This is a genomic window from Pseudomonas sp. NPDC099000, assembly GCF_044759925.1.
Lineage (GTDB): Bacteria > Pseudomonadota > Gammaproteobacteria > Pseudomonadales > Pseudomonadaceae > Aquipseudomonas.
In genome coordinates this window covers 1-54,734 of the sequence record NZ_JBIWAF010000004.1, presented here as the reverse complement: position 1 = coordinate 54,734, position 54,734 = coordinate 1, and the positions used below count along the sequence as shown (strand labels likewise).

The 54,734-nt window shown below is 59.8% G+C and carries 56 protein-coding genes and 2 pseudogenes; 30 read left to right on the top strand and 28 right to left on the bottom strand.

The features are described from left to right. Positions 1-272: 272 nt before the first annotated feature. The 3 genes and pseudogenes from ltrA (at position 273) to ACIQV9_RS07130 (ending at position 3,294) form a co-directional block, all read left to right on the top strand. Positions 273-1,946, top strand: a complete 1,674-nt coding sequence (ltrA, locus tag ACIQV9_RS07140) for a group II intron reverse transcriptase/maturase (protein WP_403099684.1) — start codon at positions 273-275, stop codon at positions 1,944-1,946. Between the two features lie 92 nt (positions 1,947-2,038). After that, positions 2,039-2,275 (top strand): annotated as a pseudogene (locus tag ACIQV9_RS07135) (transposase domain-containing protein); the annotation flags it as partial. Positions 2,276-2,790: 515 nt separating this feature from the next. Next, a complete protein-coding gene (locus ACIQV9_RS07130) occupies positions 2,791-3,294 on the top strand; it encodes a cupin domain-containing protein (protein ID WP_116030763.1) in 504 nt (167 codons plus the stop codon). 722 nt (positions 3,295-4,016) lie between these two features. On the opposite strand, the gene ACIQV9_RS07125 is transcribed toward ACIQV9_RS07130, so the two are convergent. From ACIQV9_RS07125 to ACIQV9_RS07115, 3 genes and pseudogenes are all read right to left on the bottom strand, one after another. Next, complete coding sequence (locus ACIQV9_RS07125; protein WP_403099682.1) at positions 4,017-4,241, bottom strand: hypothetical protein; 225 nt, start codon at positions 4,239-4,241, stop codon at positions 4,017-4,019. A gap of 444 nt (positions 4,242-4,685) precedes the next feature. Next, positions 4,686-5,537: pseudogene (locus ACIQV9_RS07120) on the bottom strand (YifB family Mg chelatase-like AAA ATPase); the annotation flags it as partial. 178 nt (positions 5,538-5,715) lie between these two features. Beyond that, positions 5,716-5,886 (bottom strand): hypothetical protein, encoded by a 171-nt coding sequence (locus tag ACIQV9_RS07115; protein ID WP_403099681.1) that lies wholly within the window; start codon positions 5,884-5,886, stop codon positions 5,716-5,718. Between the two features lie 197 nt (positions 5,887-6,083). Between ACIQV9_RS07115 and ACIQV9_RS07110 the strand changes: the two genes are divergently transcribed. Further along, on the top strand, positions 6,084-6,362 hold the full coding sequence (locus ACIQV9_RS07110; protein ID WP_403099680.1) for a HigA family addiction module antitoxin: 279 nt from the start codon (positions 6,084-6,086) through the stop codon (positions 6,360-6,362). On the opposite strand, the gene ACIQV9_RS07105 is transcribed toward ACIQV9_RS07110, so the two are convergent. Together ACIQV9_RS07105 and ACIQV9_RS07100 are read right to left on the bottom strand one after the other, a co-directional pair. After that, complete coding sequence (locus ACIQV9_RS07105; protein WP_403099679.1) at positions 6,359-6,880, bottom strand: Bro-N domain-containing protein; 522 nt, start codon at positions 6,878-6,880, stop codon at positions 6,359-6,361. The genes ACIQV9_RS07110 and ACIQV9_RS07105 overlap by 4 nt on opposite strands. Positions 6,881-7,330: 450 nt before the next feature. Further along, positions 7,331-7,591, bottom strand: coding sequence for an accessory factor UbiK family protein (locus tag ACIQV9_RS07100; RefSeq protein ID WP_403099677.1), 261 nt, complete (start codon positions 7,589-7,591; stop codon positions 7,331-7,333). 417 nt (positions 7,592-8,008) lie between these two features. On the opposite strand from ACIQV9_RS07100, the gene glnK reads away from it, so the two are divergent. From glnK to sutA, 4 genes are all read left to right on the top strand, one after another. Next, positions 8,009-8,347: a P-II family nitrogen regulator gene (gene glnK, locus ACIQV9_RS07095; protein WP_002555808.1), complete on the top strand. Its 339-nt coding sequence runs from the start codon at positions 8,009-8,011 to the stop codon at positions 8,345-8,347. Positions 8,348-8,384: 37 nt separating this feature from the next. After that, positions 8,385-9,722, top strand: a complete 1,338-nt coding sequence (locus ACIQV9_RS07090; RefSeq protein ID WP_403099675.1) for an ammonium transporter — start codon at positions 8,385-8,387, stop codon at positions 9,720-9,722. Between the two features lie 215 nt (positions 9,723-9,937). After that, positions 9,938-10,363: a secondary thiamine-phosphate synthase enzyme YjbQ gene (locus tag ACIQV9_RS07085; protein ID WP_008030499.1), complete on the top strand. Its 426-nt coding sequence runs from the start codon at positions 9,938-9,940 to the stop codon at positions 10,361-10,363. A gap of 101 nt (positions 10,364-10,464) precedes the next feature. Continuing rightward, complete coding sequence (gene sutA, locus ACIQV9_RS07080; RefSeq protein ID WP_094470027.1) at positions 10,465-10,788, top strand: transcriptional regulator SutA; 324 nt, start codon at positions 10,465-10,467, stop codon at positions 10,786-10,788. Positions 10,789-10,969: 181 nt separating this feature from the next. Here sutA and ACIQV9_RS07075 read toward each other — a convergent pair whose 3' ends face one another. Genes ACIQV9_RS07075 through ACIQV9_RS07050 form a run of 6 tightly spaced genes read right to left on the bottom strand, consistent with a single transcriptional unit; the run spans position 10,970 to position 15,583 of the window. Further along, on the bottom strand, positions 10,970-11,680 hold the full coding sequence (locus ACIQV9_RS07075) for an HAD family hydrolase (RefSeq protein ID WP_403099673.1): 711 nt from the start codon (positions 11,678-11,680) through the stop codon (positions 10,970-10,972). Beyond that, positions 11,677-12,576, bottom strand: coding sequence for a tyrosine recombinase XerC (xerC, locus tag ACIQV9_RS07070; RefSeq protein WP_090178141.1), 900 nt, complete (start codon positions 12,574-12,576; stop codon positions 11,677-11,679). The genes ACIQV9_RS07075 and xerC overlap by 4 nt, the downstream gene beginning before the upstream one ends. Positions 12,577-12,578: 2 nt before the next feature. Beyond that, positions 12,579-13,304, bottom strand: coding sequence for a DUF484 family protein (locus tag ACIQV9_RS07065; RefSeq protein ID WP_403099671.1), 726 nt, complete (start codon positions 13,302-13,304; stop codon positions 12,579-12,581). Positions 13,305-13,317: 13 nt separating this feature from the next. Beyond that, a complete protein-coding gene (gene dapF / locus ACIQV9_RS07060) occupies positions 13,318-14,148 on the bottom strand; it encodes a diaminopimelate epimerase (protein WP_403099669.1) in 831 nt (276 codons plus the stop codon). 4 nt (positions 14,149-14,152) lie between these two features. Beyond that, positions 14,153-15,400, bottom strand: coding sequence for a diaminopimelate decarboxylase (lysA, locus tag ACIQV9_RS07055; RefSeq protein WP_403099667.1), 1,248 nt, complete (start codon positions 15,398-15,400; stop codon positions 14,153-14,155). Between the two features lie 9 nt (positions 15,401-15,409). Next, positions 15,410-15,583, bottom strand: a complete 174-nt coding sequence (locus ACIQV9_RS07050) for a lipoprotein (protein WP_075946461.1) — start codon at positions 15,581-15,583, stop codon at positions 15,410-15,412. Between the two features lie 401 nt (positions 15,584-15,984). Here ACIQV9_RS07050 and cyaY point away from each other — a divergent pair, with 401 nt between their 5' ends. From cyaY to rnk, 3 genes are all read left to right on the top strand, one after another. Beyond that, positions 15,985-16,317, top strand: coding sequence for an iron donor protein CyaY (gene cyaY / locus ACIQV9_RS07045; protein ID WP_403099664.1), 333 nt, complete (start codon positions 15,985-15,987; stop codon positions 16,315-16,317). 4 nt (positions 16,318-16,321) lie between these two features. Next, the gene (locus ACIQV9_RS07040; protein WP_403099662.1) at positions 16,322-16,540 is read left to right on the top strand and encodes a DUF1289 domain-containing protein; all 219 of its coding nucleotides are present in this window, start codon (positions 16,322-16,324) and stop codon (positions 16,538-16,540) included. 261 nt (positions 16,541-16,801) lie between these two features. Continuing rightward, positions 16,802-17,212, top strand: a complete 411-nt coding sequence (gene rnk, locus ACIQV9_RS07035; protein ID WP_046045088.1) for a nucleoside diphosphate kinase regulator — start codon at positions 16,802-16,804, stop codon at positions 17,210-17,212. 5 nt (positions 17,213-17,217) lie between these two features. Here the strand turns inward: rnk and ACIQV9_RS07030 are convergent, their stop codons facing one another. From ACIQV9_RS07030 to ACIQV9_RS07020, 3 genes are all read right to left on the bottom strand, one after another. Further along, positions 17,218-20,061: a class I adenylate cyclase gene (locus ACIQV9_RS07030; RefSeq protein ID WP_403099660.1), complete on the bottom strand. Its 2,844-nt coding sequence runs from the start codon at positions 20,059-20,061 to the stop codon at positions 17,218-17,220. 193 nt (positions 20,062-20,254) lie between these two features. Further along, the gene (locus ACIQV9_RS07025; protein WP_094470036.1) at positions 20,255-20,500 is read right to left on the bottom strand and encodes a TIGR02647 family protein; all 246 of its coding nucleotides are present in this window, start codon (positions 20,498-20,500) and stop codon (positions 20,255-20,257) included. 234 nt (positions 20,501-20,734) lie between these two features. After that, positions 20,735-21,019, bottom strand: a complete 285-nt coding sequence (locus ACIQV9_RS07020) for a hypothetical protein (RefSeq protein WP_403099659.1) — start codon at positions 21,017-21,019, stop codon at positions 20,735-20,737. A 125-nt stretch (positions 21,020-21,144) separates the two neighbouring features. On the opposite strand from ACIQV9_RS07020, the gene ACIQV9_RS07015 reads away from it, so the two are divergent. After that, complete coding sequence (locus tag ACIQV9_RS07015) at positions 21,145-21,804, top strand: glutathione S-transferase family protein (RefSeq protein WP_403099658.1); 660 nt, start codon at positions 21,145-21,147, stop codon at positions 21,802-21,804. 120 nt (positions 21,805-21,924) lie between these two features. Here the strand turns inward: ACIQV9_RS07015 and argH are convergent, their stop codons facing one another. Continuing rightward, positions 21,925-23,319: an argininosuccinate lyase gene (gene argH / locus ACIQV9_RS07010; RefSeq protein ID WP_010465079.1), complete on the bottom strand. Its 1,395-nt coding sequence runs from the start codon at positions 23,317-23,319 to the stop codon at positions 21,925-21,927. A gap of 462 nt (positions 23,320-23,781) precedes the next feature. On the opposite strand from argH, the gene ACIQV9_RS07005 reads away from it, so the two are divergent. From ACIQV9_RS07005 to rsd, 7 genes are all read left to right on the top strand, one after another. Continuing rightward, positions 23,782-24,528: a LytR/AlgR family response regulator transcription factor gene (locus tag ACIQV9_RS07005; RefSeq protein WP_403099657.1), complete on the top strand. Its 747-nt coding sequence runs from the start codon at positions 23,782-23,784 to the stop codon at positions 24,526-24,528. A gap of 138 nt (positions 24,529-24,666) precedes the next feature. Beyond that, positions 24,667-25,608, top strand: a complete 942-nt coding sequence (gene hemC / locus ACIQV9_RS07000) for a hydroxymethylbilane synthase (protein WP_403099656.1) — start codon at positions 24,667-24,669, stop codon at positions 25,606-25,608. Further along, a complete protein-coding gene (locus ACIQV9_RS06995; protein ID WP_403099655.1) occupies positions 25,605-26,372 on the top strand; it encodes a uroporphyrinogen-III synthase in 768 nt (255 codons plus the stop codon). Before hemC ends, ACIQV9_RS06995 begins: the two co-directional genes overlap by 4 nt. A gap of 16 nt (positions 26,373-26,388) precedes the next feature. Next, a complete protein-coding gene (locus ACIQV9_RS06990; protein ID WP_403099654.1) occupies positions 26,389-27,531 on the top strand; it encodes a uroporphyrinogen-III C-methyltransferase in 1,143 nt (380 codons plus the stop codon). Next, positions 27,528-28,766 (top strand): heme biosynthesis protein HemY, encoded by a 1,239-nt coding sequence (locus ACIQV9_RS06985; RefSeq protein WP_403099653.1) that lies wholly within the window; start codon positions 27,528-27,530, stop codon positions 28,764-28,766. The genes ACIQV9_RS06990 and ACIQV9_RS06985 overlap by 4 nt, the downstream gene beginning before the upstream one ends. Before the next feature lie 370 nt (positions 28,767-29,136). After that, positions 29,137-29,688 (top strand): disulfide bond formation protein B, encoded by a 552-nt coding sequence (locus tag ACIQV9_RS06980; protein ID WP_403099651.1) that lies wholly within the window; start codon positions 29,137-29,139, stop codon positions 29,686-29,688. A gap of 177 nt (positions 29,689-29,865) precedes the next feature. Further along, positions 29,866-30,324: a sigma D regulator gene (gene rsd, locus ACIQV9_RS06975; protein WP_403100019.1), complete on the top strand. Its 459-nt coding sequence runs from the start codon at positions 29,866-29,868 to the stop codon at positions 30,322-30,324. Positions 30,325-30,383: 59 nt separating this feature from the next. Here rsd and ACIQV9_RS06970 read toward each other — a convergent pair whose 3' ends face one another. Further along, positions 30,384-31,049: an FKBP-type peptidyl-prolyl cis-trans isomerase gene (locus tag ACIQV9_RS06970; protein WP_403099650.1), complete on the bottom strand. Its 666-nt coding sequence runs from the start codon at positions 31,047-31,049 to the stop codon at positions 30,384-30,386. 192 nt (positions 31,050-31,241) lie between these two features. Here ACIQV9_RS06970 and ACIQV9_RS06965 point away from each other — a divergent pair, with 192 nt between their 5' ends. Then, positions 31,242-32,384, top strand: a complete 1,143-nt coding sequence (locus ACIQV9_RS06965) for an AlgP family protein (protein ID WP_403099648.1) — start codon at positions 31,242-31,244, stop codon at positions 32,382-32,384. Here ACIQV9_RS06965 and ACIQV9_RS06960 read toward each other — a convergent pair. Further along, positions 32,381-32,845, bottom strand: coding sequence for a TIGR02444 family protein (locus ACIQV9_RS06960; RefSeq protein ID WP_403099647.1), 465 nt, complete (start codon positions 32,843-32,845; stop codon positions 32,381-32,383). The two genes, ACIQV9_RS06965 and ACIQV9_RS06960, sit on opposite strands and share 4 nt — an antisense overlap. Before the next feature lie 50 nt (positions 32,846-32,895). Between ACIQV9_RS06960 and ACIQV9_RS06955 the strand changes: the two genes are divergently transcribed. The 3 genes from ACIQV9_RS06955 (at position 32,896) to rhtB (ending at position 36,272) form a co-directional block, all read left to right on the top strand. After that, on the top strand, positions 32,896-34,806 hold the full coding sequence (locus ACIQV9_RS06955) for an ATP-binding cassette domain-containing protein (protein ID WP_403099645.1): 1,911 nt from the start codon (positions 32,896-32,898) through the stop codon (positions 34,804-34,806). Further along, the gene (locus ACIQV9_RS06950) at positions 34,806-35,387 is read left to right on the top strand and encodes a mechanosensitive ion channel domain-containing protein (protein ID WP_403099643.1); all 582 of its coding nucleotides are present in this window, start codon (positions 34,806-34,808) and stop codon (positions 35,385-35,387) included. Before ACIQV9_RS06955 ends, ACIQV9_RS06950 begins: the two co-directional genes overlap by 1 nt. A 252-nt stretch (positions 35,388-35,639) precedes the next feature. Beyond that, the gene (gene rhtB / locus ACIQV9_RS06945) at positions 35,640-36,272 is read left to right on the top strand and encodes a homoserine/homoserine lactone efflux protein (protein ID WP_403099641.1); all 633 of its coding nucleotides are present in this window, start codon (positions 35,640-35,642) and stop codon (positions 36,270-36,272) included. 178 nt (positions 36,273-36,450) lie between these two features. Here rhtB and ACIQV9_RS06940 read toward each other — a convergent pair whose 3' ends face one another. From ACIQV9_RS06940 to ACIQV9_RS06925, 4 genes are read right to left on the bottom strand one after another with little or no spacing between them, the layout of a single operon-like run. Continuing rightward, entirely contained in the window at positions 36,451-37,194 is a 744-nt protein-coding gene (locus ACIQV9_RS06940; protein WP_403099639.1) for a penicillin-binding protein activator LpoB, read from the bottom strand. Positions 37,195-37,197: 3 nt separating this feature from the next. Next, positions 37,198-37,788 (bottom strand): penicillin-binding protein activator LpoB, encoded by a 591-nt coding sequence (gene lpoB / locus ACIQV9_RS06935; protein WP_403099638.1) that lies wholly within the window; start codon positions 37,786-37,788, stop codon positions 37,198-37,200. A 23-nt stretch (positions 37,789-37,811) separates the two neighbouring features. Continuing rightward, the gene (locus ACIQV9_RS06930; protein WP_403099636.1) at positions 37,812-38,186 is read right to left on the bottom strand and encodes a YcfL family protein; all 375 of its coding nucleotides are present in this window, start codon (positions 38,184-38,186) and stop codon (positions 37,812-37,814) included. Positions 38,187-38,198: 12 nt separating this feature from the next. Continuing rightward, positions 38,199-39,596 (bottom strand): COG3014 family protein, encoded by a 1,398-nt coding sequence (locus ACIQV9_RS06925; RefSeq protein WP_403099634.1) that lies wholly within the window; start codon positions 39,594-39,596, stop codon positions 38,199-38,201. A 166-nt stretch (positions 39,597-39,762) separates the two neighbouring features. Between ACIQV9_RS06925 and ACIQV9_RS06920 the strand changes: the two genes are divergently transcribed. Then, on the top strand, positions 39,763-41,661 hold the full coding sequence (locus ACIQV9_RS06920) for an FTR1 family protein (RefSeq protein WP_403099632.1): 1,899 nt from the start codon (positions 39,763-39,765) through the stop codon (positions 41,659-41,661). A gap of 107 nt (positions 41,662-41,768) precedes the next feature. After that, positions 41,769-42,224, top strand: coding sequence for a YaiI/YqxD family protein (locus ACIQV9_RS06915; protein WP_403099630.1), 456 nt, complete (start codon positions 41,769-41,771; stop codon positions 42,222-42,224). Positions 42,225-42,354: 130 nt separating this feature from the next. Here the strand turns inward: ACIQV9_RS06915 and elbB are convergent, their stop codons facing one another. Continuing rightward, positions 42,355-43,023 (bottom strand): isoprenoid biosynthesis glyoxalase ElbB, encoded by a 669-nt coding sequence (gene elbB, locus ACIQV9_RS06910; RefSeq protein WP_403099627.1) that lies wholly within the window; start codon positions 43,021-43,023, stop codon positions 42,355-42,357. A gap of 116 nt (positions 43,024-43,139) precedes the next feature. Here elbB and ACIQV9_RS06905 point away from each other — a divergent pair, with 116 nt between their 5' ends. Beyond that, complete coding sequence (locus ACIQV9_RS06905) at positions 43,140-44,375, top strand: sterol desaturase family protein (RefSeq protein ID WP_403099624.1); 1,236 nt, start codon at positions 43,140-43,142, stop codon at positions 44,373-44,375. On the opposite strand, the gene ACIQV9_RS06900 is transcribed toward ACIQV9_RS06905, so the two are convergent. After that, positions 44,356-44,979: a DedA family protein gene (locus ACIQV9_RS06900; protein ID WP_403099621.1), complete on the bottom strand. Its 624-nt coding sequence runs from the start codon at positions 44,977-44,979 to the stop codon at positions 44,356-44,358. The genes ACIQV9_RS06905 and ACIQV9_RS06900 overlap by 20 nt on opposite strands. A 208-nt stretch (positions 44,980-45,187) precedes the next feature. On the opposite strand from ACIQV9_RS06900, the gene hemB reads away from it, so the two are divergent. Continuing rightward, positions 45,188-46,201, top strand: a complete 1,014-nt coding sequence (gene hemB, locus ACIQV9_RS06895) for a porphobilinogen synthase (protein WP_403099617.1) — start codon at positions 45,188-45,190, stop codon at positions 46,199-46,201. A gap of 18 nt (positions 46,202-46,219) precedes the next feature. Next, the gene (ppk1, locus tag ACIQV9_RS06890; RefSeq protein ID WP_403099614.1) at positions 46,220-48,442 is read left to right on the top strand and encodes a polyphosphate kinase 1; all 2,223 of its coding nucleotides are present in this window, start codon (positions 46,220-46,222) and stop codon (positions 48,440-48,442) included. Between the two features lie 163 nt (positions 48,443-48,605). Here ppk1 and ppx read toward each other — a convergent pair whose 3' ends face one another. The 5 genes from ppx to ACIQV9_RS06865 all read right to left on the bottom strand — a co-directional run bounded on the left by ppx (position 48,606) and on the right by ACIQV9_RS06865 (position 53,136). Then, on the bottom strand, positions 48,606-50,108 hold the full coding sequence (gene ppx / locus ACIQV9_RS06885) for an exopolyphosphatase (RefSeq protein WP_403099612.1): 1,503 nt from the start codon (positions 50,106-50,108) through the stop codon (positions 48,606-48,608). A 181-nt stretch (positions 50,109-50,289) separates the two neighbouring features. Beyond that, positions 50,290-51,027: an amino acid ABC transporter ATP-binding protein gene (locus ACIQV9_RS06880; RefSeq protein WP_403099610.1), complete on the bottom strand. Its 738-nt coding sequence runs from the start codon at positions 51,025-51,027 to the stop codon at positions 50,290-50,292. Continuing rightward, positions 51,014-51,664, bottom strand: coding sequence for an amino acid ABC transporter permease (locus ACIQV9_RS06875; protein WP_403099608.1), 651 nt, complete (start codon positions 51,662-51,664; stop codon positions 51,014-51,016). Before ACIQV9_RS06875 ends, ACIQV9_RS06880 begins: the two co-directional genes overlap by 14 nt. Then, entirely contained in the window at positions 51,661-52,329 is a 669-nt protein-coding gene (locus ACIQV9_RS06870) for an amino acid ABC transporter permease (protein WP_403099605.1), read from the bottom strand. The genes ACIQV9_RS06875 and ACIQV9_RS06870 overlap by 4 nt, the downstream gene beginning before the upstream one ends. A 21-nt stretch (positions 52,330-52,350) precedes the next feature. After that, the gene (locus ACIQV9_RS06865) at positions 52,351-53,136 is read right to left on the bottom strand and encodes a transporter substrate-binding domain-containing protein (protein ID WP_403099602.1); all 786 of its coding nucleotides are present in this window, start codon (positions 53,134-53,136) and stop codon (positions 52,351-52,353) included. Between the two features lie 256 nt (positions 53,137-53,392). On the opposite strand from ACIQV9_RS06865, the gene ACIQV9_RS06860 reads away from it, so the two are divergent. Further along, on the top strand, positions 53,393-54,100 hold the full coding sequence (locus ACIQV9_RS06860) for a FadR/GntR family transcriptional regulator (protein ID WP_403099599.1): 708 nt from the start codon (positions 53,393-53,395) through the stop codon (positions 54,098-54,100). Positions 54,101-54,220: 120 nt separating this feature from the next. Beyond that, positions 54,221-54,550: a thioredoxin TrxA gene (gene trxA, locus ACIQV9_RS06855; RefSeq protein WP_008150340.1), complete on the top strand. Its 330-nt coding sequence runs from the start codon at positions 54,221-54,223 to the stop codon at positions 54,548-54,550. Positions 54,551-54,734: the final 184 nt, after the last annotated feature.

Sequence of the window (54,734 nt, the reverse complement as noted above, 5' to 3'; positions counted from 1 at the left end):
GTGACCCATACGTCTCCCGGTCGATAGCAGGCACCTAACCCGGCGTACTTCAGTAAGCGGAACGTGGAAATCCCGTATCGCTCCCCTCGGGGACAGCCGTTTGCAAAAACGGCCCATGGCGGTGCGGGCGAAGGAACGAGGAAAAAGCGAACGCCATCCTGTAACGGGCTGGATAGAAGTTGAAACATCACTTCACGCGAAAGCGGGCAGACGTCCTCATGGTCTCTCTTCACAAGAGAATATGTAGAACCCTTTCAACGGAAGGAGAGCAAATGAACGCAGCAGCATTGGCGTGTGCACCTTCCGGCACGGCGTGGGACGGCATCAACTGGGCCGACGCTCAACGTCGAGTAAGAGGGCTGCAAGCGCGTATTGTGAAGGCTGTACAAGACGGCAGGCATAACAAGGCGAAAGCCCTGCAATGGCTGCTGACTCACTCGTTTAGCGGCAAAGCATTGGCCGTGAAACGCGTGTCTGAAAACAAGGGCAAAAACACCCCTGGTGTAGACAAGGTCACTTGGAATACACCGGGGGCCAAAATCGGTGCGATAGCGTCATTGAGGCGGCGAGGCTACTCGCCGCTTCCGCTTCGGAGAGTCCTCATTCCGAAGAAAAACGGCAAGACGAGACCTCTCGGAATTCCCGCGATGAAATGCCGGGCTATGCAGGCGCTCCATTTGCTGGCTCTGGAACCGATAGCGGAAACCACCGCCGATCCGAACTCGTATGGGTTCAGACCGGAACGCTCAACTGCGGATGCCGCCGCACAGTGCTTTGGTGTGCTGGCACGAAAAGCAAACGCGGAGTGGGTGTTAGAGGGCGACATTCAAGGCTGTTTCGACAATATCAGCCATGACTGGATGATCGCCAACATCCCTATGGATAAGGCGATTTTGCAGAAATGGCTCAAGGCCGGTTACGTCTACCAAAACGAACTATTCCCCAGCCACGCCGGAACACCGCAAGGAGGCATCATATCCCCGGTGTTGGCCAACATGACGCTGGATGGTTTGGAAGCGATGCTGGCGAAGAAATTTCCCAATGCAAAGTGGACAGCCCGAAAGATGCGCGTGGTGCGTTATGCAGATGACTTCATCATCACAGGCTGTTCGAAAGAGTGGCTGGAGAATGAAGTCAGGCCTGCTGTGGTTGAATTCCTGGCAGAGCGTGGACTTGTCCTCTCTCCGGAAAAAACCAAAATAACGCACATAGGAGATGGGTTCGACTTCCTCGGATGGAACTTGCGCAAGTACAACGGCAAGCTCCTGATCAAGCCATCAAAAGCGAACATCAGGGCTCACCTCGCCAAGCTCCGTGAAGTGATCAAGACCAACAAGGCGATCAAACAGGTCAATTTGATCGGGTTGCTCAACCCGATTTTACGGGGATGGGCGAACTACCATAGCCACGTGGTCGCCAAGAAAGTCTTCAATCAGGTAGACAGCGAAGTCTGGACAATGCTCTGGCGCTGGGCGGTGAGACGGCATCCGCGCAAAGGAACACGGTGGGTCAAGGACAGGTATTTCAAAGTCCGAGGATCGCGCCGGTGGGTGTTCTCAGTCGCTGAAAAATACGCAGACGGTAAGGCAAGGGAATACACCTTACTGAAAGAATCGGATACGCCGATCGTGCGACATATCAAGATCAAAGCCGCAGCCAATCCGCATGACCCTAATTGGGATGAGTACTTCGAGTTCCGCTGGGGCAAGAAAATGCTCAAATCGACACAGGGACGAGCGAAGATGTATCGAGTCTGGCGGCAGCAAGACGGCCTGTGCTCGGTCTGTCATAAGCCCGTTACCAAAGATACGCCGTGGCACAGTCGCCACATCGTAAAGCTGGCTAATGGCGGAACGGACGCGGCAGTCAATCTAGAGATCTACCATCTGCGTTGCCCCAGAGATCAGCAGTACGCCAATGTTAAAGAGGTATCGCCGGGTGCTTAACAGCGCCTTTGTAGAGGCTTGAGCCGTGTGCTGGGAAACTCGCATGCACGGTTCTTAGGGGGTTGGACGCGGGTAACCGCGTCTGACTACCCGACAACCAGATCCGCCCTTGGGCTCTTGGACGTAAAAACTGGCTCTTCGCAGGGTCGCTACGCAGCGGAAAACGGGCAGCGGCGGTCATGAGTCTGATCCAGTCGGCGAGACTGAATGGTCATGATCCGTATGCCTATCTGAAAGATGTACTCACGCGCCTGCCGACGCAGCGGGCGAGTGAAATAAGCCACCTACTGCCCCACGAATGGACGCCTAATCGTGCCCAACTGAAGTAAGTTAGGCATCCGGCATAAAATCGGTCACGGAGTTGACATGAAAACCCACGCCAAAAATGGACTGTTAGAAGGTTCCTGTCATTGTGGAAACGTGCGCGTGTTCATCCCGCATCCACCAGTTCATGCCATCAAATGTAATTGCTCTATTTGCCGGAGACTCGGGGCGCTTTGGGCTCACTATGAAACTGGTGCAGTGAAGTTCGAGGGATACCCTCAAAATACCTCATCGTACGTTTGGGGTCAGGAAACCCTGAGGACGATCCGTTGTAGTAATTGTGGGTGTGCCACTCACTGGGAAGCGATCCTCCCGGGGGCAGTTGCTGGTGTTGGGGTGAATATTAATAATTTCGATCAGGAATTGGTCGGAACAACACCCGTGCGCCATTTCGATGGTGCCGATAGCTGGGCATATCTAGACTAGGCAAGGTGCATTGGCTGGACACTTACGCATAAATGGCAGCCCGGTTAGCTTACGCGAGGCGGGATGCCTAGACAGATACTTTCGGGAGTGAGTAATGAGCAATGACGCCTGTGTTCTAACTGCGCGCATGATTCGCAATTTCAATGATGTGCCGCTGCAATACGAGCGCCGCGACCCTCTTTACGAGAGCCATGGCGCGCGCCTCGGCACTGACACCGTCGCGCAGAAACTCGGTGCGTCAGTGGACATCGTCGCGCCAGGCAAGCGTTCTTGCCCCTACCACTTTCATTATGCTCAGGAAGAGATGTTCGTCATCCTGGAAGGGTCTGGCACCCTGCGCGTGGCGGGCGAAATGTTGCCGATCCGAAGCGGCGACGTCATCTTCATTCCGCCCGGGCCCGAGTATCCGCATCAGATCATCAACACCTCGGATGCGCCGCTGAAGTACCTGTCCATTGGCACCCGAGAAACCCCCGAAGTCTGCCAATACCCTGATTCCGACAAATATCAGGCGATGGTCACAATTAATGGAGCGCGCGCGTTCACTGCTGTGCAGCGGCCCGGGACTACGCTTAATTATTGGGACGACGAACCATGAGGGCGTAGTGTTGCCTGCCAGGAAAATGAATTAGGAAGGTCAAGTGACACTGCATCTGGTTGATTACGAATTGCTTGGGTGAGTTGGCCGGACGGTTACGGAGATGCCAGCGCCAGTGAAGAACATGAATTTGCTGGCGCAGGTTCACAAGCCAGCGAGCCGTCCCACGGATTCTAGATCGTGACCTGGGATCAAGGCGGCATTCAGAAATCGATGCGAAGCCTCTGGAGATCTTTTCTCCAACAAACATCGAGCTTCAGTCTCGATTTGTTTTTTCATTAGCCACTTCTCGATCTTGGCTTTTCGTTTGCCTTTCATGATCAGAACTCGTTAGCAATGCATGGCTTTATCCGCCCCCATCACCATTTAAATCTAAGCCCCGTGGCATCCGTGTGATTGGCCGATATTGCATCCAATTACTCAGCCCTTTCGTAACAAATTGGTTTGCTCATCACGAACACGGAAAAGACGCTGTCGGATTTGAATAAAACGGGAGGCGCATTGGCTCAGTTGGTCGGCTTCGAAGCGGCAATGCTGGCAACGGGCGTGCTTATCTAGCCATGGGAAATGCCAGACACCTCTTCTTTCGCGGCGTCGACCACCGACGTTGGCTCGGTTTCCTGCATATCTTGGGAACGTTTTCCGCCCAGAAAGGTGTTTGCTGACGCAAACCAAAAAGCCATTCCCCAGCCATTCTTTTGGGTTTGAAGGACGCTGATTACCTAGGCCATTGAGGGGCGCAGTTGCAGCGGGGCACTTTTATCCAGCCCATACCCCGGATAATAGTCTTGGCCGTTGTATTGAATTGAGAAAATCTGGCCCCTGCGCTCCCACTCATTGGGTGAAAAATAAGGGTTGCCGGAGCGATCCGGTGTTAGCTGCGCGATGTCTGCTGCGGATAACCAATCATTGCTCTCCCAGACGGCCTTCTTGGCTTCCGCGAGCATTCGGGCCTCTCTCAGATCGTTCGCGCTGGGCGGTTTCACAATTTGATTCTCGATGTCACCATTTCCCTTTAAGGTTAGCTTTGGAGCTCTGATAATTCAAAAAAGGGAGATGGCGCCAACGGAGTACTACCTACCCACGCGGTCATTGGTTTAAGGCCTGTCGGTTAAAGCGCGCAATGTGATGACGTCGATGTCGGTAAACCGCGCCGGAACATGTGCTGATGGTGGCTAATCCCGAGACTTGCCCGAGGGCGCGGTGTGGTAACGCGTGGTACTCATTTGGCAGCGATGAATGCGCTGTGGTTTCACATGACTAGCAGCCGTCCAGCAAAAAGCTTTGAGCTCATAATGGTCGACTCAGACACTCGAGGATTTTTCTCGAGCATCTAAATTGTTCGCTGTTTTGTCGCATTAATTTCCGAAATGTCGCATTTATTTCAGAATCCTACAACCGCCACCCACCAACGCCGGGCCGGAGGCCGAGTGATGGGGCTGGCGGAAGGGTCTTTGCGGCCAGTGGCTCAAGGGCACGCAACTGGTGACGGATTGAATGGCGGCGACTTCCAGCGCCTCGTTTTCGGCGAGCGGTGGAAGCAAGCCCGGCAAACGACTCGCCAACAATGTTTTCCCAGTCCCCGGCGGTCCGCTAAATAGCAGGTTATGAGCCCCAGCCGCCGCAATCAGCAATGCGCGCTTGGCCGAGATTTGCCCCTGCACCTCATTCAAGTCCGGATAGGGTTTGCTGGCGTAGAGCAAGCCATTGGAAACGTAGGGTTCCACCGGCGTATGTCCATTGAAGTGTGCAACGGCTTCCAGCAGGTGGTCCACGGCAAACACCTTCAATCCCGACGCCAGGCAGGCTTCCTCGGCATTCGCCCGCGGCACCATCAGCGAGCGCCCGGCCTTGCGTGCGGCGAGCGCCGCCGGCAACACGCCTCTCACGGCACGTACCGCGCCTGACAGCGCCAATTCTCCCAGGCATTCAATGTCATCCAGCGTCAACGTCGGCACCTGCACGCTGGCGGACAGAATCCCCAGAGCGATCGCCAGATCGAACCGTCCGCCGTCCTTCGGTAAATCCGCTGGGGCAAGATTCAGGGTGATACGCCGAGCCGGGAATTGCAGGCCTGAGTTGATAATCGCGCTGCGTACCCGGTCCTTGCTTTCCTTAACAGCCGCTTCGGGCAATCCGACCATCGTCAGCGAGGGCAAGCCGTTGGCCAGATGGACTTCGACGGTTACGGCGGGCGCTTCCACGCCAATCTGGGCGCGACTGTGGACGATGGAGAGGGACATGGTCGTTCCTTGAGCTAAACGAGGGGCCGCTTCCTGCGGGTTTTTTAAGGGTAGACGGGGAGAGAGAATTGGTAGGGTGGTTGCGCGGGCAAACTTTCGCGGGATGTTACGGTTACGAACCAAGGCATCGGCGAGGTACAAAAAAACGCCATTACACAGTTTCTTTCTCGACAAAAACTCAGTTTCGTCCACCGGCCAACCAACAGCCTGGCTCAAGTTCTTTGCCATGTGCGATGGCAACTTCAATAAAGCGCCGTTGATTGGCCGATAAACTTCCAGCCAGGCGACGTGCTTCGGCGTGAAACTCGGCAATTTGCAACAGCTTCGCTTTTCGCTTTTTTGGGCTCATACACACCTTCTGTGATTGGATGTTTGTTTGGCGAAAAGTGTAGAGGAACGAGTTCGAACTATTAAATCAGGCCCGAGAGCTGCTTTTTGTAGGAACGTGCCTAGAAAGTTGAAGGACGACGGTGAAAGAGCGTGGATGGTCTTGCGATCAGAAGGTTGCTGCTTATGATCTCGCTGAAACAGCCGTAGAAGACGCGAATGAAAATGAATGGAATGCGCCCGATTCATCCTGGTGAAATTCTCAGCGAAGAATTTTTGAAGCCGCTGGATCTTGCAACCGAAGCTTTGGCTCGCTCACTGAACGAGCCAGAGGCGGAAATAGGCGATGTTGTGAGTCAGCAGGTCAGTGTCAGTGCGGGTCTGGCGAAGAAACTGTCCACCCACCTGAACACCACGCCCGAGTTCTGGCTGAACCTGCAAGCGACTTACGATTTGCGGGAAGCTGGAATCGAACGGGGTAGGGCTTTAAATACTTAAAGCGATTGCAACATCCGCGAAGCACGCTTCCACCAAGGCGCATTGACCGTACGTTGCGTCCGCTCACCATCCGCCAGCATCTGCGGAACATCCTGCAACCGGATCCACGGCTGGTTATTCCAGTGCAGCAAACTCAGCGACATCTCTGGCCAGTTCAGCAGACTCAGGACCGGGCGTTCGCTTGTTGCCGGTTGTTGGGCATCTCTGAGAGCTGGCACTACGTCGTGGGTCAGCCATTCGCGCAGGCCTCGGTATTCGGGGCAGTAGTGGTAGACGAGCAGGGCGTAGACGCCGGATTCGCTGATCAGCAGGGTGTTTTCGAGGGTGCCGTGGATGACGACTCGTGCGGTTTGATGTTGATCGGGATCGAGTTTTCGGACGGCGCGTTCGTCGAGGAAAAGGCGAAGCAGACGACCTAGGTCTCGGGCGCTGAACCAAGGCTGGTTTTCGATCAAAAGCGCGTGAAGGTGGAGTTTGTGGCGGGTGAAGACGTGAGGGATTAGATAGTTTTCTTCCATGTTGCAGCTCCCGGATGCGAATTGAAGGAAACTGCCTCTGATCGTCGCCAAACGAAAAGGGTGGCAGCTATGCGCGGGTTGGCGAACCGGTGCATCCGGAAACCGGCAGACCCGAAGGTCTCCCACGCACAGCCGCCATAATTCGAGATGGGAATAATTCCCTGGTTCGAACGTGGTCACGAAGTGTTTAGATGCTATCCAGGTCGCCAAACCCAGTGCTGAATATTCAGCTGAGAATGAGCTTAGGAGCCTGGGCTTCACGACGCTATCGGACGGCGGTGGTGATCTTTGTAGGACGTTGCCGAGATGGTGGCGGGGCGGCAGATCAAAAGATCGCAGCCTGCGGCAGGTCCTACAGGGGAGGTCGGTCCATGTGGGATGGCTGGTAGACCGAGGTGACTCTAATCGCGAGCAGGCTCGCTCCCACAGGGAACTGCATTGTCAGCGGGGTTACTCGGTGGGCGGGTTCAGCTTCGCTTCCATCTCCGCAACTTTTGCCTCAAGGCTTTCCAGCCGTGCCCGAGTCCGTGCGAGCACAACCATCTGGCTATCAAACTCTTCACGGCTCACCAGATCCAGCTTGCTGAAGCCACTCTGCAACAAAGCCTTGAACTGGCTTTCGATTTCGCTTTTCGGCAACGGGGTTTCGCCGCTGAAGAGGCGCGAAGCGGTGCCGGTCAGGGCGTCGAGGAAGTCTTTGGGTGCGAGCATGGGAAATGTCCTGTCAACAATGGCGGGCAGTGTATCACGCAGTGTCTATAGTCAATTCCGACAGCAGGGATGCACGCTTTTCGCGCATGTGGACGGACGGCTGCGCACTGTTGTTGTGCGTATCCGTCCGGCCATTTGAGGGAAGTGGCTGTCGGCAGCGGCCAAGGGATTGAATTCAGTGGGTTTTGGCGAGATGGCAAGCTTTCTGCTTAGTCAGGAGTAACCCATGCACTGATGCAGTCGCTGTGACGAATGCAGTGCGCCAAGCGGAACGGGGAGTTGTTTCGTGAGGAGCGGTTAGCTGGCGTCGGACGGGCAGGTAAGGTCGACGATGCGTTACAAAGCCAGGCACTGCGCTTAGACTTGAGTCGGGTTTGTTTTCCTGGGGCAAGTCCACCAATTCGGGAGAGAGTTTTCATGAAGCTAGTCACTGCCATCATCAAGCCGTTCAAACTGGACGACGTGCGCGAGTCGCTGTCCGAGATCGGCGTGCAGGGCATTACCGTTACTGAAGTCAAAGGCTTCGGTCGGCAGAAGGGTCACACCGAGCTGTATCGCGGCGCGGAGTACGTGGTCGATTTTCTGCCCAAGGTGAAGATCGATGTCGCTATTGACGACAAGGATCTGGACCGGGTTATCGAGGCGATAACCAAGGCTGCCAACACCGGCAAGATCGGTGACGGCAAGATCTTCGTGGTCAATCTGGAACAGGCGATTCGCATCCGTACCGGCGAAACCGATACCGACGCGATTTAAACGCCGCCACAAACCCAACGCCCCAGGAGAAAACAATATGACTCTGCGTAAATTCGCAGGGCTAGGAGCCCTGTTGTCCCTCGTAATGCCCAGCCTGGCTATGGCGGCAGACGAAGTGGCGGCCCCAGTCCTCAACTCCGGCGATACCGCCTGGATGATGACCTCGACAGCCCTCGTGCTGTTCATGACCATTCCCGGCCTCGCGCTGTTCTACGGCGGCATGGTTCGCTCCAAAAACATTCTTTCCGTGATGATGCAGTGCTTCGCCATTACCGGTCTGATCAGCATTCTGTGGGTCATTTATGGCTACAGCATCGCGTTCGACACCACCGGCATGGAGCAGGGCGTCGTCAACTTCAACTCGTTCTTCGGTGGCATGGGCAAGGCATTTCTCGCCGGTGTCACGCCTTCGAGCCTGACCGGCCCTGCGGCGCTGTTCCCTGAGGCGGTGTTCATTACCTTCCAGATGACCTTCGCCATCATCACCCCTGCGCTGATCGTCGGTGCCTTCGCCGAGCGGATGAAGTTCTCCGCCATGCTGATCTTCATGGGCGTGTGGTTCACCCTGGTTTACGCACCGATTGCGCACATGGTCTGGTCCGGCAACGGCGGCCTGATGTGGGACTGGGGCGTGCTCGACTTCGCCGGTGGCACCGTGGTGCACATCAACGCCGGTGTGGCCGGTCTGATTGCCTGCCTGGTGCTGGGCAAGCGCAAAGGCTTCCCGACCACGCCGATGGCGCCGCACAACCTCGGTTACACCCTGATGGGTGCCGCGATGCTGTGGGTGGGTTGGTTCGGTTTCAACGCCGGTTCCGCCGCTGCGGCCAACGGCACGGCCGGTATGGCAATGCTGGTGACCCAGATCGCAACCGCCGCCGCTGCACTGGGATGGATGTTCGCCGAGTGGGTCACTCACGGTAAACCAAGTGCACTGGGTATCGCTTCGGGTGTTGTAGCCGGTCTGGTCGCCATCACCCCGGCCGCCGGCACCGTGGGCCCGATGGGTGCTCTGGTCATCGGCCTGGCAGCGGGCGTGGTGTGCTTCTTCTGCGCCACCACGCTGAAACGCAAACTCGGTTATGACGATTCCCTGGACGCCTTCGGTGTGCACGGTATCGGCGGTATCCTCGGCGCGATCCTGACCGGTGTGTTCGCCGCACCGTCCCTGGGTGGCTTCGGCACCGTCACCGACATCGCCGCTCAAGTCTGGATTCAGTGCAAAGGCGTGGGCTTCACGGTGATCTACACCGCGATCGTCACCTACATCATTCTCAAGGTCCTGGACGCTGTCATGGGTCTGCGTATCACGGAAGAAGAAGAGGCCGTCGGCATCGACCTGGCACTCCACAACGAACGCGGCTACAACTTGTAAGTACGCCCCCAAAAAAACTTGCCCGGCTTGCCGGGCATTTTTTTGTCTGGCGTTTGTCAGTGAAGGGACTGCTGAAAGGTTTTTTCGTACACGTTTAGTGGCGTTTACGACGGGCGTTTTTCTGCGGCCAATGGCTTACATGATTGAAGGAATATTAGGGCCTTTGTTTTTTCCCTGAGCGCGCTAGAATGCGCCCCGAACGTGCGGAGAACTGTATGTGGCAACAGACTCTGATTACCCTGCGGGCACGGCCCCGGGGCTTTCATCTGGTAACGGACGAGTTACTCGCCGGCCTGCCTGAACTCAAGGCGTGCCGGGTCGGTCTGTTGCATTTGTGGCTGCAGCATACCTCGGCGTCGTTGACCATCAACGAGAACGCCGATCCGGCGGTACGTCGCGACTTCGAACGATTTTTCAATCGTCTGATCCCACAAGGAACAGACGGCTATGAGCATAACGACGAAGGCCTGGACGACCTCCCGGCGCACTTCAAGGCCAGCGTGCTTGGCTGTCAGCTCAGTTTGCCGATTTCGGCAGGCCGACTGGCGCTGGGGACCTGGCAAGGTGTTTATCTGGGCGAGCACCGTGATTTTGGCGGTGCCCGTAAAGTCCTCGCCACCGTGCACGGTGAAGAGGCATGAACCGCTGGTCACCAGCGGTTATTGAATTTTTCCGGCGGCTGTCGACAGACGGCGAAGCTGGGCTATAACTAATCTGCTTTTCGCAAGTCATGAGGTAGAACATGAGCGACGATGATCTGGAAAACGACGACCTCGAAGTAGGCGACGACGACGAAACCGAAGAAGGTCTGGAAGCAGCGGCCGAAGACGTCGCTGAAGACGACGGCGGTGAAACGCCCGTTCCGACCGCCAAGGGTAAAGCCAAGGCTGCGGTATCGGTCGATGAGCTGCCGAGCGTCGAAGCCAAGAACAAGGAACGCGATGCTCTCGCGCGGGCCATGGAAGAGTTTTTGGCCAAGGGCGGCAAGGTGCAGGAAGTGGAGGCCAATGTGGTCGCCGATCCTCCCAAGAAGCCTGACAACAAGTACGGCAGCCGGCCTATCTGAGCGCCTGCCCTTGCTTGCTGAAAAAGCCCGCCGTCGCTGCGGGCTTTTTCATGGGTGGTACAAAAGCTGTGGGCCTGCGGCGATCCCCTGCTCGCGATTGCGGTGTGTCAGGCAACATAAATGCTGAATGTCATACCGCAATCGCGAGCAGGCTCACTCCTACAAGGGAATATCGGTGATCTCAGGATTGGTGTTGAGAATTCCAGAGGGCCAACAACGCCGGCAACTCGGTCAGGCTGCGAATCTCTGCATCCGGCGCCTTGTCCGCTTCCCATGCCTTGCCCGTCGGGTTAAACCAGATCGCCCGCAACCCCGCCTGCTGCGCCCCCGCAATATCATCCCCCGGATGATCGCCGATATGCACCGCCGTCTCCGCCGTCGCACCACCCCGCTGCAACGCCTCATGAAACAGTCGCGCATCGGGCTTGGCGATGCCGATGTCTTCGGCGCACAACGCAAACTTGAAGTAATCCGCCAGCCCCAGCCGGCGCACATCGGCGTTGCCATTGGTGACTACGCCCAGGGCGTAATGCTTGGCCAGCGTTTCCAGCGTCGGCTCGACTTCGGGGAACACCTCGATCTGATGTCGGGCATGCAGAAACACTTCAAAACTCTTGTCGGCCAGGTCTGAAGCCTCGCCATGGCCGTAACCGGCCTCTTCCAGCGCATGGAACAACACCCGGCGCCGCAGCGCACTGATGCGGTGTTTGAGGCTTGGCTCGCCGCTCAGGATACGCTCACGAATGGCCCATAAATGTTCCACCGGCACTGCGCCCAGGTTCGGTGCGTGCTCGGTCAGCCATTCTCGCAGTATGGCTTCGGCGCTGACGATCACCGGGGCGGTGTCCCACAGGGTGTCGTCGAGGTCGAAGGTGATCAATTGGAGGGTCATGAATCATCGCCCTTAATGCGTTTGGCCCGTGGATGGGCGCTGTCGTAGACCGTGGCCAGGTGCTGGAAGTCCAGGTGGGTGTAGATCTGGGTGGTCTTGATGTCCGAGTGGCCGAGCAATTCCTGGACGGCGCGCAGGTCCTGCGAGGATTCCAGCAAATGGCTGGCAAAGGAATGCCGCAGCATGTGCGGGTGCAGGTTCTGCCCCAGCTCACGCTCACCAGCGGCTTTGACCCGCACCTGAATCGCCCGGGGACCAAGGCGCCGGCCTTGCTGGCTGACGAACACGGCATCGTCCGCCGGGTTGGTCATGGCCCGCAACGGCAGCCACAGTTCCAGGGCTTCGCGCGCTTTTTTGCCGACCGGCAGCAGTCGAGTCTTGCTGCCCTTGCCGAGCACCTGAACCATGCCGTCAGCCAGATCCAGCTGATCCAGATTAAGCCCGGTCAGCTCCGAAAGGCGTAAACCCGAGGAATAGAACAGCTCCAGAATCGCCTGATCCCGACGCGCCAGGAAATCATCCTCCACCGCGCCTTCAAGCAGTTGCAGCGCGCGGTCGGTATCGAGGGTTTTCGGCAGCCGACGTTCGCCCTTGGGCGGCGCCAGGCCATTGGCCGGGTCGTGATCGCACAGGCCTTCGCGGTTCAGATAATGATAGAGGCCACGAACCGCTGACAGCAGGCGCGCCAGACTGCGGGACGATTGCCCCTGAGAATGCAGGCGCGCGATCAGGCTGCGCAGACGCTGAATATCCAGCGCGGCCCAGCTGCTGATGTTCTGTTTGACGCACCAGCCCAGCACTTTGTCGAGGTCGCGGCGGTAGGCGTACAGCGTGTGGGGCGACACCTGCCGCTCACTGCGCAGGTGTTCGCAGTAAGCGTCCAGTTGCCGTTCCATGGTCAGCGTACCGAGCGCAGGGAACTGTTGACCCGTGGCAGCACGCGGCCCATGACTTCGGCGATGTAGCTCAGGAACAGCGTACCGACCGAACTCTTGTAGTGCTGCGGGTCGCGACTGGCGATGGCCAGGACGCCGTGGATGCCTTGATAGCTGATGGCGACAACGGCGGTGGAGCCGATCTGTTTGCGCTGTTCTTCGCCGAACAGGAAGTCCAGTTCGTGATCGCGCAGGCTGCCGCTGACGCTTTTGTCTTCCGAGAGCAAGCCGCCAATGGCCGTTTGCGCGTCGGCATGGGTGACCCAGCGGCCCACCGGCATCGGGTTGTCACCCAGCAGAATCAGGCTGACAAAAGGCACCTGAAAGTCCTGGCGCAGACTGTCTTCGACGCTGATCACCACGTCTTCCAGGCTGCTGGCATCCATCAGCGCGAGAATCAGGCGGCGGGTCTTGTCGAAGAGACGGTCGTTGTCGCGGGCCACGTCCATCAAATGCGAGAGGCGATGACGCAACTCGATGTTGCGGTCGCGCAGGATCTTCATCTGGCGTTCGACCAGCGAGACGGTATCGCCGCGCTGGTGCGGAATGCGCAAGGCCGGGAGCAGCTCTTCGTGTTCGACGAAGAAATCCGGATGAGCCTCCAGGTACGCGGCAATCGCCGCCGCCTCAAGGCTTTCGGAAGGGGATTCGTCGGGCTGTGGGGCGGGAACCTGGGGCTTATCTTTCATGGATTCGACTCTCTCAAAGACGCACTTGTCCTTCATAAACGCGCACTGCCGGGCCGGTCATCATGACCGGTTGGCCAGGGCCTGCCCATTCAATGGACAGACGCCCGCCGGGCAGGTCGATCAATAGCGGCGAATCCATCCACCCCTGGCTGATCGCGGCCACTGCGGCAGCGCACGCGCCGGTTCCGCAGGCCTGGGTTTCCCCGGCGCCACGTTCCCAGACGCGCAACTGCGCACGGTTCCGGTCGATGACCTGGAGAAAACCGACATTGACCCGCGCCGGGAAGCGCGGGTGATGTTCGATTTTCGGCCCCAGTTCATGCACCGGTGCGTTGTTGATGTCAATGACCCGCAGCACGGCATGGGGATTGCCCATGGACACGGCAGCCAGTTCGACCGGGGTGCCATCGATGTCGAGCTTATAGCTCAGGGCCTGTTCTGGCGCCTCGAATGGAATCTCGGCCGGCACCAGGCGCGGTGCGCCCATGTTGACACCGATCTGGCCGTCGCTGCGGATATCCAGTTCGATGATGCCGCTTTTGGTCTCGACGCGAATCTGCCGCTTGGCGGTCAGGCGTTTGTCGAGCACGAAGCGGGCGAAGCAGCGCGCACCGTTGCCGCACTGTTCCACCTCGGAACCGTCGGAATTGAAAATCCGGTAGCGGAAGTCCACGTCCGGGTTGCTCGGCGCTTCGACGATCAGCAACTGGTCGAACCCGATGCCGGTGTGCCGATCGCCCCATTGCTTGGCATGTTTGGGCAGGATGTGCGCGTGCTGGCTGACCAGGTCGAGGACCATGAAGTCATTGCCCAGGCCGTGCATCTTGGTAAAACGCAGCAGCATGGGATTACTCCGGCAGCAGGCTTTCGCCAGCAAACAACTCGGCTACCGTCTCACGGCGACGCACTTCAAATGCCTGATCACCGTCCACCAACACTTCAGCGGCGCGGCCGCGGGTGTTGTAGTTGGAACTCATGACAAACCCATAGGCGCCGGCCGAATGCACGGCCAACAGGTCGCCTTCTGCCAGGGCCAGTTCACGATCCTTGGCCAGGAAGTCGCCGGTTTCGCAGATCGGGCCGACGATGTCGTAGGCGCGAGCCGCGGTAGTGCGCGGGCGCACGGCGGTGACGTCCATCCAGGCCTGGTACAGCGCCGGGCGGATCAGGTCGTTCATGGCCGCGTCGACGATGGCGAAGTCTTTGTGCTCGGTGTGCTTGAGGTACTCGACCTGGGTCAGCAGCACGCCAGCGTTGGCGACGATGAAGCGGCCCGGCTCGAACACCAGCCCCAGGTCACGACCGTCGAGACGCTCGCGCACGGCTTTGATGTAGTCGGCAGCCAATGGCGGCTCTTCATCGCGATAACGCACGCCCAAACCACCACCGAGATCGATGTGGCGCAGGTAGATGCCGCAATCGCCAAGGCGGTCGACCAGGCCCAGCAGGCGGTCGAGGGCGTCGATGAACGGCGGCAGGGTGGTGAGTTGCGAACCGATGTGGCAATCGACGCCGACCACTTCCAGGTTGGGCAACTGGGCGGCGCGGATGTACACGTCTTCGGCGTCGGCGATGGCGATGCCGAACTTATTCTCTTTGAGACCGGTGGAAATGTAGGGGTGCGTGCCGGCATCGACGTCCGGGTTCACACGCAGTGAGATCGGTGCGCGAACGCCCAGCTCGGCGGCGACCACTTGCAGACGTTCCAGCTCATCGGTGGATTCGACGTTGAAGCAATGGACGCCAACTTCCAGGGCACGACGCATGTCGTCACGGGTCTTGCCGACACCGGAGAAAACGATCTTGTCGGCGCTGCCGCCAGCGGCCAGTACGCGTTCCAGCTCGCCACGGGAAACGATGTCAAAACCGGCGCCCAAACGCGCCAGGACATTCAGTACACCCAGGTTGGAGTTGGCCTTGACCGCAAAGCACACCAGGTGCGGCATGCCGGCCAACGCATCGGCGTAAGCCAGGTACTGGGCTTCGATGTGGGCGCGGGAGTAGACGTAAGTCGGTGTGCCAAAGCGCTCGGCGATGGCGGACAGGGCAACCCCTTCCGCGAACAGCTCACCGTCACGGTAGTTAAAAGCGTCCATGGCGTTCCCTTATTGGTAGACGTCGTGCTTGTGTGCTTTGGACGGCTGCTTTTGCGAGGACTGGGCTTGCTCGGCAGGGTCTTGGGAATCATCAGGCAGGTACAGCGGGCCTTTTTGACCACAAGCCGACACAAGACAGGCAACCGCGAGGAGCGCGGCAAGGGAAGAGATCAGGCGCTTCATGGCGAAATCCTTGAAAATGCGTTAATTGCGCCGGAGTATACCGGCCACCCGGCAGCTTGCCTATGCGACGGGGCTCCCGTCCGGCGGGGCTTCGCATGATGCCGGTCAGCCAAGCGCAATCCCTGTGGGAGCGAGCCTGTGGTGAGGGGATTTATCCCCGTTCGGCTGCGAAGCAGTCGCAAAACCGGTGAATGCGGTTTTTCTGATACACATCGTAGTCCCAAAATCAGGGCCGCTTCGCGACCCAACGGGGATAAATCCCCTCACCACAGACTCGCTCCCACAGGTTTAGCGCTTAACATATCGATAGCGGTACCTGATCGTTATCCTTTGCAATCACCGGGGCTCGCCCGTATCTTGCGGCGCTTGAGCGTGAACAGACACTTTTTGAGGTTGCCGTAATGAGTTTGACCGAAGCCCGTTTCCACGACCTGGTCGATGCCACCCAGCAGACGCTGGAAGATATTTTCGATGAGAGTGACCTGGATATCGATCTGGAGAGCTCGGCCGGTGTGCTCACCGTCAAGTTCGAAAACGGCAGCCAGTTGATCTTCAGTCGCCAGGAACCGCTGCGTCAGCTGTGGCTCGCGGCCGTGTCCGGTGGCTTCCACTTCGATTACGACGTAGAGAGCGAGCGCTGGATGTGCGACAAGAGCGAAGAGCAGTTGGGCGAAATGCTTGAGCGCATCGTCAAGCAGCAGGCTGGCGTCGAACTCGACTTCGAAGGTCTGTGAGATCGTGACGCAACCTGCGCCCGTTCGTCCGCCCAAGCCGCTCTACAGCAATGTCAGCCCGGCGGTGCCTTCGCCGTGCAGCGGTGTGTGTCGGCTGGACGAACAGAAGGTCTGCCTCGGGTGTTTTCGCCATGTCGAAGACATCCGCGAATGGCGCTCGGCCGATGATGATCGTCGCCGTGTGATCTGCGCCCAGGCGGCGCAGCGCAAAACCTCGCGGTAATCCCTTACTTGTGGCGAGGGGGCTTGCCCCCGTTCGGCTGCGCAGCAGTCGTGAGCTTTTTAGGGCCGCTACGCGACCCAACGGGGGCAAGCCCCCTCGCCACAGTGGTCCGCGCCGGGCCGTGGTCACCCCTCACTTGTATATTTATTGAGCTGTGATAGTGTCCAGAAACGCCTCAACCCATCGAGGCTCGTGAAAACCCCGCCTTTTTCTGGCGGGGTTTTGCTTTTTTTGTGCAGAAGAAAGGAGTCTGCCTCAATCATGACCGCACCTTCCATCACCCTTACTCGTCTGGACGTGCAACGTCTGGAGCGCCTGATCGACAGCCTGGATGACACGCTGCCGGGCGTTATCGCGCTGCAAACCGAACTGGATCGCGCCGATACCCTGGTCGGTCACGATGAAGTGCCCGCCGATGTCGTCACCATGAATTCCCGTGTGCATTGCCGCGAAGAAGGCAGCGGCAAGGACTATCACCTGACGCTGGTTTACCCCAAGGATGCCAACGCCGACGAAGGCAAGATTTCCATTCTGGCGCCGGTCGGCAGCGCGTTGCTGGGGCTTAAGGTTGGTCAGCACATCGACTGGCCAGCACCAGGCGGCAAAACCCTCAAACTGACCCTGCTGGAAGTCGAATCCCAGCCGGCCGAGGGCGGCCACTTTCCGGAATAAACCGCTTAGACCTGCTCGAGCGCCTCATTCAACGCGCGCTCCAGGTCGGCCTTGTAGCGCAAATACAAATTACTTGAACTCTGACCATCACCGAGCAGGCCCGACAAGTCCAGGTCGGTGATGTAGCAGCGATAGCGCTCGGTTTCCCGGCGCTGCTCGACGATTTCCTGGGCGACCACGCTGAACAATTGGTCGCCATACTCCAGCTCTGAAAACTCCCGCTGATTGCAATACAACGTGACATGCACCTGTCCCGGCGCAGCTTTGCCGATGATCGCCTGCACGTCGTAGAACGGTTTATCGATCGGGGTTTGCGGCGCCGGCCGGGCTTCGACGCGACGCGCCCGGCCGGGACCTGACGGCAATAGCTGGTAATACATCGTGTCGAGGTTCGAGGGTTGGGTGGCGTTCATCGGCAGCAAGGCGTCGCGTCGGTACTGGATCGATTGCAGGAACCGTTGCAGCGGCACCAGCAAGCTTTGCTCGTCGTGATACGGCAATCGCTGCTGCCACAGGGCATTGAACTCATCCAGTACGTACAGATCCGCCTGCTGTTCGGTGATTCGGTAGAACACCTGAATGCATTCGGGCTGGCCCATGGGCAGGAGCAGCGCCAGGTCGTGGTCTTCCAGTGCCATCGGGTCCAGGTGCAGCGGGCTGTAGCTCGCCAGTTCTTCACCCAGGTAATCGAACAGCGCGGGCAGCGTGGCGAGGGCGACGTGATTGACCTGGCCGGGCACCAGTTCCAGTACGTGATAATGCTGCTGGACCTGTACCAGGTAACGATGATTGAGCTTGCTCAGCAGCAGGTTCTGCGCGGTATCGAGCACCTCTTCGACCCGCCGGGCGATGAATTGCGCGCGGTTGTGGCAGAAACAGCGAACCCTCAAACGGGGTTGTTGTGGACCGTTCGGCAGGTTGTTGAGGTAATCGCGCAGGCAGTCGAGCAGGGCGTGAGGGCCGTCGTAGCGGTTGACCAGCACTTCGTTCCAGCTGTTGAGCGTGATCTGGTCCAGGGTCAGCACCAGGTTTTCCCGGACACCGGCATAGCTCAGGGAATCGGTGCGCTCGGTGGTCATCAGGATATTCAAGTCGCGATGGTGCTTGAGCGGGTCGACGCCGACGTTCACCAGAATCAGCACTTCACTCGGCACGCTGGCGCGCAGCAACGGCTCTTCGGCGACGGTCGCCAACGGCAGGGCGATGCTTTGTTGCAGGCTGCCGAGCAGGTTGAACAGTTCAAATTCGCTCAGGTCGCTGGTGCCGGGGTGCAAGGCGAGGCGGGTGCTGCTGTCGATCACGCCATTGCGATGGCACCAGGTCAGCAGCTCCAGCAATTGGCGACTGCGCTTGATCGGCGCGAAATGTTCCCACTCGTGGGCTGCCAGGCTGCCGTTATACAAGCCCCACTGGGTTTGCCCAGGTTCTTTCTTGTTGGGTGCCTGCACCAGGGTCAGGGTATCTTCGGCCAGGTCCGGGGCGATGCCGGGATTGATGAACTCGACTTTGTCCGCTTTGCGCTCAAAGGCTGCATACAGCCGTCGACCCAGCACGTTGAGGTCGCGTTTGTTGATCAGGCTGACGGTTTGCTCGTTGCGGGCGAACTGGGTCAGGAAGCGGTAGCTGTAGTTCAGCTCGTTGACCAGGGCTCGGCGTTCGGTGCTGACCTGCCGGACTTTCCATTGGCTGCGGCTGTCGAGCAGTGCCAGTTGCCGCTGATCCCAGTTCCATTCGTGAGCCAGACGCTCAAGCAGTGAACGTTGCCAGCTCTGGGTGCGACTGCTGCCGGTGAGCTTGCGGTTGACCTTCAGGTACAGCGCGCGGCGTACCAGCTCCAGGCGCTCCGGCTCGCCCCGCGCGGTGAGGTATTCCTCGATGCGTCGGTAAACGACGATGTAGGGGTCGAGCTCGTCGAGGTCCAGTTTATTGGCGAATACCGCCTGCTTGAAACGCAGGCTCAGGCAGTGAACCTTCGGGTGTTCGCTGGCGTAAACCTCGGTCAGCAGTAGTTTGAGCACAGACTTGTAGGGCGACTCGATGCCCTTGAATAGCTGCCAGAGCCCGGCGCCGATGAATTCCCCCGGTGGGATATAGGCCAGATGCCCCAAATCCAGCGACTCGTCCGCGCGGATGAAACGCTTGGACAACAGCGTGTGGGTGTAACGGTCGTAGGCGGCTTCTTCGTAGACCGGCACCAGCCACCAGATCGGCGTGCGGCCGGCCAGCCAGATCGCGGTGCGGTAAAACTCATCCAGCAGCAGGTAGTGCTGGGTCGTGCCGCAGTCTTCCGAACTCAATTGCGTATCGCGCTCACCGAGCACGAAGCGGGCCGGGTCGATCAGAAAGAAATGCGCCTCGGCGCCCTGGCTGGCGGCCCAGACTTCAAGCAGTTGGCACTTTTTACGCAGCTCGGCGAGTTCGTTCTCGCTCAAGTCCGGCCTGTGACAGACCCACACGTCCATGTCGCTTTGATCGGCCTGAGCCAGGGTGCCGAGGCTGCCCATCAGGAATAGCCCGTGGATCGGTCGCGGCGGGTTGCTGCCGTGGCGTGGCTTGTAAGAAAACGATCGAGTCAGGCGCTGGGCTTCAGCGAGGGCGTTGGCGTCAGGCTCGAAATTCGACAGCCCGGCCGGCGTGCTGCCCGACACATAGCCTGGCAATAACGGATGATTGACGTGGAAAAACAGCGGCAACAGTGTCAGCACCGTTTGCTGGCGGGGTGACAACCCTTCCATGGCACGGGCCATGCGGCCTTCGTTGAGCTTCAGAAAACGTGCGCGCAGCTGGCTGAGAACCTTGCGGTCGATTCCCTCGTCCAGATCGGGGCGAATTTCATGGGTGCGGGTCATGTCAGCTCAAACCGGCTCGCGAAGCACGGACGTGGGGTCTGCGGATGAGGGGCAGTTTAGCGCCTCGGGCCCGGGACTTTTATGCTGATTTTGTTTTTTTGACGTCAGATTTCTACCGTGCGGCGACCGCAGGTCACAAAGTGTGCCCGCGGAAATCCCGTAGCAGGGGTTTCCGTGGGCGATGCGGTAATGCTCAGGCTGTTTCCTGGACGCTCAGAATCGTCAGAACGGTTTGTACATTTTGTGCGGCGTCACGACCCAGACTGGTCAGATAACCACCATCGGGCTGATCGATCAGTTCTTTTTCGTACAGGCGTTGAGCGGCAGCAATGGCTTTCGGGGCAGCGGTCTGATGAATTTTCAAACCTTCCTGGGAACTGTCCAGGTTGAAGAGGGCGAGGATTTCCAGTTCGGCAACCAACTCAGGGGTAAGCGACATAAGGACTCCAGACTTTCTAGGAATTGGACGACAGCGCCCCTAAGGTGAGCCCACTCGTGCGGCATGTCCAGTGCTCGCGACAGGGTTTTTTCGCCTTGGGATGCATTCCCCGGCGGGTGGTGCGGCAGCGGGGTGCGTAGGAGCGAGGCTTGCCCGCGAAGAACGATGACACGGTTTGTCTGGAAAAACCTCAGTGCGCCCTTCGCGGGCAAGCCTCGCTCCTACGGATCGGGCTTATTTCTTTTCCGGTGGCAACTCTGGCAATGCACGCAGCGCTGTTTCATACCATTCGGTGTTGAACGCGCGGTCTTCTTCGAGGATCGCGTCGATTTCTACTGCCAACACGTGGGCCATCAAACTGAGGATTTCTTCACGCTCGTAACCCACCAGGGTCAACTTGTTGAAGGTCGCCTTGGCCGCCGGTGGGTTGTCGCTTTCGATCTGGTTTTCGATGGCTTCGATCAAGGTGGTTTCGGTGAATTCTTCTTCGTCGCTATTGATGTCGGTTGGCTCGCTCATGGCAGGCTCCTCAAGTTTAAGGCGGCCAGTTTACCTGCATTCAGCGCTGTGATGCTGCTGGCAGGAATCGCTCGGGCGTTCTATAAACAGGCACTGCCAACCCCGCACGGCCTGGAGGCTATGTGATGCTCAAGCTTTATGGATTTTCCGTTAGTAACTACTACAACATGGTCAAGCTGGCGCTGCTGGAGAAGGGCTTGCCGTTTGACGAAGTACCGTTTTATGCCGGCACAAGCCCGGAGGCGCTGGCCATCAGCCCGCGCGGTAAGGTTCCGGTCTTGCGCACCGAACAGGGTTTCATCAACGAAACGGCGGTAATTCTCGAGTACATCGAGCAAAGCCAGAAAGGTACGCCGCTCCTGCCGAGCGATCCGTTCGAGCGGGCGCAGGTGCTGGCGCTGGCCAAGGAAATCGAGCTGTATATCGAGTTGCCGGCTCGCGCGTGCTACGCCGAGGCGTTTTTCGGCATGCAGGTGCCGGAGGCGATCAAGGACAAGACCAAGGCTGAATTGCTGTTGGGGTTTGCGTCCCTGGGCAGGCACGGCAAGTTCTCACCTTATGTCGCGGGTGACAGTCTGAGTCTTGCGGATTTGTATTTCCTGTACAGCGTGCCATTGGCTCGTGCGGTTGGGCAGAAGCTGTTCGATATCGATCTGCTGGCGGATATGCCGGGAGCCCAGGCGCTATTGGAGCGTCTGGAGCAGAATCCGAACGTGAAGAGAATTGCAGCGGACAAGGAAGCGGCGATGCCGGCGTTTATGGCGATGGTCGCGTCCAAGAAGTAGGGTTTGTAGCGTTCTTGAGTCAGTCTTCGCGGGCAAGCCTCGCTCCTACGGGATCTGTGTCGTTCGCGAAATTGCTGGACGACACAGATCCCGTAGGAGCAAGGCTTGCCCGCGAAGCTTTTAGCGGCTGGCGAGCAATGCCTGGCCGCGCGCCACAGCCTTCTTCACCTGCGCCGGCGCAGTGCCGCCGATATGGTCACGGGCATTCACCGAGCCTTCCAGGGTCAGCACGGCAAACACGTCCTGATCGATCTGGTCGCTGAACTTGCGCAGCTCCTCCAGACTCATTTCCGCCAGGTCCTTGCCGCTTTCCACGCCGTACTTCACGGCATGGCCGACGATTTCGTGGCAGTCACGGAACGGCAGGCCACGGCGTACCAGGTAGTCAGCCAGGTCGGTCGCGGTGGAGAAACCCCGCAGCGCCGCTTCGCGCATCATCGCGTGCTTGGGCTTGATCGCCGGGATCATGTCGGCGAAGGCCCGCAGCGAGTCGCGCAAGGTGTCGGCGGCATCGAACAGCGGTTCCTTGTCTTCCTGATTGTCCTTGTTGTAGGCCAGTGGCTGGCCCTTCATCAAGGTCAGCAAGCCCATCAGCGCGCCGAAGACGCGGCCGGTCTTGCCGCGCACCAGCTCTGGCACGTCCGGGTTTTTCTTTTGCGGCATGATCGAGCTGCCGGTGCAGAAACGGTCCGGCAGATCGATGAACTGGAACTGCGCGCTGGTCCACAGCACCAGCTCTTCGGAGAAACGCGACAAGTGCATCATCGCGATGCTTGCAGCCGAGCAGAACTCGATGGCGAAGTCACGATCGGACACGTTGTCCAGCGAATTGCCGCCGACTGCATCGAAGCCCAGCAGCTGAGCCGTGAACTCGCGGTCGATCGGGTACGTGGTGCCGGCCAGCGCAGCGCTGCCCAGTGGCATGCGGTTGGTGCGCTTGCGGCAGTCGACCAGGCGCTCGTAGTCGCGGCTGAGCATTTCGAACCAGGCCAGCATGTGGTGCCCGAAGGTCACCGGCTGCGCGGTTTGCAGGTGGGTGAAGCCCGGCATGATGCTGCCGGCTTCGCGCTCGGCCTGCTCCAGCAAGCCTTTTTGCAGGCGGGTGATTTCGCTGAGGATCAGGTCGATCTCGTCACGCAGCCACAGGCGGATGTCGGTGGCGACCTGGTCGTTGCGGCTGCGCCCGGTGTGGAGCTTTTTACCGGTGACGCCGATGCGGTCGGTCAGGCGCGCCTCGATGTTCATGTGCACGTCTTCGAGGTCGATGCGCCAGTCGAACTGGCCGGCCTCGATTTCACCCTGGATGGTCTTCAGGCCATCGGTGATGCTGTCGCGCTCGGCGTCGGTCAGCACGCCGACCTTGGCCAGCATCGTGGCGTGGGCAATCGAGCCCATGATGTCGTGGCGATACAGGCGCTGGTCGAAAGTGACGGAGGCGGTGAAGCGGGCGACGAAGGCGTCGACGGGTTCACTGAAGCGGCCGCCCCAGGACTGATTGGTCTTGTCAGTGCTCATGAATTCGCTCGTGTCGGCTGAAGAAAAAAATGACGTTGGAAGCTGTCGCGGATAATAACAGGGTTGCCAATCCTGTCGCTGACGCTGGTCGACAGGTTTTTTTTCCGGGGCTCGGTCCATACTCAGGACATGCCTTGTGGGAAATTGCGCAACGATATTTTTCAATTGAGCAATATCGTCCCTGCAACCGTCTACAGTTGGACAGTAGGATCAGCGCACTTCTCGGCGCTACGGCTGACTATAAGAAGAGGGGGTGTTCATATTGTGTATCGGCAAACCCTACGGCGATACCTCGCTTACGCGGGCCAGAGCCTCCAATCACTTGGCAGATGAAAATTTAGCCGCCGGTCTCGCGGCACTTTTTGGCCCTCGCGCTAGTCTTAGCGTGGATCGCGGTGACGGACGTCACTTCACCTGTCTACGCTATCCTTGTGCGAGACTCACGCAGGAATCCAGCGCAATATGAATGTCCTGATCGTTGATGACGAACCCCTAGCCCGCGAGCGCCTGAGCCGAATGGTTGGCGAACTCGAGGGATACACTGTCCTGGAGCCCAGCGCCACGAACGGCGATGAGGCGTTAGCGCTGATCGACAGCCACAAGCCGGATATCGTGTTGCTCGATATCGGCATGCCAGGCCTTGATGGCCTGCAAGTGGCTGCCCGGTTGTGCGAACGCGAAACCCCGCCCGCCGTGGTGTTTTGCACCGGGTCCGATGAATTTGCCGTGGAAGCCCTGCAGGCCAGCGCCGTGGGCTATCTGGTGAAGCCTGTGCGAACTGAACATTTACATGATGCATTGAAGAAAGCCGAGCGGCCCAATCGCGTCCAGCTCGCCGCCCTGACCCGTCCCGCCGCCGAAAGCGGTAGCGGACCCCGCAGCCATATCAGTGCCCGAACACGTAAAGGCATTGAACTGATCCCGTTGGGTCAGGTGGTCTACTTCATTGCTGACCACAAATACGTGACCTTGCGCCATGAAGGCGGCGAAGTGCTGCTGGATGAGCCGCTCAAGGCCCTGGAAGATGAATTCGGCGACCGTTTCGTGCGCATCCACCGCAACGCTCTGGTCGCCCGTGAACGCATCGAACGCTTGCAACGCACGCCGCTGGGGCATTTTCAGCTGTTCCTCAAAGGCCTCAATGGCGATGCCCTGATCGTCAGCCGTCGCCACGTGGCCGGCGTGCGCAAAATGATGCAACAGCTTTAACTCGCTGATCACAGGCGAACTTCACATCCGTTTGCTGGACGTCCGAGGCCAGGGAGGCCACGCAGTGTCTGATACAAGTCAAAGTGGATTTGGCTGAGCTGTTATTATCCGCCGTATCTATTCAGTACGGATTGATCCATGTCCTCTCGCGAAATCCGCATCGCCACCCGCAAAAGTGCTCTCGCCCTGTGGCAGGCCGAATACGTCAAAACCCGTCTTGAAGAGGCCCATCCGGGTCTGCTCGTGACGCTGGTGCCCATGGTCAGTCGTGGCGACAAGCTGCTCGACTCACCCCTGTCGAAAATCGGTGGCAAAGGTCTGTTCGTCAAGGAGCTCGAAACCGCGCTGCTGGAAAACGAAGCCGACATCGCCGTGCACTCGATGAAAGACGTGCCGATGGATTTCCCCGAAGGCCTCGGTCTGTTCTGCATCTGCGAGCGTGAAGACCCGCGCGATGCGTTCGTTTCCAATACCTACGCCAGCCTGGATGAGTTGCCGCAAGGCAGCATCGTCGGCACCTCCAGCCTGCGCCGTCAGGCTCAGTTGCTGACCCGCCGCCCGGACCTCGAAATCCGCTTCCTGCGCGGCAACGTCAACACGCGCCTGGCCAAGCTTGATGCTGGCGAATACGACGCCATCATTCTTGCAGCCGCCGGCCTGATTCGTCTGGGCTTCGAAGATCGCATCACCTCGGCAATCAGCGTCGACGACAGCCTGCCGGCCGGTGGCCAAGGCGCAGTCGGCATCGAATGCCGCAGCGTTGACAGCGAAATTCACGCGTTGCTGGCGCCGTTGCATCACCAGGACACCGCAACCCGCGTGACCGCGGAACGTTCCCTCAACAAGCATCTGAATGGCGGCTGCCAAGTGCCGATTGCCTGCTATGCCGTGCTTGAAGGTGAGCAGATCTGGTTGCGCGGTCTGGTAGGCGATCCGAGTGGTGGCTTGCTGCTCAGCGCCGAGGCCCGTGCGCCACGTGGCGATGCTGAAGCCTTGGGCGTGCAAGTGGCTGAAGACTTGCTGAGCCAGGGTGCCGACGACATTCTCAAGGCAGTCTATGGCGAGGCAGGTCACGAGTGACGAGCTGGCGCCTGCTGCTGACGCGCCCTGCGGATGAGTCGGTGGCGCTGGCCAGTGTTTTGTCGCAGGCGGGGATTTTCAGCAGCAGCTTGCCGCTTCTGGAGATCAAGCCGATTCCTGTCTCTGACACAATGCGCGAGGTGATTCAGGGGCTGGATCGTTACTGTGCGGTGATCGTGGTCAGTAAACCAGCCGCCAGAATGGGCGTCGACCTGCTCAATCAGTATTGGCCACAGCCACCGTCCCCACGCTGGTTCAGCGTGGGTGCGGCGACTGCGCAGATCCTGGCGGATAACGGGTTGGACGTGAGTTTCCCCGCCGAGGGCGATGACAGCGAAGCCTTGCTCGAACTTCCCTCGTTGCGCGAGGCGATTGCCCGACCCGATCCGCGGGTGCTGATCCTGCGCGGGGAGGACGGGCGCGAGTTGCTGGCTGAGCGTTTGCGCAAGCTTGGTGCTAGTGTCGAGTATCTGGAGTTATACCGTCGTGGATTGCCTCACTACCCGTCGACGCTGCTGCCTGAGCGGATCGAAGCGGAACGCTTGAACGGGCTGGTGGTCAGCAGTGGACAGGGTTTTGAGCACCTGCGCCAATTGGCGGGCGATGCCTGGCCTGAAATGGCGCAGTTGCCGTTGTTTGTTCCAAGCCCCAGGGTCGCCGAGCTGGCACGTGCCGCCGGGGCCCAAACAGTTGTGGATTGTCGTGGCGCCAGTGCCGCGGCTTTGCTGACGGCGTTACGGGAGCATCCCGAACCCGTTCTCTAATGCAAAGGATGGATACGTGAGCGAAACAGCCTTGCCTAAAGATGACGTGCTGCCGGCGCTTGAAGCGCCGGTTGAAACTCCACCACCTGCCACAGTGCAGCGCCGGGGCAATGGGCTGGCAATCGTCGCGCTGCTGCTGGGCGCCGCCGGTGTTGCCGTGGGCGGTTGGGGTGTCTGGCAGGTGCGTCACCTGCAAGCCAATACTCAACAGCAGTTGAGCCAGGTCCAGGCGTTGAACGATCAGGCGCAGAGCCTGAAACTCAATGAACAACGCTTGAGCGCGCGCCTTGAACAAATGCCAGCGGCCGAAGAACTGGACGCTCGCAGCCGTCTGGTGACGCAGTTGCAAGGCGATCAGCAACGCTTGAATCAGCGTCTGGAAACGGTCCTCGGTGCGAGTCGCAAGGATTGGCGTCTGGCCGAAGCCGAGCACTTGTTGCGTCTGGCCAGCCTGCGCCTTTCTGCGTTGCAGGACATCAGCAGCGCCCAGGCCCTGGTGCAGGGCGCCGATGAAATCCTGCGCGAACAGAACGATCCGGGTGCTTTCGCCGCTCGCGAGCAAGTGGCCAAAACCTTGGTGGCACTGCGCAGCACTGAACAGCCGGATCGCACCGGGTTGTTCCTGCGACTGGGCGCGCTGCGCGATCAGGTCATCGACCTCACCGAGCTGGCCCCCGAGTACAAGGACCGCGGCGAATCGCTGTTGGGCCTGACGGCCGATGGCGACGGTGCCAGTCGTTGGGCGCAGTGGTGGGACCAGATTTCGCGCTACATCCGCATCGACTTCAATGCCGACAAGAATGTTCGCCCATTGCTGGCAGGGCAGAGCCTGAGTCAGGTACGTCTGGCGCTGAGCCTGGCGCTGGAGCAGGCGCAATGGGCCGCGCTCAATGGTCAGGCCGCGGTCTACACCCAGGCGCTGGCAGAGGCGCGGGATGTCCTGACGGGTAACTTCAACCCGGACAACCCTCAGAGCAAGGTGATGCTTGAACAGGTGGGCGAGTTGAGCAAGCAGCCCGTCACTGTGGTCACACCAGACCTGACCGGGACACTGAGTGCGGTTCAGGGTTATCTGGAGCGGCGTAACGTCAACGCCGAAGACTCGATCAAACCGATGGCAAAACCGGCCGCGAACCCTGCGCAGGAGGCCACGCCATGAAACGCCTCTATGTGATCGTATTCCTGGTCATCGCCGCAGCCGCCGCACTGGGCCTGGCGATTGCCGAGCATTCCGGTTACGTGCTGATCGCCTACAAGACCTTCCGTTATGAAGCGAGCCTGTGGGCCACCCTGGCGTTGGTCGCGGTGCTCTGGCTGGTGTTCTGGGGCATCAAGGCGTTGATCGAGCTGGTGACGACTTCCAGCGGCGTGGTCAATCCGTGGTCGCGGCGCAATCGCAGTCGACGGGTGCAAGTGGCGATCGAGCACGGTCAGCTGGACCTGGCGGAAGGACGCTGGGCCAGTGCACAACGTCATCTGCATCGCGCTGCCGAAGCCGAACGCCAGCCTCTGCTCTACTACCTCGGGGCCGCACGCGCCGCCAATGAACAAGGTCACTACGAGGAATGCGACAACTTGCTGGAGCGCGCCCTCGAGCGCCAGCCCCAGGCCGAGTTGGCGATTGCTTTGAGTCACGCCCAGTTGCAGAACGACCGCGGCGACACGGAAGGCGCCCTGGTGACGCTGCAAGCCATGCACGAGCGTCATCCTCATAATGTCCAGACCCTGCGCCAGTTGCAGCGTCTGCATCAGCAGCGCGGCGACTGGTCGGCGGTGATTCGGCTGCTGCCGGAGCTGCGCAAGGATAAAGTCTTGCCGCCCGCCGAACTGGCCGATCTGGAACGCCGGGCGTGGGGTGAAAACCTTTCCCTGGCTGCGCATCAGGAAGCGGATGGCACGGTAGGTTTGCAATCGCTCAATCGCGCCTGGCAGCAACTCACCTCGGCTCAGCGCCAGGAGCCTCAGTTGGTGCTGGCCTACGCGGAGCAGCTGCGGCAACTGGGCGCACAGATCGAAGCGGAGGAGGTTTTGCGCACGTCGCTCAAGCGCAAGTACGACAGTCATCTGGCTCGTCTCTACGGCCTGGTGCGCGGTAGCGATCCGGCTCGACAACTGCAAACGGCCGAGGGCTGGCTCAAGGATCATCCAGCCGACCCAAGCCTTCTGCTGACACTCGGCCGCCTGTGCCTGCAAAGCAGTCTGTGGGGCAAGGCGCGGGACTATCTGGAAAGCAGCTTGCGGGTGCAGCGCAACCCGGAAGCCTGTGCGGAACTGGCGCGGCTGCTCGCGCAGCTCGGCGACACCGAGCGCAGCAATCAGTTGTTCCAGGAAGGCCTGGGTCTGCTGGACGAGCGCCTGCTGGCAGCACCACTCCCAGCGCCCGTTTACGCCTGAAACAATCCCCTTGCATAGCAGCTGGCGCAGCCTGCGTCCGGCTGCGAAGCAGTCGTAAAACGAGCGCCAAGGTTTCATCAGGCTTATCGCGTTTAAATTTATGACGACTGCTTCGCAGCCGGACGCAGGCTACGCCAGCGGCTACAGGGGCGGGAGCCGTTCTTGGGCGCTATCCGGCCGCTGGAATCTCGTTGAATGTTTAGCGTTGTAGCCCCTGATCGGCTTTGTCCTACAGGGGACTACATCAAGTCCTCTCGACGCTGTCGGGAATTCCCTACACTTCTGGTGAAGTGTCCGTGCCGGCCTGCCTTGAAAGGCTGGCGCGCTTTCCTCTACCGTAACCGCCTGTCTCTACTGTTACGGATAAGCCATGTTTTTGGCCTGCTCACGCTCCTTGTTTTTCATGGCTTTTATTGCAGGTGCCCTGGCCTTGGGCGTTTCCTATTACCTGGAATATGCAATCGGCCTCAAGCCTTGCGGGTTATGCCTTTTGCAGCGAGTCTGCCTGGCGTTGTTTACCGGTGTCTGCCTGACGGCTTCGGTGCATGGCCCTGGTCGCTTCGGGACTTTTCTTTATTGGCTGCTGGGTTTGTCATGCAGTCTCGCCGGTATGGTCACGGCGTGGCGGCAAGTCTTGTTGCAAAGCGATCCGGCGCATCAGCTATCGACCTGCTCCACCAATCCGCAGGCCCTATACGAGAACCTGCCCTGGCTGTGCAAAGTGACGCGAATGTTCAAAGGGGACGAAGATTGCGCAGAAATTTCCTGGACGCTGTTCGACCTGAGCATCCCGGAATGGAGTCTGCTGCTCTTCGTGGCGGTGACAATTCTGGGTGTTTATCAACTGCTGCGCGTTGTCTGGCTGGCCTGCGAGCGACCGCTCAGCGGCGTGTCGTCGCACCGGGGGCTGGCGGGTGATTAAACACTTGTATGAACTTTATCTCCTGCGTACCTTGAAGCCATTGTCGCGCGGGCATAATCTGGCCCGCACGTGTCATTGGAATTATGTTGCTCGATGACGCTCTGCCTGGTCGATTCTTGATTTTCAAGTCTGCGACAGGTGTAGGGCAGCATGACCCACAAGGGAAGAGAGATCACCATGCTCGAAAGTTGTCAGAATGCTCAGGAACGTTGGGGTGGAGTGCATCTGCTGATCGATCGCTGGTTGCAGGAGCGTCACGAACTGGTTCGGGCCTACGATGCTCTCGGTGCCAAGCCAGAGGCTTTGGGCGAAAACCGAAAGCCGTTGCAGGAATTCTGCGGCGTGCTGGTCGATTACGTGTCTGCGGGGCACTTCGAGATCTACGAACAGCTGACCGGCGAAGCCAAGGCGTTTGGCGATACTCGCGGGCTGGAGCTGGCCGAGACGATTTACCCGCGCATCGACGTCATCACCGAGAAGCTGCTGGCGTTCAATGACCTGTGTGATGCAGGCAAGTGCGTCGCGGAGAAATTCAAGGAGCTGGGCGGGCTGTTGCACGAACGCTTCGAACTGGAAGATTGCCTGATCGAAGTGCTGCACACTGCTCACAAGGAAGAGGACCCGGTTCAGGCCTGAACCTCTCCTGCAAGACTAAAAAACGGTGCGCCATGCGCGCCGTTTTTCGTTCCCGGCTTTCAGCTTGTGGCGCCACGCAATTCGACTTCGAATACCAGCGGTGTGAACGGCGCGATCAGGTCGCCAGCACCGTCCGCGCCATAGGCTTGGGAAGATGGAATCACCAGGCGCCATTTCGCACCCACTGGCATGTTTTGCAGTGCGCTGCGCCAGCCGCTGATCACACTATCCAGACTGAACCACTGCGGCTTGCTGTTCTGATCGAACACCGTGCCGTCGGGAAGGCGTCCAACATATAAAACTTCGACCTTGCCATTAGGGCCAGCCTTGGCCCCCGTGCCCGGCGCCAACTCGGTCAGCAAAATTCCATCCGCCAGTTCACGGACACCCGGTTTGGCTTTTTCCTCGGTGAGGAACCGCTGCTCTTTTTCCAGCGCGACTTCACTTTGCGCGACGGCGGGTTGCTCCGCGACCTGGGCTTCGTGCTCGGCCAGAATCTGTTCGATCTGCTCGTCTTTCAATGCCAGAGGCTTGCCTTGATAGGCTTGTTGCAGACCGTCGAGCAATGCCTGGAGTTGTAGATCCGGCACCTCTTGGCGCAAGCGCTCACCCAGGCTCGCACCCAGGCTGTAAGCAAGATCGTGAGCCTCATTTGGGGTGGTTTTTTCGGCAGCCTGGGCCACGGAAAAACACACACACAACGATAAAAAAAAGTAGCGCGACATGGGCACACTCCGATCTGAGATGCGGTGGATTATGCCAGTGTGAATGCGCTCGAAGGTGAACTGGTTTTGCGCGAGCGCAGAAGAATTTCAATCTGTTGCAACGCAGCGCTTTCGATACTGTCAACATGCCCTAGCGGCGGTGTCAGCAGAGGTCTAGTATGAGCCGCACCCACGTCAGCCAGGAGGTAAACCATGTCGGCCACCAAGAAGCCTGTAAATACCCCGTTGCACTTACTCCAACAACTCTCGGGCAGCCTGCTCGAGCATTTGGAAAACGCTTGTTCCCAAGCCTTGGCTGATGCTGAAAAACTGCTCGCCAAACTGGAAAAGCAGCGCGGAAAAGCGCAGGAAAAACTGCACAAATCCCGTACCAAATTGCAGGACGCTGCGGCTGCCGGTAAAGCCAAGGCACAAACCAAAGCGAAGGGTGCGGTGAAAGAGCTTGAGGACTTGCTCGATGCCCTCAAGGATCGTCAATCCGAAACGCGTAGCTACATTCTGCAACTCAAGCGGGACGCTCAAGAAAGCCTGAAACTGGCCCAGGGCGTCGGTCGTGTACAAGAGGCTGTCGGCAAGGCGTTGTCCCTGCGTTCGGCCAAGCCTGCTGCAGCACCTGCCAGGAAAGCTGCTGCCAAACCGGCTGCTGCAAAAGCACCGGCCAAGCCTGCTGCCAAGGCGCCGGTGAAAGCCGCCGCCAAGCCAGCAGCAAAACCAGCAGCGAAAAAAACCGTCGCTGCCAGCGCTGCGAAACCGGCTGCTAAAACGACGGCTGCCAAGCCTGCCGCCGCCAAGCCAGCCATTGCAAAAACGGCTGCTGCAAAACCAGCAGTGGCGAAAACCGCCGCAGCAAAACCAGCTGCAAAAACGGCCGCTAAACCTGCCGCTAAACCTGCAGCAAAACCAGCTGCCAGAACCGCTGCGGCGAAACCTGCTGCCAAGCCGGCTGCGAAACCTGTCGCGGCTAAAACTGGTGCAAAACCAGCGGTAAAAGCTGCTGCAAAACCAGCCGCTAAACCGGCAGCAAAACCTGCTGCGGCTAAACCTGCCGCTGCTGCCAAGCCGGCCACCGCCAGCGCTGCAAAACCTGCCGCAGCCAAACCTGCTGCCAAGCCAGTCGCGGCCAAGCCTGCTGCAAAACCGGCGGCCAAGCCTGCTGCCAAACCAGTGGTGAAAAAACCTGTTGCCGCCAAGCCGGCCGCCACGCCAGTTGCCAAGCCAGCCAACCCGGCTCCGGTGGCAACGTCTGCTTTAGCAGCAGCCACCTCGACAGCCACGCCAGCGCCAACGCCGGCCGCCGCATCGATTGCAGCAACCACCCCAACCAGCGCTTCCTAAGTGCCGGTTGCCGCGACGCGCAGCTGATGCAGCGCGTCGCGGTCCAGGTGGGCGGCACCCGCCGCCACACCTTCCAGCCAGGCCGTTAGATCGGTCGCCTCACACTGCGGCCAACTCTGCGCCGATCGCTCCAGTCGCAACAACAGATGTCGCTCGGCCTCCAGTTCCAGTGTCTTCACTTGTTCGCGCAACGTATTCAGCTCGGCGTCCTCAATCGCGACGGTTTTCCATTGCATGCGCAATGCTCGCAGCGGTCGCACGACATCGGCGTCCCAAGGCTCGGCAATGTCGCGAAGCAGCTGCAATCGTTGCTCATTGCAGGTGACGCCTCGGTCTCCCAGCCATAACCCACAGAGCAGAAGGCACACATTCACGCCTGCCGACTGCAATTGCAGACACGCGTCTTCAACACCGGGACGGGCGTAGGTGGTAAGGGAAAAGCTCCACAGGTCAGAGGACATAGTGCTACTCGCGCCAGTTGCGAGCGAAGCTGGTAGACTCCGCCGCCATTATGATTCGACTTCAGAACCTGACTTTACAGCGTGGCCCGCAACGTCTGCTAGAAGACGCCGAGCTGACCCTGCACGCCGGCCACAAAGCCGGCCTCATCGGTGCCAACGGCGCCGGCAAATCGAGCCTGTTCGCCTTGATCCGGGGCGAACTGCACCCGGACTCGGGTGACTGCTTCTTGCCGGCCGACTGGCGCATCGCCCACATGCGTCAGGAAATCGAGACCCTCGAACGCCTGGCGGTCGACTACGTGCTCGATGGTGACCTGCGCCTGCGTGAGGTGCAACGCGACCTCGCGGCGGCCGAAGCATCGCATGACGGCGCGGCTCAGGCCCGCCTGCACTCGGAACTCGACAGCGCCGACGGCTACACCGCCGACGCGCGGGCTCGAAAGCTGCTGGCCGGCCTTGGGTTCACCAATGAGCAGATGGATCGGCAAGTAGGAGATTTCTCCGGTGGCTGGAGGATGCGTCTGAACCTGGCGCAGGCTTTGATGTGCCCCTCGGACCTGCTGCTGCTCGACGAACCGACCAACCACTTGGACCTCGACGCCATCATCTGGCTCGAAGAATGGCTGAAAAGCTATCCCGGCACCTTGCTGTTGATTTCCCACGACCGGGACTTCCTCGATGCCGTGGTCGATCACGTGGCCCACGTCGATCAGCGCAAGATCACCCTCTACCGCGGTGGTTACAGCGCCTTCGAACGTGCCCGTGCCGAACGCCTGGCCCAGCAACAGCAGGCCTACGAGAAGCAGCAGGCGCAACGTGCGCACATGGAAAGCTACATCGCCCGCTTCAAGGCCCAGGCCACCAAGGCCCGTCAGGCCCAGAGCCGGATCAAGGCGCTGGAGCGGATGGAGGAGCTGTCCGCCGCCCACGTCGATTCGCCGTTCGACTTCGTCTTCCGCGAATCGCAGAAAATCTCCAGCCCGCTGATCGACCTGTCGGACGCTCGCCTGGGTTATGGCGACAAAGCCGTGCTGGAGAAGGTCAAGCTGCAACTGACCCCCGGCGCGCGGATCGGCTTGCTCGGCCCGAACGGCGCCGGTAAGTCGACCCTGATCAAAAACCTCGCCGGTGAACTCTCGCCGTTGGCCGGTCGCCTGACCCGTGGCGAGAACACCGTCGTGGGCTACTTCGCCCAGCATCAGCTGGATTCCCTCGATTCCAAGGCCAGCCCGTTGCTGCACTTGCAGCGCCTGGCACCGACCGAACGCGAACAAACCCTGCGCGACTTCCTCGGCGGTTTCGACTTCCGGGGTGCGCGCATCGATGAGCCGGTGCTGAATTTCTCCGGTGGCGAAAAGGCCCGTCTGGCCTTGGCGCTGATCGCCTGGGATCGGCCGAACCTGTTGCTGCTCGACGAACCGACCAACCACCTGGACCTGGAAATGCGCCTGGCGCTGACCATGGCCCTGCAGGAATTCAGTGGCGCCGTGCTGGTGGTCTCCCACGATCGTCATCTGCTCAAAAGCACCACCGATAATTTCTATCTGGTGGCCGACGGCAAGGTCGAGGAGTTCGACGGCGACCTGGAAGACTACGCCCGCTGGCTGGTCGACTACCGTCAGCGCAATGCCCCGGTCAGCAACACCCCGGTCAACCCGGACAAGACCGACAAGAAAGCCCAGCGCCAGGCCGCTGCTGCGTTGCGTCAGCAACTGGCACCGCACAAGCGTGAGGCTGACAAGCTCGAAGCCGAGTTGGGCAAGCTGCACGAGAAACTGGCGAAGATCGATACCAGCCTCGGCGACAGCGACATTTACGAACCGGCGCGCAAGAACGATTTGCGCGATCTGCTGGCTGAACAGGCCAAGTTGAAGGTGCGTGAAGCCGAACTTGAAGAAGCCTGGATGGAAGCCCTGGAACTGCTCGAAAGCATGCAGGCGGAGCTGGAGGCGCTGTCCTGATGGAAGCGTTCAAGCTGCCGCTGCCGGCGGGGTGGGGCGAGCCGATCTGGTTCGCCGCACAAATCCTGCTGATCCTGTTGGCGGGTTACTTGGCCCAACGCTTCGTCGCTAAATGCCTGACTCGTCTTGGCGAGCGCTACCCGTTTCCACCGCAACTGCTGATGCCGCTGCGCGGCGGTTTGCGCTGGTTGATCATGGGCAGTGCGCTGATTTTCGTGTTGGAACGCCTCGGGGTTTCGGCCACGGTGCTCTGGACCGCGTTGTCCGGTTTTGTCGCGGTCGCGGCGGTGGCGTTTTTCGCCATGTGGAGCGTGCTCTCCAACCTGCTCTGCGCGATCCTGATCTTCACCGTCGGCCCGTTCCGCATCGGTGACGTCGTCGAGTTGGTGGACACCACCGACAAGCCCGGCGTCAAAGGTCGGGTGATGGCGATCAATCTGCTTTACACCACGCTGATTGAAGCGGAAGAACTCGGCACCGGCAGCGCCATGGTGCAAGTGCCCAACAGCCTGTTCTTCCAGCGTTCGGTTCGACGCTGGCGCGGCACGGATGTGTTTCCGTTGAGCGGGATCGAAAAGTAAGCCTTCTGTTGCCTGATGTACCGCTATCGCGGGCAAGCCCGCTCCCACAGGTTTTTGGGTTGGATTGCAGATTTGTGATCAGCCAGGATCCGTGTGGGGGCGGGCTTGCCCGCGATAGCGGCGTGTCTGACGACGAACTCTTCAAGCCAGACACCCGGGTCGGCAACCACAACATCCCTCAAAAATCGGTAGTCATGCGCCCAAAGCCGCATTAGCTTAGACGTCTGTCACGAGTCTGAGTCGAGGTGTGCAATGGAGCTTCAAACATGGCTGGCGTTTTTTGCCGCCTGCTGGGTGATCAGTCTGTCTCCCGGTGCCGGCGCCATTGCGTCGATGTCCAGCGGTCTGCAATACGGTTTCTGGCGCGGTTACTGGAACGCCCTGGGCCTGCAACTGGGCCTGGCGGTGCAGATCGCGATTGTCGGCGCCGGTGTGGGCGCGATTCTCACGGCATCAGCCACCGCTTTTTACGCGATCAAATGGTTCGGTGTGGCGTACCTGGTTTACCTCGCGATCAAGCAATGGCGTGCGCTGCCCAGCGACATGAGCGACGACGCGGCAGTGCGTCAGATCGGCAAGCCTCTGGCTTTGGTGTTCCGTGGATTCCTGGTCAACATCAGCAACCCCAAGGCGCTGGTGTTCATGCTGGCCGTGTTGCCGCAGTTCATTGATCCCCACGCGCCGCTGTTGGCTCAATACCTGATCATTGGCGTGACCATGGTCTGCGTCGACCTGATCGTCATGGCCGGGTACACCGGGTTGGCATCGAAGGTACTGCGCCTGTTGCGCACGCCCAAGCAGCAAAAACGCATGAACCGCACGTTTGCCGGGCTGTTCATCGGTGCGGCGGCGTTTATGGCGACATTGCGCAAAGCTGCGGTGTAAACCTCTCAAGGAAGACGCGATCCATTGTGGCGACGGGGTTTACCCCCGTTCGGCTGCGAAGCAGTCGTAAAACCGGCAACCGAGGTTTACCTGATGCATCGATATTGCTGGGATTGGGGCCGCTTCGCGACCCAACGGGGGCAAGCCCCCTCGCCACATTGGAATGTCAGCCTGGATATCAGCGCAGGATGACCGGCGCCGTATCCGGCGGCAGGTCATTGCGTGGCTGCGGTTGCCCTGAGGGCACATAACTGCCATCCCCGAGCTGTTCGCTCAACTGGCGAGCGACGTCCTCGCCCAACGACCTCGACACGTCCCGCACTACCCGTGGCCGGTTGAGCGAAACGTGGATATCCCGATCATTCACCAGTTTGGTGTCCTGCGCTTCGCCCATGGCCGTGAACGCCGAGGTGATCTCGTAGGTGTTGGTGTTGATCAGGCTGAAATCCGCCACCAGGGTCAGTGCCAGCACCGCCGAGTAGCTGTCGGTGTTGGCCAGCTCATTCATGTCCTGGGTGAAGTCGATGTCCGACAGCGTGCCGAACAGCACGTAGTCGGCACCTTTGAAGTGGCCGGCCTTGATGCGTTTGATCACATCGTACACATCGCTTTTGGCGCCCGCAGTGTAGGGCGTGCCCTGGATCAGCTGGAACATCCCGGTCTTGAGCATCTGGCCTTTGATGTCACCGCTGAATCGGCGGATCTCGGTCTGTTCCAGGTAGCTGTTCTGCGTGGTGTATTCGTCGTAACTGGACGAGCCACTGGCGCCGTAATAGTCCTGCTGCTGATTGTCCCGGGCCGAGATCACGTGGACGTATTGATCCACGCTGGCCTCGTAGGCGAGGTCGGTGACAGCGATTTTCGGGGCCGCCTGTACGCCAACGGCGCAGGCCAGGGCCATGATGCCAATCCATGCACGCATTGCTTAGCGCTCCGTAGTCTTGCGGATTTCTTTCTCGTCCATCCACTCGGCCAGCCCGCTTTCGACATCGATCAACTGCAGACTGAATTTGTAGAAGACATCCTTGTAATCGTTGCTGCGTTTGACGATGGAGCTGATCGAGCCTTCCAGACGATAACGGGCGGCGATCATGTTGCCGGTTTTGGCCACCGTGCTCTTCTTGTACAGACCGCTCTGGTTTTGCAATTTCAGATGGTCGACCTGGCTCTGCATGTCTGTATTGTCGCTGGCAAAGCGCGCGGTGCCGGAACGCATCAGCTGGGTCTTGATCGACGTGGTGATTTCCCGGGTGTCGATGTATTCGCTGGTCTTGTTCATCACGTCGTACACCTGAACCACCGGGCGGCCCTTCAGAACGCCGGACTGGGCGAGGGAACGGGTCATGCTTTCCGCGATCATCTGCAGGTCGGTCGAGCCGAACTCGTTGGTCACCAGTTCCACGGCTTTCGGGTCGCCATAGCTGATGTTGCCGCTGCCCAATACCGGCGAGCGGTTTTCGGCGCAGCCACCGATCAGCAACGCGGTCAGGGTCAGGAACGTAGCGCGTAGAAACATGGGCGAGGTCTCAAAGGGGCGGTTCACGGCGTATTGATCTCCAGGCGGAAATCCACGGCTTGGGGCACGGGGGCGATGGCCGGTAGAAAACTGGTCTGCTCGGCATACAGGGTCAGGCTTTTCCAGGTGTCGGCGTCGGCCACCGCAAAACCTTCCGCCCCCAGCCAAAGATAGCGGTAATAGAGCGTTCGGTTGCGGGTATCCGTGTTGCTCAGCTGCGTGTTGACTGTCAGGAAACCGTTTTCCCTGGCCATGCGCATCGGGCCGATGGCCACGTTCTCGATCGGTCCGGTGGCCAGGACTTTGCTGGCGGCACTGCCCGGTTCCGGCGGAGGTGGCGGGGTGGCGCAACCGGCCAACAAGGCCAGCGCGACAATGGCGAAGCATTTCAATCCCATGAAAATCTCCGTTCAGGGTTGGGCAGGGCTGATGGCAGCCTGCGGTGCGGGAAGGGTGTCGAGCTGCAGGGCGACATCGGCGGCGAATCGGCGGTTACCCACCGCGCGCAGGCTGAAGGCTTGATGTGTCTGATCCACCTTGAACTTGACCGGAGTTGCGTCCGGCGCGTTGGGCAGCGTCAGTTGGTGCTGGCCTTTTTTGAGTCGCAGGCGGGCAACCAGTGCCTTGTCCGGCAACGTGCGCCAGCCGCGGGTGTCGGCATCTTCGCGTTGAAGCTGCTGCAGGATCGTTTCCTCAAGTTTCTCGGGCCTGTGTTTTTTCAGATAAGCCAGGTATTCGACATTGGATCGCGCGCGATGGAGCGTGCGTTGAATAATGCCCGGCATGTCGTCGCGCAAGGTACGTCGCGACATGTCGCCGAAGCTGTTGAGCAAGGTCAGCTTGTGTTTTTTGCCATCCACCGTGACGAAGTCCACAAGCGGCGTGGACGTGTCGGGGATGAGGATCGGGAACGACATGTTCGTGATATAGGTTTCGCCGTCGACGTCTACTGAAATCGGCACGCGCACCGAACTGCGCGCCGGTGCGAGGCCGGTTTGCACGATCAGCAGAACGTCGACCTCGCCGGCCTTCAACGGGGATTTGGCCAGGTTGCGCAAGGCTTGTTCGAGCAGCGGCGTATTGGGGCGCAGTTCGATGGCCTGGCGATAGCCCGGCGCGGCGAGGTCTTTCTCGTTCAGCGATTCATAAATGAAACCGGCGAGGTAATGGCTGAATGCACTCTGGTAGCTGTTCTTCAGCGCGATCACTTCGGGGGCGTCGAGGGTCGCTACCGGGTAACCCTGAAGGTCCTGGAATTTCAACGCGACCCCTTGTTCCTTCGCCTGGTTTTCCATTTCGAGGTATTGCTTGTCACGCTTGCCGGCAATGGTTGCTTCGCGCTCGTGGGTTTTCTTGATCATGACGCGCGCCAGTTCCGTTTCAGAGCCGGAGAGCAGCATCAGGGCCATTTGCGTGGTCAGGGCGACTCTCTCGAAATCGTAGCCATCGTATAAGCGCACCTTGTCGTTGGCGCTGTAACTGTTGAACTCGGTGAATTTTTTGAAGGGGACGAACATGGGCGAATTGTCCCACCCTTCGATCAACCGGTCGGCGTAGTCCCAATGTTGATAACTGTCGGGGAAATTGCCAGTGAGGCGCAGCAATTCGCCTTTTTCGAAGTGGTAAAGCAGGTCGCCGGGGGGAATGGGATTGTTGCGGTCGAGCACGGCAACCGCGCCATCGAGTTGCCCGGCCTTGAAATAATCGAGTGTCTCGTTCAGTTCCGCGTTGTAGTCACGCAGGGTGGGGCAGCCGCTCAGTAGCAAGCATGCACTGAGTAAAAACATGAAGCGCAGGCGGGTAGCCATTTGCTGTGTGTCTTCCTTGAAGATAAGCCGCCATGAGGCGGCAAATTATAGACTTGGATGATGGCACTTTGTTCCTGCACTCCAGCGGCGACCGCAGACAAAGCTTGAGTGAAAGTCATTGGAAGTGAACAATGTGTTACTTCGTATTTCCAATTGAGATTCATTCATGACTGCCCCGTCCCGTTTCCTGGCCTGGCTGGTGTTGCCGCTGTTTGCCATGTGCAGTTTCAATCTGTTGGCCGACACCGTGGAAGGCGCGCCGCAAGCCCTGCATTTGCTCGATTACATTGGCGCGGACTACCCGCAGACGGTGCGAGGGGGCAAGGTCATCGACGACTCCGAGTATCGCGAGCAGCTGGAATTCATCAAGGTGTTGCAAGGCTTGATCGCTGCGATGCCGGCCAAGCCGGAAAAACCCGCGCTGGAGCAGGGCGTCAGCACGCTGCTCAATGCCATCGCTGCCCGTCAGGACGGCGCGGACGTGGCCCGTCAGGCTCGCCAACTCGGTGCGAAACTGGCCGTGACCTATGAAGTCAGTCAGGCGCCGATCATCACCCCGGATCCGACCCGTGGTGCACCGCTTTACGCCCAGCACTGCTCGGTCTGCCACGGCGATACGGGGGCCGGTGACGGTCCGGCGGGTGTCGGTCTGACGCCGCCGCCGGCCAATCTGCGTGACACGGCGCGCCTGGATCACCTGAGCCTCTACGCGATCTACAGCACCTTGGGCCTGGGCGTCGAAGGCACGGACATGCCGGCCTTCGCAGATCAACTTGACGATCGTCAGCGTTGGGACCTGGCGACCTATATCGCCAGTTTCAGCGCCGATCCGGCCGTAGCCAAATCCGAAAAAACCTACAACATCGCCGACCTGACGCGTCAGACGCCGGCCGAAGTGCAGGCTGCCGATGGCCCGCAAGCCGCCGCGACGTTCCGTGCGCAGCGGGCGCAACCGCCGCAGGTCAAGCGTGGCCCGGCGCAGTTGCTCGACTACACCGCGGCAACCCTGGACAAAAGCCTCTTGGCCTACCGTGCCGGCGATCACGATCAAGCCTATGACTTGTCGGTGGCGGCTTATCTGGAAGGCTTCGAGTTGGTCGAGAGCTCGCTGGACAACGTCGACGCCAACGTGCGCAAGGACACCGAAAAGTCCCTGATGGCTTACCGTCAATCGTTGCAGGACGGTTTGCCGGTGGCCCAGGCCCAGCAGCGTCTGGACGCAGCCAAGGCCAAGTTGAAGGAGTCCGCCGGGTTGCTGGGCAGCGACGGCTTGAGCTGGTCCCTGAGCTACATCTCCGGGTTGCTGATTTTGCTGCGCGAAGGCCTGGAAGCGATTCTGGTGCTGGCGGCGATCCTGGCGTTCCTGCGCAATACCGGCCAGCAGTCGGCGGTGCGCAGCGTCAACGTCGGTTGGGGCCTGGCGTTGCTGGCGGGTCTGGCAACCTGGGCACTGGCGGCGTACGTGATCGATGTCAGCGGTTCGCAGCGTGAATTGCTGGAAGGTGCGACGGCACTGTTTGCCGCCGTCATGGTGCTCTGGCTCGGCGTGTGGATGCACGACCGTCGCCATGCGGCGGCATGGCAGGACTACATCAAGAGCAGCCTGGTGGGCGGCGGTGGACGCTTCGGCTTTGCGACGCTGGCGTTTTTCTCGGTGTATCGCGAGCTATTCGAGGTGATTCTGTTCTACGAAACCCTGTGGCTGCAGGCGGGGCCTGCGGGGCATAACGCAGTGTTGGCCGGTGGCGCAACGGCGCTGGTGTTGTTGGTCGGGCTGGCGTGGGTGATCCTGCGCGGCTCGCAGAAACTGCCGCTGTCGTTGTTCTTCAGCATCAACGCCGGTCTGCTGTGCGCGCTGTCGGTGGTGTTCGCCGGGCATGGCGTGAAGGCATTGCAGGAAGCCGGGATCTTCGGCACGCGGCCGGTACCGTTCTTTGACTTCGACTGGCTGGGGATTCACGCGGATGCGTATTCGCTGAGTGCTCAGGCGGTGGCGATCATTGCGATTATCGTGCTGTATGGCCGTAGCTGGATGGCGGAGAAGCGGCGGGTGCAGGTTTCTTAAAAGGCATTCGCTTCGCTCATAATCGCGAGCAGGCTCACTCCCACAGGATTGCGTATAACCTGTGGGAGCGAGCTGGCTCGCGATTTTTTTTGGAAGAGGTAAAAACAATGCGTGTCTGGATCGATGCCGACGCCTGCCCACGGGCGGCCAAGGATCTGGTGGTGAAATTCGCCCTCAAGCGTCAGTACGAAGTGGTGCTGGTGGCGGGGCAGCCGCAGATCAAACCGGGTCTGGCCCTGGTGAAGTTGATCGTGGTGCCAAGCGGTCCGGATGCCGCCGATGACTATCTGGTGGAACACGCGGTGCCGGGTGAACTGGTGATTTGCAGCGATGTGCCGCTGGCCGATCGGCTGGTGAAAAAGGGCGTTGCAGCGCTGGACCCACGGGGCAAGGAATTCGATGCGCAGAACATGGGCGATCGGTTGGCGGTGCGTAACCTGTTCACCGATCTGCGTGAACAGGGCCAGATGAGCGGCGGGCCGGCGCCGTTTGGTGAGCGCGAGAAGCAGGCGTTCGCCAATGCGCTGGACCGGATACTCACGCGGCTGACCCGCAAACCCTGAGCCTTGCAAAGCACCCTGTAGAGCGAGCCGGCTCCGGGCGGCGTTCCGACGATTGCGCCAGCACATTCAACATTGATGTCGACAGACTAACCGCTATCGTGAGCAGGCTCACTCCCACAATTTGACCGCGTTAAGCGTCATTCTCGTGGGTCAGCTCGAGCACGCGGTCGACCAGTTTGTTGATCCCCGATGCGGCTTCACTGATGCTCTGCGCCAGCATGTAGGCCGGGGTGCAGACCAGTTTACGGGCTTTGTCTTCGACAATGTCGCTCACCGCGCACTCCTTGTGGGTGGCGCCCATCTTGTTCATGGCGGCGGCGGTATCGGCGTCGTTGCCGATGGTGCAGGTCACGCCCGGGCCATAGATTTTCGCCGCCAGCGCTGGCGAAATGCAGATCAACCCCACCGGTTTGCCCGCTTCGGCAAACGCTTCGGTCAGTGCCAGGACATCCGGTTGAACCGTGCAGCCGGCGCCTTCGATGGCGAAGTTCGACAGGTTCTTGGCCGCGCCGAAACCGCCGGGCACGATCAGTGCGTCGAAGTCTTCTACGCTGGCCTCACGAATGTCCTTGATGTTGCCCCGGGCAATCCGCGCCGATTCCACCAGCACGTTGCGCGACTCGGGCATTTCGTCGCCGGTCAGGTGATTGATCACATGCAATTGCGAGATATTGGGGGCAAAGCACTGCACCTCGGCGCCACGCTGGTCCAGACGCAGCAAGGTAATCACGCTTTCATGGATCTCGGCGCCGTCGTACACGCCACAGCCGGAAAGGATCACTGCAATTTTTTTGCTCATGGGTTTTTCTCCAGATTCATGGCGTTAAATGTCCACTAATTTGTCACTCGTTGCCATAGGGTTAATTCGCGGCTACACCTAGCATCTGTCCTCAAGATTCCGATCAGGGCGCGTCAATGGACTTCATTCTGTATGCGGTGCCGTTTTTCTTTGTGCTGATTGCCGTCGAGCTGCTGGCGGACCGTTGGCGCGGGTTGAGCAATTATCGCCTGGCGGATGCGATCAACAGCATCAGCACCGGGGTGTTGTCGACCACCACGGGCCTGTTGACCAAAGGCGTCGGCCTGGTGACCTATGCGTTTGCCCTCAAGCATCTGGCGCTGTTCGAACTGTCGGCCGACAGCGTCTGGGTCTGGGTGTTTGCCTTCGTTCTCTATGACTTCTGCTACTACTGGCTGCACCGCATGGGCCATGAGCGCAACATCCTCTGGGCCGCGCACTCGGTGCACCACCAGAGTGAGGACTACAACCTCTCCACGGCCCTGCGCCAGACCAGTACCGGTTTCCTGCTGAGCTGGATTTTCTACCTGCCGATGGCGGTGTTCGGCGTGCCGCTGTTGGTGTTCATCAGCGTCGCCGCGCTGAACTTGCTCTATCAATTCTGGGTGCATACCAAACACATTCCCAAGCTCGGCTGGTTCGAGTGGTTCTTCGTCACGCCGTCCAATCATCGGGCTCACCATGCACAGAACGCTCTTTACATGGATCGCAACTACGGCGGGGTGTTCATTATTTGGGACCGTCTATTCGGCTCGTTCCAGGAAGAGGACGACAACGAACCGGTGATTTTCGGCGTGACCACGCCGTTGGCGAGCTGGAATCCGTTGTGGGCGAACGTGCAGTTTTACGCGCAGCTTTGGGATGACGCGCGACGGGCTGAAAGCAAATGGGACAAGCTGCGGATCTGGTTCATGCGCACCGGTTGGCGGCCGGCGGATGTGGCGGCCCGCTACCCGATGAACAAACCGGACCTGAGTCAGTTCCGCAAATTCGAGGTGCCGCTGGACGGGCGTCAGCAGGTCTATGTGGCGTTGCAGTTCTGCGTCTACATCGCGCTGGGCAGCTACTTGATGAACCTTGAGCCTCGTTTGCCGACCGCCGCGCTGGCGTTGGGCTGGGGCGCGGTGGCGTTGGGCCTGTTTACGTTGGGCATGGCCCTGGAGAATCGCCCGCAGGCAGTGAGGCTGGAGCTGCTGCGGCTGGCATCGAATGTGCCGCTGGTGTGGCTGGCGCCGGTGGTCGGGCTGTGGCCGGCCAGCGCGGTGGGCTGGATCGGCCTGCTCAGCTACAGCCTGCTCAGCGGCATCGGTCTCTACTGTTGCAGGGACCGCTTCACTCGATTGGCGTCTTAGTCTCGGCGGTCTTGGCCAGCTCGGCTTGCTCGTCGGCGTAGATCTTCTTCGCCAGACGGGCATTCTTGAAGCGCCGGCGCAGCCACAGGCCCAGGCCCAACAGCAACAGGGCGCCGAGCACCCACAGCTCGTACTTCTTGACGCTGCCCAGCATGCCTTCCAGCACCGCGCCGAAGTGATACGCCGCTGCGGCCAGTGCGGCCGCCCAGATCGCGGCACCAATCCCGTTGAGCAGCAGATAACGCCCCGGCGGATATCCCGACAGGCCGATCGCCACCGGCATGACCGTGCGCAATCCATAGACGAAGCGGAAGCTCAGCACCCAGATGTCCGGGTGTTTGCGGATATGTTCCAGCGCCCGGTCACCCATCATTTGCCAGCGTGGTTTGCGCGCGAGCAATTTGCGGCCGTGTTTGCGCCCGAGGAAATACCACAGCTGATCGCCGGCATAACTGCCACAGAACGCCACGATCGTGACGATCGTGATGTCCATGTATCCACGGAACGCGAGGAAGCCTGCGAGCACCAGGATGGTTTCGCCTTCGAAGAACGTGCCGAGAAAGAGGGCGAAGTAGCCGAATTCCTGAAGAAATTGTTGGAGCATTGTCTGGATGCTGGCGAAATGAACGCGCAGCCTAACCCTTCGGGCACATTCATGAAAGTGTCCAAATGTGTCTCGACGTGAACATTTCCTACAAGGACAATGGAATGCGACTACCTGTCGCGGGGGTGCACATAACTGTAATACCACGGTCATAATGGCCGCTTATAACTGTCACGCTCGCCCGTCAGCGCGGGCTCAGGAGTCTGCCGTGAGCTTTACCCCCGCCAACCGTTTGTTTCCTGCAACCCGCCTGCGTCGCAACCGTCGTGATGATTTCTCGCGTCGACTGGTCCGTGAAAACGTTCTGACCGTCGATGACCTGATCCTGCCGGTGTTCGTGCTGGACGGTGAAAACCGTCGCGAAGCGGTGGCGTCGATGCCGGGCGTCGAGCGCCTGACCATCGATCTGTTGCTCGAAGAAGCGGCCAAGTGGGTCGCGCTGGGGATTCCGGCGCTGGCGCTGTTCCCGGTCACGCCGCCGGAACTCAAGTCCCTGGACGCCGCTGAAGCCTGGAACCCGAACGGCATCGCCCAACGCGCCACCCGCGCCTTGCGTGCGCAGTTCCCGGAGCTGGGGGTGATCACCGACGTTGCGCTCGACCCGTTTACCACTCACGGTCAGGATGGCATCCTCGATGAAGAAGGCTACGTGCAGAACGACATCACCGTCGACGCACTGGTCAAGCAGGCGCTATCCCACGCCGAAGCCGGCGCTCAGGTGGTGGCCCCGTCGGACATGATGGACGGTCGCATCCAGGCGATCCGCGAAGCGCTGGAGCTGGCCGATCACGTCAATGTGCGGATCATGGCCTACTCGGCCAAGTATGCCAGCGCCTATTACGGCCCGTTCCGCGACGCGGTGGGTTCGGCGCTGAACCTGGGCAAGGCCAACAAGGCCTCTTATCAGATGGACCCGGCCAACAGCAACGAAGCCCTGCACGAAGTGGCGGCGGACTTGTCAGAAGGCGCGGACATGGTCATGGTCAAGCCAGGCATGCCGTATCTGGACATCCTCTACCGGGTCAAAGAAGAATTTAAAGTGCCGACCTTTGTTTATCAGGTCAGCGGTGAATACGCCATGCACATGGCGGCCATCCAGAATGGCTGGTTGAGTGAAGGGGTTATCCTCGAATCCCTGACCGCTTTTAAACGTGCAGGCGCTGATGGCATCCTGACTTACTTTGCCGTGCGTGCCGCTCAATTGTTACGAGAGCAGAAATAGCCCTCCCAGGAACATTCCATGAATACCGAAGGACTCACTGAAGTTGCCGTAAAAGAAGCTCAACCCGTGGTCGAGCACATCGCCGAGACCCCGCCGGAGCTGGAGCCCGCTCCACCCGCAGTGGCGGCCGAAACCGCAACAGCGGCACCGGCGATTGCCATTCCCGGTCTGGATGACAGCAGCCTGTATATCCATCGCGAGCTATCGCAACTGCAGTTCAACATCCGCGTGCTGGAACAGGCGCTGGATGAGTCCTACCCGTTGCTGGAGCGGCTGAAGTTTCTGCTGATCTTCTCCAGCAACCTGGACGAGTTCTTCGAGATTCGCGTGGCCGGCCTGAAGAAGCAGATCACCTTCGCCCGTGAACAGGCCGGGGCCGATGGCCTGCAACCGCATCAGGCCCTGGCCCGCATCAGCGAGCTGGTACACGGTCACGTCGACCGCCAGTACGCGATCCTCAATGACATTCTGTTGCCGGAACTGGAAAAACATCAGGTCCGCTTCATCCGTCGGCGTCATTGGACCACCAAGATCAAAACCTGGGTGCGCCGCTATTTCCGCGACGAGATCGCGCCGATCATCACCCCGATCGGCCTCGACCCGACGCACCCGTTCCCGTTGCTGGTGAACAAGAGCCTGAACTTCATCGTCGAGCTCGAAGGCATTGACGCCTTCGGCCGCGATTCCGGTCTGGCGATCATCCCCGCGCCACGTCTGCTGCCGCGCGTGATCAAGTTGCCGGAAGAAGTGGGCGGCGCGGGCGACAACTATGTGTTCCTGTCGTCGATGATCCACGCGCACGCCGATGACCTGTTCCAGGGCATGAAGGTCAAGGGCTGCTATCAGTTCCGCCTGACCCGAAACGCCGACCTCGCGGTCGATACCGAAGACGTGGAAGACCTGGCCCGCGCCCTGCGCGGCGAGTTGTTCTCCCGTCGTTACGGTGACGCGGTGCGCCTGGAAGTCGCCGACACCTGCCCGAAACTCCTGTCCGACTACTTGCTCAAGCAGTTCAACCTGCACGAGACCGAGCTGTATCAGGTCAACGGTCCGGTCAACCTGACCCGCCTGTTCAGCATCACCGGTCTGGACAGTCAGCGAGCGCTGCAATACACGCCGTTCACGCCGCAGATCCCGAAACTGCTGCAAAACAGCGAGAACATCTTCAGCGTGATCAGCAAGCAGGACATCCTGTTGCTGCACCCGTTCGAGTCATTCACCCCGGTGGTCGACCTGCTGCGCCAGGCTGCCAAGGACCCGCATGTACTGGCGGTCCGTCAGACCCTGTACCGCTCCGGCGCCAACTCGGAAATCGTTGATGCGCTGGTCGATGCCGCGCGTAACGGCAAGGAAGTCACTGCGGTGATCGAGTTGCGTGCGCGCTTCGATGAAGAGTCCAACCTGCAACTGGCCAGCCGTCTGCAAGCGGCCGGTGCGGTGGTTATTTACGGCGTGGTCGGCTTCAAGACCCACGCCAAGATGATGCTGATTCTGCGTCGCGAGGCCGGCGAGATCGTGCGTTATGCGCATTTGGGCACGGGCAACTACCACGCGGCCAACGCCCGTCTGTACACCGACTACAGCTTGCTGACCTCCGATGACGCCTTGTGCGAAGACGTCGGCAAACTGTTCAGCCAGCTGATCGGCATGGGTAAAACCCTGCGCATGAAGAAGCTGCTGCACGCGCCGTTCACGTTGAAGAAGGGCATGCTCGACATGATTGCCCGCGAAACCCAGTTCGCCCTCGACGGCAAACCGGCGCACATCATCGCCAAGTTCAACTCGCTGACCGATCCGAAGATCATCCGCGCACTGTACAAGGCCAGTCAGTCCGGGGTGCGTATCGATCTGGTGGTGCGCGGGATGTGCTGCCTGCGGCCGGGCATCGCCGGGGTCTCGCACAACATCCACGTGCGCTCGATCATCGGTCGCTTCCTGGAGCACACCCGGGTCTTCTACTTCCTCAATGGCGGCGAAGAGCAGATGTTCCTGTCCAGCGCCGACTGGATGGAGCGCAACCTCGACAAGCGCGTCGAGACCTGCTTCCCGGTGGAAGGCAAGAAGCTGATCATGCGGGTCAAGAAAGAGCTGGAGCTTTATCTCACGGATAACACCCACAGCTGGAGCCTGCAGGCGGACGGTCGCTACATCCGCAACACCCCGACGGGCAACCAGAACCCGCGCAGCGCGCAGGCGACCTTGCTGGAGCGGTTGGGCAGCCCGATTCTGGCCGTGCGCTAACCCACACGCTGCATAAAAAATGGCGATCCCTGCGGATCGCCATTTTTGTTTTCACCGTAGATTCTGTAGGAGCACAGCTTGCTGGCGAAGGCGTCAGTGAGATCGCCTTCGCCGGCAAGCCGTGCTCCTACAGAACCGTGTACGGCGAGCGTTTATCGGTGGATTATCGAACGTTAAGGACGAACCCGACGCGAGTCAGCCATTCCGCTTCAAGGGCGAAGTCGGCCTGGGTCAGTTGGTTTTCGTCCAGCCAGTCTTTCGGGAACAACACATCCAGGCTGTGGCCATTGGCTTGCAGCACGACCTGAGGCATTTCCTGGGTGCCACGGATGTGATGGAACAGGATCGCAAAGCGCAGCAGCACGCACAGGCGAATCAGCTTGATGCCGTCATCGCCGAAATCGGCAAACCGGTCCCGGGGAATATTGCGCCGGTGACCGCGCACCAATAGCGCAAGCATCAGTTGGTCTTCGCGGGAAAACCCGGCCAGGTCCGAGTGCTCGATCAGGTAGGCGCCGTGCTTGTGGTACTGATAGTGAGCGATGTCCAGGCCCACTTCATGGACCTTGGCTGCCCAGCCGAGCAGTTCGCGCCAGACGCCGTCATCCAGGTCCCAATCCTTGGCCACCTGATCGAAGGCATGCAGGGCTTTGCGTTCGACCCGCGCCGCTTGTTCCAGATCGACGTGATAACGCTCCATCAGCGAGCTGAGTGTGCGCTCACGCACGTCTTCATGATGATGACGGCCCAGCAGGTCGTAGAGCACGCCTTCGCGCAGGGCGCCTTCACAGTGATCCATGCGTTGCAGTTCGAGGGCGTCGAAGATCGCTTCGAGAATCGCCAGGCCGGCGGGGAAGATCGCGCGGCGGTCGGGCTTGATGCCTTCGAAGTCGATTTTCTCGACATCCCCCAGCTTGATCAGTTTGCGCTTGAGCCAGGCCAGACCTTCGGCGTTGACCTCGCCCGTGCCATGACCGCCAGCCTTCAGCGCCAGGCCGATCGCACGGATGGTGCCCGAGGAGCCGATGGCTTCATCCCACGTCAGGCGGTGCAGGGCGTGTTCGATGCTCATGATCTCCAGCCGCGCTGCGGTGTACGCCTGGGCGTAGCGGGCCGGGGTGATCTTGCCGTCCTTGAAATAGCGCTGGGTGTAGCTGACGCAGCCCATTTGCAGGCTTTCGCGCAGCAGCGGTTCGAAGCGCTGGCCGATAATGAATTCGGTACTGCCGCCGCCGATGTCGGCCACCAGGCGTTTGCCCGGAGTGTCGGCAAGGGTGTGGGACACGCCAAGGTAAATCAGGCGCGCTTCTTCACGACCGGAGATGACTTCCACCGAGTGACCGAGGATTTCTTCGGCGCGGTGGATGAACTCGGCACGGTTACGGGCTTCACGCAGGGCGTTGGTGCCGACGATCCGCACGGCGCCGGGCGGCATACCGTTGATCAGTTGGGCAAAACGTTTCAGGCAATCGAGCCCGCGCTGCATGGATTCTTCGTTGAGCTGACGCTCTTCGTCGATGCCGGCGGCCAACTGAACCTTCTCCCCGAGGCGCTCGAGAATACGGATTTCGCCGTTCTGGGCCTTGGCCACGACCATGTGAAAGCTGTTGGAGCCCAGGTCGATTGCGGCGATCAGGGACAGATTCTTGGCTTGGGATTGCGGCATGGTCATGGGTCTCGGTCGATAACCTCGACATCGTGCCACGATCAAACGCTGCCGCCAACGCGCAGCGTTCAAAGCCGATCGTTCCCACGCTCTGCGTGGGAATGCAGCCCGGGACGCTCTGCGTCCCAAAAGCGGACGTGGAGCGTCCGTTGAGGCATTCCCACGCGGAGCATGGGAACGATCAGGTGGTGTGTTCAACCGTCCCAATGAAGTTAGCCAACTCCGCCGTCTGCGGATTCGCAAACAAAATCTTCGGATCCCCCACCTCATGCACCTTGCCCTGATGCATGAACACCAACTTATCCCCAACCTCCCGGGCAAAACGCATTTCATGGGTGACCATGATCAGCGTCATCCCTTCTTTGGCCAGTTGCCGGACCACGCTCAGCACTTCATTGACCAATTCCGGATCCAGCGCCGAGGTGATCTCGTCGCACAGCAAAACCTTCGGTGACATCGCCAGGGCTCGGGCAATCGCGACCCGCTGTTGTTGCCCACCCGACAATCGATCCGGGAAGGCATCAAACTTCTCGCCCAGCCCGACCCGTTCCAACATCTCCCGCGCCAGTTCGGCCGCTTTGGCTTTCGGCACTTTCTGCACCACTTGCGGCGCGAGCATCACGTTCTCGCCCACGGTCAGGTGCGGGAACAGGTTGAACTGCTGGAACACCATCCCGACTTTCTGCCGCAGGCTGCGCAAATCGGCGCGGGCGGCGTCGAGGTATTCGCCGTCGACTTCAATCACGCCGTCGTTGATCGACTCCAGGCCATTGAGGGTGCGCAGCAAGGTGGACTTTCCCGAGCCGCTGCGGCCGATGATCGCCACCACCTGGCCTTCCTCGACGCTCAGGTCGATGCCTTTGAGCACATGGTGGTCGCCGTAATATTTATGCAGGGCGGAAATTCTAAGCAGAGGCATGCAGTCTCCTTTCCAGATAGCGCGCACTGAGGGACAAGGGGTAGCAGAGCAGGAAGTAACCGAGGGCCACGAGGCCGTAGACCATGAACGGTTCGAAGGTCGCGTTGGCGAGCATGCCGCCGGTCTTGGTCAGTTCGGTGAAGCCGATGATCGAGGTGACGGCGGTGCCTTTGACCACCTGCACCGAGAAGCCCAGGGTGGGCGCTACGGCGATGCGCAGTGCTTGCGGCAGGATCACATAGCGCAGTTGCTCCAGCGGGTTGAGCGCCAGGCTCGACGAGGCTTCCCACTGGCCGTTGGGAATCGAGTCAACGCAGCCGCGCCAGATTTCGGCCAGATAGGCGCTGGTGAACAGCGTCAGGGCGAGCGCGGCGGCCATCCACGGCGAAATCTCCACACCGGCCAGCGCCACGCCGAAGAACACCAGAAACAGCTGCATCAACAGCGGCGTGCCCTGAAACAGCTCGATGTAGGTGCGGGCAATGTTGCGCGCCCAAGGCTTTTTCGAGATGCGCATGACCATGATCAACAAACCGATCAGCCCGCCGCCGATAAACGCCACCAGCGACAGCGCCAGGGTCCATTGCAGGCCGGTGAGCAGGTTGCGCACGACGTCCCAGAAGGTGAAATCGCTCATTGGCTGCTCCTCGATAGGTAGCGACGGCCGATCCAGTTCAGTAGCTGGCGGATCAACAGCGCCATGCACAGGTACAGCAGCGTGGTCAGGGCATAGGTTTCAAAGGCGCGGAAGTTGCGCGACTGAATGAAGTTGGCAGCGAAGCTCAGCTCCTCGGTGGCGATCTGCGAGCAGACCGCCGAACCGAGCATGACGATGATGATCTGACTGCTCAGCGCCGGCCAGACCTTGCCCAGCGCCGGCAGCAGGATCACGTGGCGGAACGCTTCGAATCGGCTCATCGCCAAGGCAGCAGCGGCTTCCAGCTGTCCCCGGGGGATCGCTTGGATGCCGGCGCGGATGATCTCGGTCGAGTAGGCGCCGAGGTTGATCACCATCGCCAGCACCGCCGCCTGCCATTCGGAAATCTGCACGCCCAGTGATGGCAGGCCGAAGAAGATGAAAAACAGCTGCACCAGGAACGGCGTGTTGCGGATCAACTCGACGTAAACCGCGAAGATCGCCGAGAACGGGCGGATGTTCCACGCCCGCACCAGCGCCCCGACAATGCCCAGACCTACCCCGAGCACCGCACCGATGGCAGTCAGTTCAAGGGTGAATAGCGCGCCGCGCAGCAGCAGGTCGGTGTTTTGCACCACCGGCAGAAAGTCGAACTGATAGGCCATATCAAGTCTCCCGAGCGACGATCAGAGATCGGCCGGCAATGGCTCTTTTAGCCAGGTCTGGGAGTTTTTTTCCAGCGCGCCGTCGGTTTTGGCGGTGGCGAGGATCTGATTGACCTTGCCCAGCAGCGCCGGCTCGTTCTTGTTCACGCCGACGTAGACCGGCGAGTCCTTGAGCTTCACTTTCAGCGCGGGCACGCGTTTTGGATTTTTCTCGCTGATCGCCACCATCACCACGTTGCCGCTGGCGATCAGGTCGACTTGCCCGGCGAGGTAAGCGGCGATGGTCGAGTTGTTGTCTTCGAAGCGTTTGATGGTCACGCCTTCGGGAGCGACTTTGGTCAGCTCGATGTCTTCGATGGCGCCTCGGGTGACGCTGACGGTTTTACCCTTGAGGTCGTCCAGGCCTTTGATGTCGGCATCTGGCGGGCCGAACACGGCGAGGTAGAACGGTGCATAGGCGCTGGAGAAGTCGATGACTTTCTCGCGCTCGGGGTTCTTGCCCAGGCTGGAGATCACCAGGTCGACCTTGCCGGTGGTCAGGAACGGGATGCGGTTGGTGCTGTTGACCGGGGTCAGTTCAAGTTTGACCTTGAGTTGCTCGGCCAGCAGTTTGGCGGTGTCGATGTCGAGGCCGCGCGGTTTCATGTCCGGGCCGACCGAGCCGAACGGCGGAAAGTCCTGAGGTACGGCCACCTTGAGGACGCCGCGTTTGACCACATCCTCCAGGCCATCGGCATGAGCGGGGGCCTGGCTCAACATCAGGCTGGCAAACAGGGCAGTGAGCAGGGCGCTGTAACGCAGGGTCATGGCGAATCTCCGGATCGGCGAGGAATGAATTCTGCGGATCGACAGAGCACGGGCCATGCCAAGAAGCGGTTTTGGTGCCGCAGGCCACGGTTTTACTGGACTCCTTCGGTCTGACTGGTCTGAACAGTAGCGAGGCGTTTCGCACCCTCATGGCGCACCCGTGAAACATGCCGAACCCCCATGGGGCATGACTTGCCGAGGGCTGCGAATAGCTTTACAACTAGCCGCTCATTGTCCTGGTTCGTCTGAAAAAACCATGAATTCGATTTCCCGAGCCGTACCTGAAGTGGCGCTGCAAGCGATCCGTAAACTGATCACCGAGCAGGGTTTCGCGCCGGGCGATGCCTTGCCCTCGCAACGGGATTTGGCGGTGCAATTGGGGGTCAGTCGGGCGTCGCTGCGTGAGGCGCTGTCGTCATTGAGTGCGCTGGGCGTGATCAGCATCCAGCCGGGCAAGGGCGTGTTTGTGCAGTCGCCGGTTGATCTGCCGCGCGGCGATGCGGCACTGAGCTGGCCATTCGCGGCCCAGGCATCGCCGCTGGACATCTTCCAGTTGCGTTATGCCCTGGAAGGTTTTGCCGCCGGTTTGGCGGCGGTGACCCTGAGTACTCACGAGCTCGATGCACTGGAAGATAACGTGGCCGCCATGCGCATCGAATTGAAGGCCGGCGACTTCGAGGCGGCGGCGCGACTGGATTTCGATTTTCACCGACGCATTCTGCTGGCCAGCGGTAATCAGGCGATGCTGAGCATCCTCACGGCGAGCGCCGACATTTTTCTGGAGAGCCAGAAGCTACCGTTCATCCGGGCCGAACGCGCCATGGAAACCTGGCAGGAACACCGCAAAATCCTCCGCGCGCTGGCCCGGCGCTCGTCCGGTGCGGCACAGAAGGCCATGCAGGAACATGTGCGCAATGCCGCCCTGCGCACTGGAATTGCCTTCGTCGCTCCCGCCACCCCGTGACTTGAGCTATACCCAAAGTCATGCGGCACCATAGCGAGACTCAATCAACTGCACCTTCCTGAACGAGGGAAGGGCGGCTATGATGGGCCACGTTTTTTTGCTTACAACCTGGAGACTTCCATGAGCAGCGATCTTATTAAACACGTCACCGACGCTAGCTTCGACGTCGACGTCCTCAAGGCCGAAGGCGCTGTACTGGTCGACTACTGGGCTGAATGGTGCGGCCCTTGCAAAATGATCGCTCCTGTTCTGGACGAAATTGCTGAAACCTACAAAGGCAAACTGACCGTTGCCAAGCTGAACATCGACGAAAACCAGGAAACCCCGGCCAAGCATGGCGTGCGTGGTATCCCGACTCTGATGCTGTTCAAGAACGGCAACGTTGAAGCGACCAAGGTCGGCGCACTGTCGAAGTCGCAACTGGCTGCCTTCCTCGACGCCAACATCTAAGCGTTGTTATAAAGCGTCAAGAAAAGGCCCCGCATATTGCGGGGCCTTTTCGTTATTGAGGGCTAGACGCTCCGAAACTCAGGTGGTACATTCGGCCCCGCACTGGTTTCTCCATTGCCCCCTGCTAGCCGTCGCCGACGCACTCCTTTTCGAATAAGTACGCGATCCTGTCGCCTTCTCTGCG

Excerpts from the sequence above, each read along its gene's own strand:
- ACIQV9_RS07005 (WP_403099657.1), top strand. The coding sequence starts at position 23,782 with ATGAATGTCCTGATCGTTGATGACGAACCCCTAGCCCGCGAGCGCCTG.
- ACIQV9_RS06985 (WP_403099653.1), top strand. The coding sequence starts at position 27,528 with ATGAAACGCCTCTATGTGATCGTATTCCTGGTCATCGCCGCAGCCGCC.
- argH (WP_010465079.1), bottom strand. The coding sequence starts at position 23,319 with ATGAGCACTGACAAGACCAATCAGTCCTGGGGCGGCCGCTTCAGTGAA.
- cyaY (WP_403099664.1), top strand. The coding sequence starts at position 15,985 with ATGAGTTTGACCGAAGCCCGTTTCCACGACCTGGTCGATGCCACCCAG.
- ACIQV9_RS07115 (WP_403099681.1), bottom strand. The coding sequence starts at position 5,886 with ATGAGCCCAAAAAAGCGAAAAGCGAAGCTGTTGCAAATTGCCGAGTTT.
- dapF (WP_403099669.1), bottom strand. The coding sequence starts at position 14,148 with ATGCTGCTGCGTTTTACCAAGATGCACGGCCTGGGCAATGACTTCATG.
- ACIQV9_RS07110 (WP_403099680.1), top strand. The coding sequence starts at position 6,084 with ATGAAAATGAATGGAATGCGCCCGATTCATCCTGGTGAAATTCTCAGC.
- ACIQV9_RS07050 (WP_075946461.1), bottom strand. The coding sequence starts at position 15,583 with ATGAAGCGCCTGATCTCTTCCCTTGCCGCGCTCCTCGCGGTTGCCTGT.
- ACIQV9_RS07125 (WP_403099682.1), bottom strand. The coding sequence starts at position 4,241 with ATGCTCGCGGAAGCCAAGAAGGCCGTCTGGGAGAGCAATGATTGGTTA.
- ACIQV9_RS06965 (WP_403099648.1), top strand. The coding sequence starts at position 31,242 with ATGTCGGCCACCAAGAAGCCTGTAAATACCCCGTTGCACTTACTCCAA.
- ACIQV9_RS07020 (WP_403099659.1), bottom strand. The coding sequence starts at position 21,019 with ATGAGCGAGCCAACCGACATCAATAGCGACGAAGAAGAATTCACCGAA.
- ACIQV9_RS06870 (WP_403099605.1), bottom strand. The coding sequence starts at position 52,329 with ATGGCCTATCAGTTCGACTTTCTGCCGGTGGTGCAAAACACCGACCTG.
- rsd (WP_403100019.1), top strand. The coding sequence starts at position 29,866 with ATGCTCGAAAGTTGTCAGAATGCTCAGGAACGTTGGGGTGGAGTGCAT.
- lysA (WP_403099667.1), bottom strand. The coding sequence starts at position 15,400 with ATGGACGCTTTTAACTACCGTGACGGTGAGCTGTTCGCGGAAGGGGTT.
- ACIQV9_RS06880 (WP_403099610.1), bottom strand. The coding sequence starts at position 51,027 with ATGCCTCTGCTTAGAATTTCCGCCCTGCATAAATATTACGGCGACCAC.
- ACIQV9_RS07015 (WP_403099658.1), top strand. The coding sequence starts at position 21,145 with ATGCTCAAGCTTTATGGATTTTCCGTTAGTAACTACTACAACATGGTC.
- xerC (WP_090178141.1), bottom strand. The coding sequence starts at position 12,576 with ATGGAACGGCAACTGGACGCTTACTGCGAACACCTGCGCAGTGAGCGG.
- ppx (WP_403099612.1), bottom strand. The coding sequence starts at position 50,108 with ATGCCGCAATCCCAAGCCAAGAATCTGTCCCTGATCGCCGCAATCGAC.
- ACIQV9_RS07030 (WP_403099660.1), bottom strand. The coding sequence starts at position 20,061 with ATGACCCGCACCCATGAAATTCGCCCCGATCTGGACGAGGGAATCGAC.
- ACIQV9_RS07065 (WP_403099671.1), bottom strand. The coding sequence starts at position 13,304 with ATGAAAGATAAGCCCCAGGTTCCCGCCCCACAGCCCGACGAATCCCCT.
- ACIQV9_RS06955 (WP_403099645.1), top strand. The coding sequence starts at position 32,896 with ATGATTCGACTTCAGAACCTGACTTTACAGCGTGGCCCGCAACGTCTG.
- ppk1 (WP_403099614.1), top strand. The coding sequence starts at position 46,220 with ATGAATACCGAAGGACTCACTGAAGTTGCCGTAAAAGAAGCTCAACCC.
- ACIQV9_RS06865 (WP_403099602.1), bottom strand. The coding sequence starts at position 53,136 with ATGACCCTGCGTTACAGCGCCCTGCTCACTGCCCTGTTTGCCAGCCTG.
- ACIQV9_RS06920 (WP_403099632.1), top strand. The coding sequence starts at position 39,763 with ATGACTGCCCCGTCCCGTTTCCTGGCCTGGCTGGTGTTGCCGCTGTTT.
- rnk (WP_046045088.1), top strand. The coding sequence starts at position 16,802 with ATGACCGCACCTTCCATCACCCTTACTCGTCTGGACGTGCAACGTCTG.
- lpoB (WP_403099638.1), bottom strand. The coding sequence starts at position 37,788 with ATGTTTCTACGCGCTACGTTCCTGACCCTGACCGCGTTGCTGATCGGT.
- ltrA (WP_403099684.1), top strand. The coding sequence starts at position 273 with ATGAACGCAGCAGCATTGGCGTGTGCACCTTCCGGCACGGCGTGGGAC.
- ACIQV9_RS07100 (WP_403099677.1), bottom strand. The coding sequence starts at position 7,591 with ATGCTCGCACCCAAAGACTTCCTCGACGCCCTGACCGGCACCGCTTCG.
- ACIQV9_RS06960 (WP_403099647.1), bottom strand. The coding sequence starts at position 32,845 with ATGTCCTCTGACCTGTGGAGCTTTTCCCTTACCACCTACGCCCGTCCC.
- ACIQV9_RS06915 (WP_403099630.1), top strand. The coding sequence starts at position 41,769 with ATGCGTGTCTGGATCGATGCCGACGCCTGCCCACGGGCGGCCAAGGAT.
- ACIQV9_RS07085 (WP_008030499.1), top strand. The coding sequence starts at position 9,938 with ATGTGGCAACAGACTCTGATTACCCTGCGGGCACGGCCCCGGGGCTTT.
- ACIQV9_RS06980 (WP_403099651.1), top strand. The coding sequence starts at position 29,137 with ATGTTTTTGGCCTGCTCACGCTCCTTGTTTTTCATGGCTTTTATTGCA.
- ACIQV9_RS06860 (WP_403099599.1), top strand. The coding sequence starts at position 53,393 with ATGAATTCGATTTCCCGAGCCGTACCTGAAGTGGCGCTGCAAGCGATC.
- glnK (WP_002555808.1), top strand. The coding sequence starts at position 8,009 with ATGAAGCTAGTCACTGCCATCATCAAGCCGTTCAAACTGGACGACGTG.
- ACIQV9_RS07105 (WP_403099679.1), bottom strand. The coding sequence starts at position 6,880 with ATGGAAGAAAACTATCTAATCCCTCACGTCTTCACCCGCCACAAACTC.
- trxA (WP_008150340.1), top strand. The coding sequence starts at position 54,221 with ATGAGCAGCGATCTTATTAAACACGTCACCGACGCTAGCTTCGACGTC.
- sutA (WP_094470027.1), top strand. The coding sequence starts at position 10,465 with ATGAGCGACGATGATCTGGAAAACGACGACCTCGAAGTAGGCGACGAC.
- ACIQV9_RS06905 (WP_403099624.1), top strand. The coding sequence starts at position 43,140 with ATGGACTTCATTCTGTATGCGGTGCCGTTTTTCTTTGTGCTGATTGCC.
- ACIQV9_RS07130 (WP_116030763.1), top strand. The coding sequence starts at position 2,791 with ATGAGCAATGACGCCTGTGTTCTAACTGCGCGCATGATTCGCAATTTC.
- ACIQV9_RS06940 (WP_403099639.1), bottom strand. The coding sequence starts at position 37,194 with ATGCGTGCATGGATTGGCATCATGGCCCTGGCCTGCGCCGTTGGCGTA.
- ACIQV9_RS07025 (WP_094470036.1), bottom strand. The coding sequence starts at position 20,500 with ATGTCGCTTACCCCTGAGTTGGTTGCCGAACTGGAAATCCTCGCCCTC.
- ACIQV9_RS06900 (WP_403099621.1), bottom strand. The coding sequence starts at position 44,979 with ATGCTCCAACAATTTCTTCAGGAATTCGGCTACTTCGCCCTCTTTCTC.
- ACIQV9_RS06925 (WP_403099634.1), bottom strand. The coding sequence starts at position 39,596 with ATGGCTACCCGCCTGCGCTTCATGTTTTTACTCAGTGCATGCTTGCTA.
- ACIQV9_RS07090 (WP_403099675.1), top strand. The coding sequence starts at position 8,385 with ATGACTCTGCGTAAATTCGCAGGGCTAGGAGCCCTGTTGTCCCTCGTA.
- ACIQV9_RS06970 (WP_403099650.1), bottom strand. The coding sequence starts at position 31,049 with ATGTCGCGCTACTTTTTTTTATCGTTGTGTGTGTGTTTTTCCGTGGCC.
- ACIQV9_RS06950 (WP_403099643.1), top strand. The coding sequence starts at position 34,806 with ATGGAAGCGTTCAAGCTGCCGCTGCCGGCGGGGTGGGGCGAGCCGATC.
- ACIQV9_RS06875 (WP_403099608.1), bottom strand. The coding sequence starts at position 51,664 with ATGAGCGATTTCACCTTCTGGGACGTCGTGCGCAACCTGCTCACCGGC.
- elbB (WP_403099627.1), bottom strand. The coding sequence starts at position 43,023 with ATGAGCAAAAAAATTGCAGTGATCCTTTCCGGCTGTGGCGTGTACGAC.
- rhtB (WP_403099641.1), top strand. The coding sequence starts at position 35,640 with ATGGAGCTTCAAACATGGCTGGCGTTTTTTGCCGCCTGCTGGGTGATC.
- ACIQV9_RS07075 (WP_403099673.1), bottom strand. The coding sequence starts at position 11,680 with ATGACCCTCCAATTGATCACCTTCGACCTCGACGACACCCTGTGGGAC.
- hemC (WP_403099656.1), top strand. The coding sequence starts at position 24,667 with ATGTCCTCTCGCGAAATCCGCATCGCCACCCGCAAAAGTGCTCTCGCC.
- ACIQV9_RS06930 (WP_403099636.1), bottom strand. The coding sequence starts at position 38,186 with ATGGGATTGAAATGCTTCGCCATTGTCGCGCTGGCCTTGTTGGCCGGT.